The organism is Ensifer canadensis (assembly GCF_017488845.2).
GTDB lineage: Bacteria > Pseudomonadota > Alphaproteobacteria > Rhizobiales > Rhizobiaceae > Ensifer > Ensifer canadensis.
This window is the reverse complement of sequence record NZ_CP083370.1, coordinates 958,354-1,014,490: the sequence shown is the minus strand read 5'-3', so window position 1 is coordinate 1,014,490 and position 56,137 is coordinate 958,354. Positions and strand designations below refer to the sequence as shown.

General features: G+C 60.7%; 56 protein-coding genes, 1 tRNA gene, 1 pseudogene and 1 riboswitch (2 of these 59 running past the window's edge). Of the genes and pseudogenes, 25 read left to right on the top strand and 33 right to left on the bottom strand.

Annotated elements, in window-relative coordinates:
- The 9 genes and pseudogenes from J3R84_RS04930 to J3R84_RS04890 all read right to left on the bottom strand — a co-directional run.
- Positions 1-449 carry the 5' portion of an esterase-like activity of phytase family protein gene (locus J3R84_RS04930; RefSeq protein WP_057221474.1) on the bottom strand. The gene continues 1,747 nt to the left of window position 1, outside the view, so only the first 449 of its 2,196 coding nucleotides appear in the window; the start codon lies at positions 447-449; the stop codon falls past the left edge of the window.
- Between the two features lie 98 nt (positions 450-547).
- A complete protein-coding gene (locus tag J3R84_RS04925; RefSeq protein ID WP_371412277.1) occupies positions 548-1,456 on the bottom strand; it encodes a DMT family transporter in 909 nt (302 codons plus the stop codon).
- A 77-nt stretch (positions 1,457-1,533) separates the two neighbouring features.
- Positions 1,534-1,786: riboswitch (FMN riboswitch) on the bottom strand.
- 122 nt (positions 1,787-1,908) lie between these two features.
- The gene (gene hupB, locus J3R84_RS04920) at positions 1,909-2,184 is read right to left on the bottom strand and encodes a DNA-binding protein HupB (protein WP_025426572.1); all 276 of its coding nucleotides are present in this window, start codon (positions 2,182-2,184) and stop codon (positions 1,909-1,911) included.
- A 222-nt stretch (positions 2,185-2,406) separates the two neighbouring features.
- Positions 2,407-4,827, bottom strand: a complete 2,421-nt coding sequence (lon, locus tag J3R84_RS04915) for an endopeptidase La (RefSeq protein ID WP_025426571.1) — start codon at positions 4,825-4,827, stop codon at positions 2,407-2,409.
- Between the two features lie 378 nt (positions 4,828-5,205).
- Positions 5,206-6,483, bottom strand: coding sequence for an ATP-dependent Clp protease ATP-binding subunit ClpX (gene clpX / locus J3R84_RS04910; RefSeq protein ID WP_025426570.1), 1,278 nt, complete (start codon positions 6,481-6,483; stop codon positions 5,206-5,208).
- Between the two features lie 294 nt (positions 6,484-6,777).
- Positions 6,778-7,410, bottom strand: coding sequence for an ATP-dependent Clp endopeptidase proteolytic subunit ClpP (clpP, locus tag J3R84_RS04905; RefSeq protein WP_025426569.1), 633 nt, complete (start codon positions 7,408-7,410; stop codon positions 6,778-6,780).
- A gap of 291 nt (positions 7,411-7,701) precedes the next feature.
- Positions 7,702-9,261 carry a phospholipase D family protein gene (locus tag J3R84_RS04900; RefSeq protein ID WP_025426568.1) on the bottom strand — a complete coding sequence of 520 codons (1,560 nt, stop codon included), beginning with the start codon at positions 9,259-9,261 and terminating at the stop codon, positions 7,702-7,704.
- 22 nt (positions 9,262-9,283) lie between these two features.
- The gene (locus J3R84_RS04895) at positions 9,284-10,141 is read right to left on the bottom strand and encodes an endonuclease/exonuclease/phosphatase family protein (RefSeq protein ID WP_025426567.1); all 858 of its coding nucleotides are present in this window, start codon (positions 10,139-10,141) and stop codon (positions 9,284-9,286) included.
- Between the two features lie 236 nt (positions 10,142-10,377).
- A pseudogene (locus J3R84_RS04890) lies at positions 10,378-10,948 on the bottom strand (VOC family protein).
- 257 nt (positions 10,949-11,205) lie between these two features.
- On the opposite strand from J3R84_RS04890, the gene J3R84_RS04885 reads away from it, so the two are divergent.
- A complete protein-coding gene (locus J3R84_RS04885; protein ID WP_025426566.1) occupies positions 11,206-12,453 on the top strand; it encodes a cytochrome P450 in 1,248 nt (415 codons plus the stop codon).
- Between the two features lie 94 nt (positions 12,454-12,547).
- Here the strand turns inward: J3R84_RS04885 and J3R84_RS04880 are convergent, their stop codons facing one another.
- The gene (locus J3R84_RS04880; RefSeq protein ID WP_025426565.1) at positions 12,548-13,366 is read right to left on the bottom strand and encodes an SDR family NAD(P)-dependent oxidoreductase; all 819 of its coding nucleotides are present in this window, start codon (positions 13,364-13,366) and stop codon (positions 12,548-12,550) included.
- A 128-nt stretch (positions 13,367-13,494) separates the two neighbouring features.
- Between J3R84_RS04880 and J3R84_RS04875 the strand changes: the two genes are divergently transcribed.
- Positions 13,495-13,983, top strand: a complete 489-nt coding sequence (locus tag J3R84_RS04875; protein ID WP_025426564.1) for a MarR family winged helix-turn-helix transcriptional regulator — start codon at positions 13,495-13,497, stop codon at positions 13,981-13,983.
- Between the two features lie 8 nt (positions 13,984-13,991).
- Here J3R84_RS04875 and J3R84_RS04870 read toward each other — a convergent pair whose 3' ends face one another.
- The 3 genes from J3R84_RS04870 to J3R84_RS04860 form a co-directional block, all read right to left on the bottom strand.
- Complete coding sequence (locus J3R84_RS04870; protein WP_025426563.1) at positions 13,992-14,336, bottom strand: cupin domain-containing protein; 345 nt, start codon at positions 14,334-14,336, stop codon at positions 13,992-13,994.
- A 56-nt stretch (positions 14,337-14,392) separates the two neighbouring features.
- Positions 14,393-15,676 (bottom strand): O-acetylhomoserine aminocarboxypropyltransferase, encoded by a 1,284-nt coding sequence (locus J3R84_RS04865; protein WP_025426562.1) that lies wholly within the window; start codon positions 15,674-15,676, stop codon positions 14,393-14,395.
- Between the two features lie 212 nt (positions 15,677-15,888).
- Complete coding sequence (locus J3R84_RS04860; RefSeq protein ID WP_025426561.1) at positions 15,889-16,317, bottom strand: CoA-binding protein; 429 nt, start codon at positions 16,315-16,317, stop codon at positions 15,889-15,891.
- Positions 16,318-16,515: 198 nt separating this feature from the next.
- Here J3R84_RS04860 and J3R84_RS04855 point away from each other — a divergent pair, with 198 nt between their 5' ends.
- On the top strand, positions 16,516-17,352 hold the full coding sequence (locus tag J3R84_RS04855) for an EamA family transporter (RefSeq protein WP_025426560.1): 837 nt from the start codon (positions 16,516-16,518) through the stop codon (positions 17,350-17,352).
- Positions 17,353-17,371: 19 nt separating this feature from the next.
- On the opposite strand, the gene J3R84_RS04850 is transcribed toward J3R84_RS04855, so the two are convergent.
- A complete protein-coding gene (locus J3R84_RS04850) occupies positions 17,372-18,193 on the bottom strand; it encodes an enoyl-CoA hydratase (RefSeq protein WP_025426559.1) in 822 nt (273 codons plus the stop codon).
- Between the two features lie 172 nt (positions 18,194-18,365).
- Here J3R84_RS04850 and J3R84_RS04845 point away from each other — a divergent pair, with 172 nt between their 5' ends.
- The 3 genes from J3R84_RS04845 to rpsI all read left to right on the top strand — a co-directional run bounded on the left by J3R84_RS04845 (position 18,366) and on the right by rpsI (position 19,954).
- The gene (locus tag J3R84_RS04845; RefSeq protein WP_025426558.1) at positions 18,366-18,797 is read left to right on the top strand and encodes a PaaI family thioesterase; all 432 of its coding nucleotides are present in this window, start codon (positions 18,366-18,368) and stop codon (positions 18,795-18,797) included.
- 225 nt (positions 18,798-19,022) lie between these two features.
- Positions 19,023-19,487: a 50S ribosomal protein L13 gene (rplM, locus tag J3R84_RS04840; RefSeq protein WP_025426557.1), complete on the top strand. Its 465-nt coding sequence runs from the start codon at positions 19,023-19,025 to the stop codon at positions 19,485-19,487.
- Entirely contained in the window at positions 19,487-19,954 is a 468-nt protein-coding gene (gene rpsI, locus J3R84_RS04835) for a 30S ribosomal protein S9 (protein ID WP_025426556.1), read from the top strand. Before rplM ends, rpsI begins: the two co-directional genes overlap by 1 nt.
- 54 nt (positions 19,955-20,008) lie before the next feature.
- Here the strand turns inward: rpsI and J3R84_RS04830 are convergent, their stop codons facing one another.
- On the bottom strand, positions 20,009-20,482 hold the full coding sequence (locus J3R84_RS04830; RefSeq protein ID WP_051509158.1) for an Lrp/AsnC family transcriptional regulator: 474 nt from the start codon (positions 20,480-20,482) through the stop codon (positions 20,009-20,011).
- A gap of 112 nt (positions 20,483-20,594) precedes the next feature.
- Between J3R84_RS04830 and J3R84_RS04825 the strand changes: the two genes are divergently transcribed.
- Both J3R84_RS04825 and speB read left to right on the top strand, forming a co-directional pair.
- Positions 20,595-21,386: a phenylalanine 4-monooxygenase gene (locus J3R84_RS04825; protein WP_025426554.1), complete on the top strand. Its 792-nt coding sequence runs from the start codon at positions 20,595-20,597 to the stop codon at positions 21,384-21,386.
- Positions 21,387-21,569: 183 nt separating this feature from the next.
- Entirely contained in the window at positions 21,570-22,532 is a 963-nt protein-coding gene (gene speB / locus J3R84_RS04820) for an agmatinase (RefSeq protein ID WP_057211432.1), read from the top strand.
- 12 nt (positions 22,533-22,544) lie between these two features.
- On the opposite strand, the gene J3R84_RS04815 is transcribed toward speB, so the two are convergent.
- The gene (locus J3R84_RS04815; protein ID WP_203527284.1) at positions 22,545-24,230 is read right to left on the bottom strand and encodes a sulfatase-like hydrolase/transferase; all 1,686 of its coding nucleotides are present in this window, start codon (positions 24,228-24,230) and stop codon (positions 22,545-22,547) included.
- 300 nt (positions 24,231-24,530) lie between these two features.
- Here J3R84_RS04815 and argC point away from each other — a divergent pair, with 300 nt between their 5' ends.
- Positions 24,531-25,463 carry an N-acetyl-gamma-glutamyl-phosphate reductase gene (gene argC, locus J3R84_RS04810; protein ID WP_025426551.1) on the top strand — a complete coding sequence of 311 codons (933 nt, stop codon included), beginning with the start codon at positions 24,531-24,533 and terminating at the stop codon, positions 25,461-25,463.
- Positions 25,464-25,534: 71 nt separating this feature from the next.
- Here argC and J3R84_RS04805 read toward each other — a convergent pair whose 3' ends face one another.
- Entirely contained in the window at positions 25,535-26,638 is a 1,104-nt protein-coding gene (locus tag J3R84_RS04805) for a COX15/CtaA family protein (protein ID WP_203527285.1), read from the bottom strand.
- A 156-nt stretch (positions 26,639-26,794) separates the two neighbouring features.
- Between J3R84_RS04805 and J3R84_RS04800 the strand changes: the two genes are divergently transcribed.
- The 3 genes from J3R84_RS04800 to J3R84_RS04790 all read left to right on the top strand — a co-directional run bounded on the left by J3R84_RS04800 (position 26,795) and on the right by J3R84_RS04790 (position 29,153).
- Complete coding sequence (locus J3R84_RS04800) at positions 26,795-27,007, top strand: DUF2842 domain-containing protein (protein ID WP_025426549.1); 213 nt, start codon at positions 26,795-26,797, stop codon at positions 27,005-27,007.
- A 16-nt stretch (positions 27,008-27,023) separates the two neighbouring features.
- Positions 27,024-27,767, top strand: coding sequence for a metallophosphoesterase family protein (locus J3R84_RS04795; RefSeq protein ID WP_025426548.1), 744 nt, complete (start codon positions 27,024-27,026; stop codon positions 27,765-27,767).
- A gap of 138 nt (positions 27,768-27,905) precedes the next feature.
- Entirely contained in the window at positions 27,906-29,153 is a 1,248-nt protein-coding gene (locus J3R84_RS04790) for a GNAT family N-acetyltransferase (protein WP_057211521.1), read from the top strand.
- Positions 29,154-29,177: 24 nt separating this feature from the next.
- On the opposite strand, the gene J3R84_RS04785 is transcribed toward J3R84_RS04790, so the two are convergent.
- Positions 29,178-31,370, bottom strand: a complete 2,193-nt coding sequence (locus tag J3R84_RS04785) for a GumC family protein (RefSeq protein WP_057211434.1) — start codon at positions 31,368-31,370, stop codon at positions 29,178-29,180.
- Between the two features lie 206 nt (positions 31,371-31,576).
- Between J3R84_RS04785 and J3R84_RS04780 the strand changes: the two genes are divergently transcribed.
- The 7 genes from J3R84_RS04780 to J3R84_RS04750 all read left to right on the top strand — a co-directional run bounded on the left by J3R84_RS04780 (position 31,577) and on the right by J3R84_RS04750 (position 39,409).
- A complete protein-coding gene (locus J3R84_RS04780) occupies positions 31,577-32,152 on the top strand; it encodes a polysaccharide biosynthesis/export family protein (protein WP_025426545.1) in 576 nt (191 codons plus the stop codon).
- Positions 32,153-32,157: 5 nt separating this feature from the next.
- Positions 32,158-33,330 carry a glycosyltransferase family 4 protein gene (locus J3R84_RS04775; protein WP_057211435.1) on the top strand — a complete coding sequence of 391 codons (1,173 nt, stop codon included), beginning with the start codon at positions 32,158-32,160 and terminating at the stop codon, positions 33,328-33,330.
- A 56-nt stretch (positions 33,331-33,386) separates the two neighbouring features.
- Positions 33,387-34,949: an undecaprenyl-phosphate glucose phosphotransferase gene (locus J3R84_RS04770; protein WP_057211436.1), complete on the top strand. Its 1,563-nt coding sequence runs from the start codon at positions 33,387-33,389 to the stop codon at positions 34,947-34,949.
- Positions 34,946-36,190, top strand: a complete 1,245-nt coding sequence (locus J3R84_RS04765) for an O-antigen ligase family protein (RefSeq protein WP_025426542.1) — start codon at positions 34,946-34,948, stop codon at positions 36,188-36,190. Before J3R84_RS04770 ends, J3R84_RS04765 begins: the two co-directional genes overlap by 4 nt.
- A gap of 2 nt (positions 36,191-36,192) precedes the next feature.
- Entirely contained in the window at positions 36,193-37,377 is a 1,185-nt protein-coding gene (locus tag J3R84_RS04760; RefSeq protein ID WP_025426541.1) for a glycosyltransferase, read from the top strand.
- 263 nt (positions 37,378-37,640) lie between these two features.
- The gene (locus J3R84_RS04755; RefSeq protein WP_025426540.1) at positions 37,641-38,555 is read left to right on the top strand and encodes a glycosyltransferase family 2 protein; all 915 of its coding nucleotides are present in this window, start codon (positions 37,641-37,643) and stop codon (positions 38,553-38,555) included.
- Between the two features lie 11 nt (positions 38,556-38,566).
- Positions 38,567-39,409, top strand: a complete 843-nt coding sequence (locus J3R84_RS04750) for a glycosyltransferase family 2 protein (protein ID WP_025426539.1) — start codon at positions 38,567-38,569, stop codon at positions 39,407-39,409.
- A 110-nt stretch (positions 39,410-39,519) separates the two neighbouring features.
- On the opposite strand, the gene J3R84_RS04745 is transcribed toward J3R84_RS04750, so the two are convergent.
- Positions 39,520-39,596 (bottom strand) — tRNA-Pro (locus J3R84_RS04745).
- A gap of 344 nt (positions 39,597-39,940) precedes the next feature.
- Here J3R84_RS04745 and J3R84_RS04740 point away from each other — a divergent pair.
- Complete coding sequence (locus tag J3R84_RS04740) at positions 39,941-40,174, top strand: hypothetical protein (protein ID WP_025426538.1); 234 nt, start codon at positions 39,941-39,943, stop codon at positions 40,172-40,174.
- Between the two features lie 409 nt (positions 40,175-40,583).
- On the opposite strand, the gene J3R84_RS04735 is transcribed toward J3R84_RS04740, so the two are convergent.
- The 6 genes from J3R84_RS04735 to J3R84_RS04710 all read right to left on the bottom strand — a co-directional run bounded on the left by J3R84_RS04735 (position 40,584) and on the right by J3R84_RS04710 (position 45,116).
- Positions 40,584-41,120 carry a MerR family transcriptional regulator gene (locus J3R84_RS04735; protein ID WP_025426537.1) on the bottom strand — a complete coding sequence of 179 codons (537 nt, stop codon included), beginning with the start codon at positions 41,118-41,120 and terminating at the stop codon, positions 40,584-40,586.
- A gap of 139 nt (positions 41,121-41,259) precedes the next feature.
- Entirely contained in the window at positions 41,260-41,598 is a 339-nt protein-coding gene (locus J3R84_RS04730) for an integration host factor subunit alpha (RefSeq protein ID WP_025426536.1), read from the bottom strand.
- Positions 41,599-41,690: 92 nt separating this feature from the next.
- Complete coding sequence (locus J3R84_RS04725; protein ID WP_057211437.1) at positions 41,691-42,662, bottom strand: beta-ketoacyl-ACP synthase III; 972 nt, start codon at positions 42,660-42,662, stop codon at positions 41,691-41,693.
- 4 nt (positions 42,663-42,666) lie between these two features.
- Positions 42,667-43,725, bottom strand: coding sequence for a phosphate acyltransferase PlsX (gene plsX, locus J3R84_RS04720; RefSeq protein ID WP_057211438.1), 1,059 nt, complete (start codon positions 43,723-43,725; stop codon positions 42,667-42,669).
- A 201-nt stretch (positions 43,726-43,926) separates the two neighbouring features.
- A complete protein-coding gene (locus J3R84_RS04715; protein WP_025426533.1) occupies positions 43,927-44,478 on the bottom strand; it encodes a YceD family protein in 552 nt (183 codons plus the stop codon).
- 98 nt (positions 44,479-44,576) lie between these two features.
- Positions 44,577-45,116, bottom strand: a complete 540-nt coding sequence (locus J3R84_RS04710; RefSeq protein ID WP_025426532.1) for a ubiquinol-cytochrome C chaperone family protein — start codon at positions 45,114-45,116, stop codon at positions 44,577-44,579.
- Positions 45,117-45,254: 138 nt separating this feature from the next.
- Here J3R84_RS04710 and J3R84_RS04705 point away from each other — a divergent pair, with 138 nt between their 5' ends.
- Positions 45,255-45,761 (top strand): outer membrane protein assembly factor BamE, encoded by a 507-nt coding sequence (locus J3R84_RS04705; RefSeq protein ID WP_025426531.1) that lies wholly within the window; start codon positions 45,255-45,257, stop codon positions 45,759-45,761.
- 70 nt (positions 45,762-45,831) lie between these two features.
- Here the strand turns inward: J3R84_RS04705 and J3R84_RS04700 are convergent, their stop codons facing one another.
- The 4 genes from J3R84_RS04700 to ribH all read right to left on the bottom strand — a co-directional run bounded on the left by J3R84_RS04700 (position 45,832) and on the right by ribH (position 50,344).
- On the bottom strand, positions 45,832-47,967 hold the full coding sequence (locus tag J3R84_RS04700) for a sodium-translocating pyrophosphatase (protein ID WP_025426530.1): 2,136 nt from the start codon (positions 47,965-47,967) through the stop codon (positions 45,832-45,834).
- Between the two features lie 199 nt (positions 47,968-48,166).
- Positions 48,167-49,372: an MFS transporter gene (locus J3R84_RS04695; protein WP_038576864.1), complete on the bottom strand. Its 1,206-nt coding sequence runs from the start codon at positions 49,370-49,372 to the stop codon at positions 48,167-48,169.
- A gap of 31 nt (positions 49,373-49,403) precedes the next feature.
- Positions 49,404-49,886 carry a transcription antitermination factor NusB gene (gene nusB / locus J3R84_RS04690; RefSeq protein ID WP_025426528.1) on the bottom strand — a complete coding sequence of 161 codons (483 nt, stop codon included), beginning with the start codon at positions 49,884-49,886 and terminating at the stop codon, positions 49,404-49,406.
- Positions 49,883-50,344, bottom strand: a complete 462-nt coding sequence (gene ribH / locus J3R84_RS04685; RefSeq protein WP_025426527.1) for a 6,7-dimethyl-8-ribityllumazine synthase — start codon at positions 50,342-50,344, stop codon at positions 49,883-49,885. The genes nusB and ribH overlap by 4 nt, the downstream gene beginning before the upstream one ends.
- Positions 50,345-50,622: 278 nt before the next feature.
- Here ribH and J3R84_RS04680 point away from each other — a divergent pair, with 278 nt between their 5' ends.
- The 4 genes from J3R84_RS04680 to J3R84_RS04665 all read left to right on the top strand — a co-directional run bounded on the left by J3R84_RS04680 (position 50,623) and on the right by J3R84_RS04665 (position 53,227).
- Entirely contained in the window at positions 50,623-51,336 is a 714-nt protein-coding gene (locus J3R84_RS04680) for an HAD family hydrolase (protein WP_057211439.1), read from the top strand.
- Positions 51,337-51,507: 171 nt separating this feature from the next.
- The gene (locus J3R84_RS04675; protein ID WP_025426525.1) at positions 51,508-52,008 is read left to right on the top strand and encodes a cupin domain-containing protein; all 501 of its coding nucleotides are present in this window, start codon (positions 51,508-51,510) and stop codon (positions 52,006-52,008) included.
- Positions 52,009-52,041: 33 nt separating this feature from the next.
- Positions 52,042-52,620: a GNAT family N-acetyltransferase gene (locus tag J3R84_RS04670; protein WP_025426524.1), complete on the top strand. Its 579-nt coding sequence runs from the start codon at positions 52,042-52,044 to the stop codon at positions 52,618-52,620.
- A gap of 256 nt (positions 52,621-52,876) precedes the next feature.
- The gene (locus J3R84_RS04665) at positions 52,877-53,227 is read left to right on the top strand and encodes a hypothetical protein (protein ID WP_025426523.1); all 351 of its coding nucleotides are present in this window, start codon (positions 52,877-52,879) and stop codon (positions 53,225-53,227) included.
- Positions 53,228-53,310: 83 nt separating this feature from the next.
- On the opposite strand, the gene J3R84_RS04660 is transcribed toward J3R84_RS04665, so the two are convergent.
- The 4 genes in view from J3R84_RS04660 to glyA are tightly spaced (at most 18 nt apart) and all read right to left on the bottom strand, a layout consistent with a single transcriptional unit that may run on beyond the window.
- Entirely contained in the window at positions 53,311-53,931 is a 621-nt protein-coding gene (locus tag J3R84_RS04660) for a riboflavin synthase (RefSeq protein WP_025426522.1), read from the bottom strand.
- The gene (gene ribD / locus J3R84_RS04655) at positions 53,931-55,040 is read right to left on the bottom strand and encodes a bifunctional diaminohydroxyphosphoribosylaminopyrimidine deaminase/5-amino-6-(5-phosphoribosylamino)uracil reductase RibD (protein WP_025426521.1); all 1,110 of its coding nucleotides are present in this window, start codon (positions 55,038-55,040) and stop codon (positions 53,931-53,933) included. Before ribD ends, J3R84_RS04660 begins: the two co-directional genes overlap by 1 nt.
- 18 nt (positions 55,041-55,058) lie before the next feature.
- Positions 55,059-55,532 carry a transcriptional regulator NrdR gene (gene nrdR / locus J3R84_RS04650; protein WP_003529310.1) on the bottom strand — a complete coding sequence of 158 codons (474 nt, stop codon included), beginning with the start codon at positions 55,530-55,532 and terminating at the stop codon, positions 55,059-55,061.
- A 10-nt stretch (positions 55,533-55,542) separates the two neighbouring features.
- Positions 55,543-56,137, bottom strand: partial view of a serine hydroxymethyltransferase gene (glyA, locus tag J3R84_RS04645; protein WP_057211440.1) — the 3' portion only. Its footprint extends 701 nt past the window's final position; only the last 595 of its 1,296 coding nucleotides appear in the window; its start codon lies beyond the right edge, outside the window; it ends in the stop codon at positions 55,543-55,545.

Genomic DNA, 56,137 nt, shown 5'->3' with positions numbered 1-56,137 from the left:
TTGACCGCGACGGAGTCCGGCTGGCCGCCGAGATCGCAGGTCGACTCGACCTTCTTCGAGGCAACGTCGACGGTAGCGAGAAAGCCGGAAGGCTTGGTGAAGCTTTCGCGTGTGTTGACCGCGATCAGGGCCTTGGTACCGGCGACGGTTACCGAGGTCGGCTCGCCATCGAACGACACGATACCGGCCGCCTTCGGCGCCTTGGCGTCGGTGATATCGATAAGGCCGATGCGCTTGCCCGGGCTATCGGAATAGATCAGCGTATTGCCGTCTTCGGTGGCGGTAATGATTTCCGCGGATGTCGCGTCCTTGCGGGCATCGCCCTCCGGCAGATTGTCGGCAACGGCGAAGGACGCAATACGATTGAACACCGGTTCGGCGGCAGCCGGAAAGGCAACGGACGCAAGAAGTATGGCGGCAAGTGCCGTTCTGCATGATGAAATGGTCATGAAAAATCCCCCATGTCGAATATTCAAAACAAGGGGGTTCTGCGGGATGGCGATGACAGGCGCATGACAGTCCCGCGCCTTTGTTGTGCAGCGTTGTCTTACGCGGTCGCGCGCTCGCGTTTCATCTCGTTGCGCATGATGAAAAGCGAGGCGCCGAGGATCAGGACCGCCCCCAGCCACAGATAGCCGCTCGGCGCATAACCGAAGACGAGCCAGCCGGCGAGAACGTTGAGCGGTAGCTTGAGATCGTCGAAAGGCTGCACATACGCTGCGTCTGCGACGGTATAGGCAAGCGTCAACAGATACTGTGCCACCACGGTCAAAAGCCCCGCCAGCACCAATAGCGCAAGGATAGTTCCACTCGGCACGACAAACCCTGCCGACAGCGCCAGCACACCATTGATCGGCGTCAGAAGCACGAGCAACCAGACCGTTATCGTCTCAGGGCGCTCGATGCCTGTCAGGCTCTTGGTGATCAGCGACGCCGCCCCCCAGAGCAGCGCCGAGAAAACCGGCAGCAGCGCTGCCCAGGTGAAGCTTTCCGACCAGGGCTGCAGGATGATCGTGGCGCCGGCAAAGCCGACTGCCGCCGCTGCCCAGCGTGCCGGACCAACGCGTTCGCCCAGGAAGAGCCGCGCACCAAGAATGATGAAAAATGGCGATGTCATCACCAGCGCGATCGCCTGCCAGATCGGAACAGAAGCCAGGCCCGAAACCCAGGCCCCTACGCCGAGCGCCGCAAAGGCAACGCGAATGACGTGACGCCAGGGGTAATCGGTGCGCATGGCCGACAGGCCGGCGCGAAACAGGAACGGCAGGGAGAAGACGAGTGCAAATGCATATTGCCAGAAGGCAGTCGAGGTGGCGGAAAAGCCGAGTTGCATCGTCATCCATTGCGTGACGACATTCAGGAGAGCAAAGGCGACGCCGGCCAGTATCATCCAGGCCGCACCGGCCATGGCACGGGAGGTGAAAAGTGCTTGGGTCGTCTCGCTCATGTCCTTCATCCGCAAACAGGGACCTACACAAATCAGGACACATGAGCGCAGGATGCGACGACGGACCGCCCGCCCGTCGCACCCACGATCATTCTCTTTCATCCGGACTGTGACCGTCGGCTCCGGAATCGCACCGGATCTGCTAACCTTCCGACACGACAGCGCCTGAAGTGCTCGCGGGCTTGGGCCTGCTGCATAATTCCTTAAATCCAATCCGATTTAAGGAGAAAATTATGCAGCAGCTTTCAAGTGTCACAGCGTCCGTTGCGCGTCATATTTGACGCGCGGCGCTGAGCCCTTACCGCCGGTGGGGAGTTTCACCCCGCCCTGAGAACAGGGCTGAGCCGTAGACCAAAGACCGCGCTGCTGCAAGGGCAGCCGAAACGCAAAAGGGTCCGGCGTGAACCGAACCCTTCAAGACTTGGACGGCCGGCCTCGTATCCGGCCGTCAAGCAAACCTATCAGCCGTTAACGGCATCCTTCAGGCCCTTGCCGGCCGTGAACTTCGGAACGTTGCGTGCCGGGATGTCAACTTCAGCGCCCGTGGACGGGTTGCGGCCCTTGGAGGCTTCGCGACGCGAAACGGAGAAGTTGCCGAAACCGACGAGGCGAATGTCGCCACCGTCCTTAAGTTCAGCCTGGATGGTCTCGAAAACTGCATCAACTGCGGAAGATGCGTCGGTCTTGGAAAGTCCGGCCTTCTCAGCAACGGCAGACACGAGCTCATTTTTGTTCATGTTTCCACCCCTTTCAAAATGGTTCGAAACGACTGTGTTTTTAAGCCGCGGCGGCTTGCGCATCGCCCGCGTCTTGCCATTCCCAATTGCGCCTAATCCCTTGGAATGCAAGGCTTGCAGCATGCTTTTACAACAAAAAAGACCGGCCAGAGGCCGGTCTTCCTTGTTTTTCTGCCAAATGGGCCTGACGGGAACACAATTGCACCCGCCCGGTCCTGTCAATCAGTGGGCGATGGAAGCGCCCGCTTCGTCCTGCGAATCAACCGCGGCGACGGTTGCCGGCTCATTTGCCGGGTCCCATTCGATCGGCTCCGGGACGCGGACCAGAGCGTGCTCGAGCACTTCACCCATCCGCGAAACGGGGATGATCTCCAGCACGTTCTTCACGTTGTCCGGGATCTCGGCGAGATCCTTGGCGTTTTCCTCGGGGATCAGCACCTTCTTGATGCCGCCGCGAACGGCCGCCAGCAGTTTTTCCTTCAGTCCTCCGATCGGCAGCACGCGGCCGCGAAGGGTGATCTCACCCGTCATCGCCACGTCCTTGGAGATCGGAATACCGGTCATGACAGAGACGATCGCTGTTGCCATGGCAACACCGGCCGACGGGCCATCCTTGGGCGTCGCGCCTTCCGGCAAGTGCACGTGGATGTCGCGCTTGTCGAACAGCGGCGGCTCAATGCCGAAGTCGATCGCCCGCGAGCGGACATAGGATGCCGCCGCCGAAATCGATTCCTTCATCACGTCGCGCAGGTTGCCGGTGACGGTCATGCGGCCCTTGCCGGGCATCATGACGCCTTCGATCGTCAGCAGTTCGCCGCCGACCTCGGTCCAGGCAAGACCTGTGACCACACCGACCTGATCGTCGCGTTCGGCTTCGCCGTGACGATAACGCGGTACGCCAAGGTAGTCCTGGATGTTGCCGGCAGTGACTGCCACTGCCTTGGCCTTGCCCTTGATGATCTCGGTTACCGCCTTGCGGGCGAGCTTCATCAGTTCGCGCTCGAAGTTACGAACGCCGGCTTCGCGTGTGTAGGTCTGGATGATCGCCATCAGCGCACCGTCGGTGACCGAAAACTCTTTCGGCTGCAGCGCGTGATCGCGGATCGCCTTCGGCAGCAGGTGCCGCTTGGCGATTTCCAGCTTTTCCTCTTCGGTGTAGCCGGCAATACGGATCACTTCCATGCGGTCCATCAGCGGCGCCGGAATGTTCAGCGTGTTCGCCGTGGTGATGAACATCACGTTGGACAGATCGTATTCGACTTCAAGGTAGTGATCCATGAAGGTCGAGTTCTGTTCTGGATCCAGCACCTCCAGCAGAGCCGAGGACGGGTCGCCACGGAAGTCCTGGCCCATCTTGTCGATCTCGTCGAACAGGAAGAGCGGGTTGGACTTCTTCGCCTTCTTCATCGACTGGACGACCTTGCCGGGCATCGAGCCAATGTAGGTGCGGCGGTGACCGCGGATTTCGGCTTCGTCACGAACGCCACCCAGCGCCATGCGCACGTATTCGCGGCCGGTCGCCTTGGCGATCGACTTGGCAAGCGAAGTCTTGCCGACGCCCGGAGGGCCGACGAGGCACAGGATCGGGCCTTTGATCTTCGTCGAACGGGCCTGGACGGCGAGATATTCGACGATGCGCTCCTTGACCTTGTCGAGGCCGAAGTGATCGACGTTGAGCACTTCCTCGGCATGGTTCAGATCGGTCTTGATCTTGGACTTCTTGCCCCACGGCATGCCAAGCAGCCAATCCAGATAGTTGCGCACGACGGTTGCTTCCGCCGACATCGGGCTCATCTGGCGCAGCTTCTTCAGCTCGGCGTCGGCCTTTTCGCGCGCTTCCTTGGAAAGCTTGGTCTTGGCGATGCGCTCTTCGATTTCGGCCATCTCGTCGCGGCCGTCTTCACCGTCGCCGAGTTCCTTCTGGATCGCCTTCATCTGTTCGTTGAGGTAGTACTCGCGTTGGGTCTTCTCCATCTGGCGCTTGACGCGCGAACGGATACGCTTTTCCACCTGCAGGACGGAGATCTCACCTTCCATGAAGCCGAGCGCCTTTTCCAGGCGCATCTTCACGCTGGTGGTTTCCAGCATTTCCTGCTTTTCGACGATCTTGATCGATAGATGCGATGCGACGGTGTCGGCAAGCTTCGAATAATCTTCGATCTGGCTCGCGACGCCGACGACTTCCGGAGAAATCTTCTTGTTGAGTTTCACGTAGCTTTCGAATTCGGAGACGACCGAGCGGCTGAGCGCCTCGATCTCGACCGGATCTTCTTCCGGCTCGTCGAGCGCCTGTGCGGACGCTTCGTAGAATTCTTCGCGCGGCGTGTAGCTGTCGATCTTGGCGCGCGTGCGCCCTTCGACCAGCACCTTGACGGTGCCGTCGGGCAGCTTCAGGAGCTGCAGGACATTGGCAATCGTGCCCACCTGGTAGATCGCCGAGGCTTCCGGATCGTCGTCCGTCGCGTTGATCTGGGTGGCAAGCATGATCTGCTTGTCGGTCCCCATGACTTCTTCAAGCGCACGGATGGACTTTTCACGGCCGACAAAGAGCGGCACGATCATGTGCGGGAAGACTACAATGTCGCGAAGCGGCAAGACCGGATAGGTCGCGCTTTCAGTCGCCGGAGACGTTTTGCTCGTCATGTCATTTCCTTTCCGTCCCGATTTCGGGCCCGTTCCCGGGAGCCACAGCGGCACTCCCGGTTGTCATATTTTCCACATGAAAGTGGAGTGCTAGAGAGTCCTTTTCAAGGCTCGCCGCAACATCCACCATCAGTGGCCGGGTCCTTCTGACTACGCTTTATTGCTGTTGCGTACCTTGCGACGGAAAACGAGGCTTCAAGGATATGCAACGGCCGAGGCCCTCTACTGAATCGTCACATCATTGCGTTGTTAAGACACTTTAGCAACAACCGAATTGTTAAATCGTCCCCCGCGCAAGCCATCTCAACAACTAAGTGCAAGGCCATGAAAAAGCCCGCACGAGGCGGGCTTTTTCAGGTCCGATCTGTGGGCCTGCGATCAGGCCGAAACGTTCGCCTTCTCTTCCGAGCGCTCGGAATAGATGTAGAGCGGCCGCGCCGCACCCTTCACCACCTCGTCGGAGATCACGACTTCGCGAACGCCTTCGAGCGTCGGCAGCTCGAACATCGTGTCGAGCAGGATCTTTTCCATGATCGAGCGCAGGCCACGGGCGCCGGTCTTGCGCACGATGGCGCGACGGGCGATCTCGCGCAGCGCGTCCTCGTGGAAGGTCAGTTCGACGTCCTCCATCTCGAACAGCCGCTGGTACTGCTTGATCAGAGCGTTCTTCGGCTCGGACAGGATCTGGATCAGCGCGTCCTCATCGAGGTCTTCGAGCGTTGCCAGAACCGGCAGACGGCCGATGAATTCCGGGATCAGGCCGAACTTAACCAGATCTTCCGGCTCGAGTTCGCGCAGAACTTCGCCGACGCGGCGATCTTCCGGCGAGCGAACCGTCGCGCCGAAACCGATCGACGTCTTCTCGCCACGGGCGGAGATGATCTTATCGAGGCCGGCGAAGGCGCCGCCGCAGATGAACAGGATATTGGTGGTATCCACCTGCAGGAATTCCTGCTGAGGATGCTTGCGGCCACCCTGAGGCGGCACCGAAGCAACAGTGCCTTCCATGATCTTCAAGAGCGCCTGCTGCACGCCCTCACCGGAAACGTCACGGGTGATCGACGGGTTGTCGGATTTGCGCGAGATCTTGTCGACTTCGTCAATGTAGACGATGCCGCGCTGGGCGCGCTCGACATTGTAGTCGGCAGCCTGCAGCAGCTTCAGGATGATGTTTTCGACGTCTTCACCGACATAGCCGGCTTCCGTCAGCGTCGTCGCATCGGCCATCGTGAAGGGCACGTCGATGATGCGTGCAAGCGTCTGTGCGAGATAGGTCTTGCCGCAACCGGTCGGGCCGACGAGCATGATGTTCGACTTCGCCAGCTCCACATCGCTGCCCTTGGCCGCATGGGCCAGACGCTTGTAGTGGTTGTGCACGGCGACCGAAAGAATGCGCTTCGCCTGCTGCTGGCCGATGACGTACTCGTCGAGGACCTTGATGATTTCCTGGGGGGTCGGAACGCCATCGCGGGACTTGACCATCGAGGTCTTGTTCTCTTCGCGAATGATGTCCATGCAGAGCTCGACGCATTCATCGCAGATGAAGACCGTCGGTCCGGCAATCAGTTTGCGGACTTCGTGCTGGCTCTTGCCGCAAAACGAACAATAAAGCGTATTCTTCGAGTCACCGCCGTTGCTACCGCTGACCTTGCTCATTTCCATTTCCTTCCAGCACGCCGGACATCTTCGGAAAAGATATCACGGACCACTCAATTCGCCCCGCGCAAAGACCTGCGCCGCATTAAGAGGGCTTCCGGGAGTACTCACCGTATCAGGGCATTTTGCCCAAGATTCGGCCGCAACGACTCTCCCACCTAACTCTGAACCCTATGTCTTCACAGCTCAATAGAACATTAAGGGGTCATCTTAGCGGCTTTACCCCCTCGATAAAGCCCTTTCACCATTACAATTGTGTCACAATTGCATCTATCGTGACACAAAAGCGCGTTATCACGCCTGCTCTGCAGCCTCGATCGCTTCGCGCGACGTGATGACCTTGTCGATCAGACCCCAGTCGAGCGCTTCGTCGGAACTCATGAAATGGTCGCGATCGAGCGTCTGTTCAACCTCTTCGTAGGTCCGGCCGCAATGCTTGACGTAAACCTCGTTCAGGCGCCGCTTCATCTTGAGGATGTCCTTGGCGTGACGCTCGATATCAGAGGCCTGGCCCTGGAAGCCACCGGACGGCTGATGCACCATGATGCGCGAGTTCGGGGTGGCGAAACGCATGTCCTTGTGGCCGGCAGCCAGCAGGAGCGAACCCATCGAGGCGGCCTGACCGATGCACAGCGTCGAAACCGCCGGCTTGATAAACTGCATGGTGTCGTAGATCGCCATACCGGCGGTAACGACGCCACCCGGCGAATTGATGTAGAGAGCGATTTCCTTCTTCGGGTTTTCTGCCTCGAGGAAAAGAAGCTGGGCGCAGACGAGCGTTGCCATCTGATCTTCGACCGGACCGGTCAGGAAGATGATGCGCTCTTTCAGAAGGCGCGAAAAGATATCGTAGGAACGTTCGCCGCGGTTGGTCTGCTCCACAACCATCGGCACCAGCGCCATGGCGGTATCAACTGGATTTCTCATATCGAACCTTCATCAATCGGGCCCGCAATGCCTTTGCGAACCGGGAATCACAGGATTAGCCTTCTGCCCCTACATAGAGTGTCAACACCCTTCACTTCAAGTCGCCAACCTCCGATAACCTTAATCGGCGGCGCCCTTCCAGCCTAAGAACAGCGGTCCTCCACACGTGATTGCTGATAGAACATTTTTTCGCCGCCGCCTTTGCCAACGCCCTGGCTTTTGCGCTTTCCGCACAGCATTCGCCACCGCTGGGTAAACGGACGGTAAACGGCGCGCCCGCCACGGCGGACCTCAAAGCTGCGATTCGATCGGCAGGATACGGATGATCCCGGCGATAACGCGCCTCAGCAGGCTGGCGTCGGGCTCGCGCCGCAGCCGCCGCTCGGTCCCGTTGGTTCGGTCACGCCAGACGAGCCGCGCACCTTCAAGGCTTAGCCGATAACTGACGGACGGGGCCGTCTCGTCCTCAAACATCGTGGCGAGTTCGCCGGCAAGTGCTGCATCCACAAACACAACGCCCATTTCGGTGTTCAGCGATGCCGACCGCGGGTCGAAATTCATCGAACCGACGAAGCCGTTCAGACCATCGACCACAAAGGCCTTGCTGTGCAGGCTCGCATTGCGCCGGCCAAACAGCGACATACGATGACTCTCGACCGTATCGCCCTGCTCTTTCAGTTCGAAAAGCTCGACACCGGCGCGAACGAGGTTTCGACGGTACTTCACATAGCCACCATGAACGGCCGCGACGTCGGTCGCAGCCAGTGAATTTGTCAGCACCGCGACGCGGATGCCCTTTTTCACAAGCGCCGTCAGTTCGCGCGTCCCGGCCGTGCCGGGAATGAAATAGGGCGAAATGATGCGCAGATCGTTCTTTGCCGCCTGGATCAGCGGGAAGAGTTCGCGCAGCAGCCAGTTCTGCCGCTTTTGCATCAGCGCCTTCTCGGGCGGGTCGGCCTCAAGGCGAACGTTGTCGATCCAGTACAGCCTTCTCGAGCCGCTATAGAACGTCTCTTCGGCCATCGCGTCAGTCACGCGCTCCAGATAGAAACGGGCGGCAGGCGTGCGCGCATGGGCATCGAGCGCCTCCCTCAGCGCCGGCAGATATTGCTTGCGGGGGGTGCGCAGTTTGGCGATCGGCAGCACGGACGTGCTGTTCCAATAGCGATCGAACATTGCCGTTGCCTGATCGACCACCGGCCCGATCATCCAGAGATCGAGGTCACGAAAGTTTGAAAGCTCGGCCGCGTCGAAATAGGCATCGCCGATATTGCGCCCGCCGGCGATGGCCAGGCGCGCATCGGAAACCCACAGCTTGTTGTGCATGCGGCGTGTGGCGCTGAAAGCGCGGATGGCCATCTCGAAACCCCGGCGGATACGATCGGTGCGGGCACGGCTTGGATTGAAGAGCCGGACCTCAATGTTCTCGTGGGCATCAAGCGCGATGCACATCCGGTCGTGGATGCCGGCGTTGATATCATCGAGCAGCAGGCGGACGTGGACGCCGCGGTCGGCAGCCGTCAGGATTTCACGCGTGAGCAAGAGACCGGTCAAGTCATCCTTCCAGTAGTAGTATTGCAGGTCGAGGCCGCGGCCGGCCCTGCGAGCCGCATGCGCCCTGACGACGAAAGCTTCGATGTTGTCAGAGACCAGCGATATGCCGTTCTTTCCGGAACGGGTGCGAAGCAGCGGGCCTATGGCCCGATCGAGTTCGGTATCGGCGTCAGCGACAGGGAGTGCAGCAGACGGGTCTCCATGGGGACGCCGACCGAAGCGGCCATAGACATAGAAAATCGCCGCACCGAACGCGCCGCCGATGGCGACAACGGCAACAATGACAAAGGACAACATCACCTGCCCGCCAGAAAGTGTCTCAGGCCGATCCGGCCCGGCTCACTTCAATCCGTTCGTTGTTATGGTCTTCCCGCTTGCCGACCTTCAGATCGATCGATGCCTTGACCGGCAAATGATCGGAAGCGATGCGGGCCAGAGGAGAATCGTGCACTGCGACCGATGTCACCAGGCTGTGCGGGTTGCCGAGAACGCGATCGAGCGGCAACAGCGGAAAGCGAGAGGGAAAGCTCGCGACGGTCGCATGCGAGGGGTCGAAGACGGGGCTAAGGAAGGACAGCGACGACCGTTTGCCCATGCGCCACTCGTTGAGGTCGCCGATCAAAAGCGTGGGTCGCCCGCCCGCATCGGAGGCCGCCTCGATGATCGCCTCGGCCTGTTGCGCGCGGGAATGACGAAGCAATCCGAGATGGGCGGCGATCACGCGCAGCGGCCCCATCCTGAGGTCAAGATCGACAACGAGCGCTCCGCGCGGCTCGACACCCGGAAGTTTCAGTTGCTGTACGTCGGAAACCGCACCTTCACGCAGAAGCAGCACATTGCCGTGCCAGCCATGCCCCTTGGTGGAGAAGCCCGAGATCGGAACGGATACGAGATGCGCTTCGCGCCGCAGATGTTCCAGATCGAGGAGCCCTGCCCGCTCACCGAACCGCTGGTCGGCTTCCTGAAGGGCGACGATATCGGCGCCGAGTTCGCCGATCACTTGGGCCGTGCGGCCCGGATCAAAGCGGCCATCGGTGCCGACACATTTGTGGATGTTGTAGGAAGCGATGACGATATCACCGCGGTTGACCGCCGCCTCACGGCTGACGACGGTGGGTCGCCGCTTGCGGATTGCCGCTACGATGCCCGCCGATAGACTGGTCTGGTTTTTTGCCATGCCGCTCCCTGCTTGCTGCCGCATCATGCGCAAATAGGTCGCCGGACGCCACTGAAAAAGGCTCCAGACCAAAACTTGTTCCGTTCGAAATGGCGGCAGTGGCGCTTTTTCGAACTGCTCCACAGTCATCGGCGCCGCTCAGACCTCAAGGCACAGGTAGACTGTTTCCCGCATTTTTGAGGGCTGGAGAATGACGGCCGGCCGCCGGGCCACCCGCCGTTGCGCAAACGCGACCTTCAATCCGCCGGACCGGCAAAGAGGATCAGATTGCCGTCGGGATCAAGGACGATGAAGTTCCGCGCACCCCAAGGCTCGGTCCGCAATGTTTGGTGAAAACGCACGCCGGCGGCCTGATAGTCGAGGAACAGGCGCTTGAGCTCATCCGATGTGGCGACGGTCAAGGAGGCGGAAAGCAGATGCTCCCGCTCTCTGATGTCGCCGACGAAGACAGGCTCGCAGACCAGGCGCAATGCGAGCAGCGCATTGTCGCGTTTCACCTGGCCATAGAAGGGTGGATCGCCGTAGACGAAGTCGACGGCAAAACCGAGTTTGTCGGTGACGAAGTCGCAAGACGCCTTGATATCGGCGACGAACAATTGTGCCGAAGTCGATTGCAGAACAGGGCGCGGTGCTGCTTGTTTTGCTTGCATGGTCATTGTCAGGGCTCCTGATTTGAGCGCCTGCCAGCCGTCAAAACCCATCTGGCGTGCGACCAGTTCCTGGGCGTCGGCGAGCTTGAAGTCTGCCTTCAATATTTCCCGATCATCCAGGTCGGGCCTGCTTCTTGAGGTTTTCGAGGTTCGGCATGGGCGCAACTAAGGTCTATCTACCGTAGGTGGGCGTTGCCCTTTCGACCTTGCACCGATGCGCCCTACGCAGCGTCAGAACATTGACTCGCGGTGAGCTATCTTGTCAACGCGCTGATACCGCAAGCCGATGACCCGTTGCGACAACCACTCAGTCGCGCTGTCGATCGGTCAGGGCTCTGCAACTTGTACTCTTGCGGGGCGAACCCGGTCGCCCTTAGAAATAGCTGTCGCACCCGCCTTGCAAAGAGCCAGATCATGCCGCCCAAGCCCGCCATCATCATCGACAGCGCCAAGCGAAGCGTTTCGATCGACGTGCACGACCCGGATTTCTACCGTGCGCCACTGTCGGCTTACGCGGAAATTCACGCCCATTGCCCGGCATTTTACTGGAGCGAGCGCGAACAATGGTATTTCGCGGGCTACGACCAGGTGAACGCGTTGCTACGCGACCGGCGTTTTGGCCGGCAGATCCTACACGTGGCGACACGCGAAGAACTCGGCATGCCGGCACCGAAGCCGCATCTGAAGGATTTCGACGCACTTGAGGAGCATTCGCTACTGGAGCTCGAACCGCCGACCCACACCAGGCTTCGCACCCTCGTCAACCGCGCCTTCGTCTCCCGGCAGATCGAACAGTTGCGGCCGGACATCGAACGGCTTTCGCATACGATCATCGACGGTTTCGAGCAGGACGGCGAAGTCGAGCTACTGAAGACCTATGCCGAAACGATCCCGGTCACGATCATCGCCAGGATGCTCGGCATTCCCGTCGACGCCGCGCCAAACCTGCTCGATTGGTCGCATCGCATGGTGAGAATGTACGTCTTCAATCGGAGCCACGAGACCGAGTTCGACGCCAACCAGGCCTCCGCCGACTTCGCCGACTACCTCAAGACCATCATCGCCGAGAAGCGCCGCAAGCCGGCCGACGATCTGCTGACACATATGATCACGTCGGAGAAAGATGGAGAGCGATTGTCCGAGGCAGAGCTGGTTTCGACGGCCGCCCTGCTTCTCAACGCCGGCCACGAGGCGACCGTCCATCAGATCGGCAACGCGGTCAGAACGATCCTGCAGTCGGACCACGCGCCGGGAGATCTGTTCGCAACGGAGGCGACGACCGATCTTGCGATCGAGGAGTGCCTCCGATTTGCCGCACCGCTGCATATCTTTCAACGCTATGCGCTGTCGGATATCGAACTCGACGAAGGGATTGCGCTTCGCAAGGGCGACAAGATCGGCCTGCTTCTTGGTGCCGCCAATGTCGATCCGCGGAAGTTCAGCGACCCTGACCGCTTCAAGCCTGCGCGCGACGAGGGCGTCAACGTCTCGTTCGGTGCGGGCCTGCACTTCTGCATCGGAGCGCCGCTCGCCCGGCTCGAACTCAAGCTGTCGCTGCCGATCCTGTTCCAGCGCTTGCCCGGGATGCGGCTGAAACACCCGCCGGAAGTGAAGGACAGTTTCCATTTCCATGGCCTGGAGCGGCTCGATCTCGTTTGGTGAAGGGACACCCCTGCCCGGTCTGCGCAAAGCAAACGGCTTCGACGCAACCGCCGAAGCCGTTTGATCCCAATTGCAGAGGCGAATGCGTTGGGGTTTAGACGGCGGCGGCCGTCTGTTCGACACCGTAGCGCGCCGCCGGCCTGTCATGCGAAAGATTGGGCGACAGCACCATGCGCGCCTTTGTGAAGGCGTGCCAGTCGGCAGCGTCGGGCAACGATGGAATGGTGACCAGTTCTCCCTGGTCGAAACCGGCAAGTGCCGCGTCGACGAGATCGGTGACGTCCATCACCATCGAAGGGTCGAGCCGGTCGATCGAGCCGCCGGCCCGGTCAAAGATCTCGGTGCGGGTCAGCCCGGGCAGCACCGCCTGAACCCTGACGCCCTTGTCTGCCGCTTCCACGTTGATCGATTGCGTCAGGTTAAGCACAAACGCCTTGGAGGCATTGTATGTGCCGTTGAACCGCTCGGGCACCAGCGCGACGACGGAGGCGATGTTGATGATCGCTCCCTTGCCGCGCATCGCGAATGTCTGGGCGGCGGCAATCGCCAACCGGTTCACGGCGACGACGTTCAGCTCGATCATGGCTTCGAGATAGTCCAGGTCATCAGTGAGCAGCGGTCCCTTCGGACCGATCCCCGCGTTGTTGACAAGGAGTTCGATTGCCTCGTCTTCGCGCAGGCGCTTCTCGACCAGCCTTACGTCATCCCGTAGCGTCAAGTCCGCCTTGAGCACGTCGACCGTCACACCGTATTGCGCCGACAGCTTGGCGGCAAGATCGGAGAGACGCTTTTTATCGCGTGCCACCAGAACCAGGTCATGGCCGCGTTGCGCCAAGCGGTCCGCATAGGTCGCGCCGATGCCCGACGACGCGCCCGTCACCAGCGCCTTACCCCTTTTCTCCACTGCACGCATTGTCGGTTTCCTTGTTTGGATTTCAATCTAGTGGTATATGCCACTAAATATACAGCAAACTGGACGCTGCGCAAGAGTGGCGCTACCAAAGTCGAAAATGGGCGCCGCAGCTCCCGACGGAGGAAACGATGGACGACACGCCGAAGGGAATCTGGGACTTCTGCACCAACAGTGCGCTGAAGCGCGCCTCGCGACAGTTAGGACAGCTCTATGAGGATGTGCTCGCACCAAGCGGATTGCGCGGCACGCAGTATTCGCTGCTGAGCCAGATCGCCCATAGCAAGAATGCGTCGCTGCGCACGCTCGCGGATCTGTTGGTGATGGACCTGTCGGCGCTTGGTCACACGCTGAAGCCACTCATCCGCGACGGCTATGTCGAGCTTGTGCCCGACGCGTCGGACCGGCGAGTGAAGCGCGTTCAGCTGACGCCCTTCGGCGCCAAGAAGCAGCGGGAGACGACGGATCTCTGGCGCAAGGCGCAGGCGCGCTTCGACAATGCTCTCGGTAAACAGGAGGCCGAAGCCTTGCGGCGGGCGCTGAACGGAATCTCGGAAGCCTCGTTTGCCGAAGCGTTCACCCGGGCATCGGACGGTACCGAGCCGGGCGCAAAGGGATAACGGGTCGATCAGAGGCGGATGACGTAATCCTTGCGGGTCGTCTCGATGACCTCCCACGTTCCCTTGAAACCGGGCTGGAGGATCATGCTGTCGCCGGCGCGCAGGTGCACCACTGCGCCGCCGTCGTCGGTGACGACCGAGTAGCCCGACAGGATATGGAAGTACTCCCATTCGTCATAGGCGATGCGCCACTTTCCGGGCGTGGATTCCCAGACGCCGGCATAAATCCCGCCATCGGCCTCCTCGACGTTCCAGGTGCGGAACCGAGGCGTGCCGGAAATCAGCCGATCGGCCGCAGGCCCGCCGACTTCGGGCTCGATCGCCGCCAAGTCGAATTTCTGCATCTTCACCATCACGCACCAACTCCATAAGGGGACGGAAGGTCCGTCCCCTCTTTTTCATATCAATATCAGATCTTTGCGAGCGACTGCTCGAGATCGGCGATGATGTCGGAAACGTCTTCGATACCGACAGACAGGCGCACGACATCGGGACCTGCCCCCGCCGCAACCAGCTGCTCCGGGGTCAGCTGACGATGGGTGGTCGAGGCCGGGTGAATGACGAGCGAACGGGTATCACCGATATTGGCAAGGTGAGAGAACATCTCGAGCCCCTCGACGAAGCGCTTTCCTGCCTCGTAGCCGTCCTTGAGACCGAAGGTGAAGACGGCGCCGGCACCCTTCGGTGCATAGCGCTTTTGCAGCGCATTGTTCGGATCGTCCTCAAGCCCGGCATAGTTGACCCAGGACACCTTGTCGTGGCCCTTCAGCCACTTGGCAACGGCGAGCGCATTGTCGCAATGGCGCTGCATGCGCAGCGGCAGCGTCTCGACGCCAGTCAGGATCATGAAGGCGTTGAACGGCGAAATCGCCGGCCCGAAGTCGCGAAGCCCGAGAACGCGAGCAGCAATCGCAAAGGCGAAATTGCCAAAGGCCTGATGCAGCACGACGCCTGCATATTCCGGGCGCGGCTCCGACAGCATTGGGTACTTGCCGGACTTCGACCAGTCGAAGGTGCCGCCATCGACGATGACGCCGCCCATCGAATTACCATGACCGCCGATGAACTTGGTGAGCGAATGCACGACGATATCCGCACCGTGCTCCAGCGGACGCAGCAGGTAGGGTGTCGCCATCGTGTTGTCGACGATCAGCGGCAGGCCATGCTTGTGTGCGACCTCGGCAATCGCGGCGATATCGACGAAGGTACCACCCGGATTGGCGAGACTTTCGATGAAGATCGCCTTGGTGCGCGCATCGATCTTCGCCTCAAAGCTCGAAGGATCGCCCGGATCCGCCCAACGAACCTGCCAATCGAAGGACTTGAAGGCATGGCCGAACTGATTGACCGAGCCACCGTAAAGACGGTTGGCGGCGACGAAATTGTCACCCGGGCTCATGATCGTGTGGAATACGAGAAGCTGGGCCGCATGCCCGGAAGCAACCGCCAGCGCCGCAGTGCCGCCTTCCAATGCGGCGAGGCGCTCTTCCAGCACCGCCTGCGTCGGGTTCATGATGCGGGTGTAGATATTGCCGAACTGCTGGAGGCCGAAGAGTGCTGCCGCATGGTCGGTGTCGTTGAAGACGAAGCTGGTCGTCTGGTAGATCGGCGTCGCCCGGGCGCCCGTCGTCGGATCTGGTTGCGCTCCGGCGTGGATTGCGAGCGTGCTGAAACCAGGATTGTCTTTCGTCATTCGTCCCTCCCATGACCGCGCCGCACCTCCCATGGAGGCGCCAAACGCACCCTATCCCTTTGATTCCAGGCATCGTGCGCGTCGAAGAACAGCTTCGATTTCGGCTTCATGCGCTGGAGCGGCGGCACTATCCCAGAGCCGCCACGCGTGGTCAAAGAAAGATTTTTTCAAAACTGACGGTTGCACGAAACATCGCTGTGGCCGATGCCGTGTCAGCCGATCAGACGCGGATACTCCATCGCCGGACAGCGATCCATGACGACCTTGATACCGGCGGCCTCCGCCTTGGCAGCAGCGGCGTCGTGCCTCACCGACAGTTGGCCCCAGATCGCCTTCGGCAAGGTCTCGAGCGCCAGGATCTCGTCGACGAGCGCCGGCAGTGCATGGGCCGCGCGAAAGACGTCGACCATGTCGATCGGCTCCTTGACGTCGGTGAGCCTGCCGACGACGGGCTGATCGAGGATCGTCTTGCCGACATGACCCGGATTGATGGGGATGACGCGATAGCCCTTGCGCAACAGGAAGGCCATGACCCGATGGCTCGGCCGCTCGGCGTTCGGCGATGCACCGACGAGGGCGATCGTCTTTGTCGAACGCAGGATGTCGGCGAGGTAATAATCCGGGTAGGCGTCGTGGTTCATGTTCTGATCCGAACTCATCTGTTATACGCGTGTATAGTTCGCACGGTGGCGGCGGGTGTCAATCGAGCGCCCGATGGCGGCGGCGGAACGGCTGTAGCGCCGCACAGGCATCCTCCCGCCAATTTCCGGTTGCTTTTCCCGTACAGTGGCGCGACAACGCTGGCAACGGCCTGCCCCATTCTCCACTGAGGTTTCACCTTGCCCCTTGATGTCATTGCGCTCGTCCTCTTCGGGGCGCTGTTGCACGCGACCTGGAATGCGCTGGTCAAGGCGGGCTCGGAGAAATCGCTCGATGCGGCAATGATCGCACTCGGCGCGGCAGTCGTGGCCATTCCTTTCCTGCCGTTCCTGCCATTGCCGCAGCCGGAAGCCTGGCCGTTCATCCTGGTTTCGGCGCTTTTCCAGTTTGCCTATTTCCAGCTGGTCGCTGCCTCCTACCGTGCCGGCGATATCGGGCTAGTCTATCCCCTGATGCGCGGCGTCGCGCCACTGATCGTCGCCTCCACCAGCAGCGTCATCATCGGCGAGCAGCTGACAACCGGCGCCATGGCGGGTGTGTTGACCATCAGCGTCGGCGTGCTGACGCTCGCCTTCGAATCGCGAAAAGGCGGCAAACACGCGATCATCCTGGCGCTACTCAATGCCTGCGTGATTGCATGCTATACCTTTGTCGACGGCATCGGCGCGCGGGTGTCGGGCAACGCGATCTCCTACACTTTGTGGATGGCGCTGCTTCCGCCGGTGTTGCTGTTTACCTGGGCCTTTGCCCGGCGGGGCATCAAGCCGGTCGCCCGCCACGTCTACAAGAACTGGTGGCGCGGCCTCATCGGCGGCGCCGGCTCCATTGGCGCCTACGGCCTGGCACTGTGGGCGATGACGAAGGCGCCGGTCGCGACCGTCGCAGCGCTGCGCGAGACCGCGATCCTGTTCGCTGTCGTTATCTCCGTGGTGTTTCTGAAGGAGCGCGTCAGCATCTGGCGCATCGCCGCCGCCTGCGTAATCGCGCTTGGCGCCCTGCTCCTGAAACTGGCCTGACCGCTATTCCCAATCCCAATTATTCCCTATCCCACTCCGGCATCCGCTTGCCGAGGAAGGCGCCGATGCCGTTCTCGGCGTCGCCTGCCAGCATATTTTCGACCATGACGCCGACCGCATAATCGTAAGCCTCGGGAAGGCTCATTTCCGCCTGGCGATAGAACGCTTCCTTGCCGATCTTCAGCGCCTGCGGCGATTTCGAAGCAATGACGGCTGCATATTTGTCGACGACCTGGCGAAGATATTGCTGGGGCACGATGCGATTGACCAGGCCGAAATCCTTGGCGGTCGATGCATCGATGGTCTCGCCTGTCAGAAGCATTTCCATCGCCTGCTTGCGATGTGCTGCCCGCGACAGCGCCACCATCGGCGTCGAGCAGAACAGGCCGATATTGACGCCCGGCGTGCAGAAGGTGGAGCTGTCGGTGCAGATCGCCAGATCACAGCTGGCAACAAGCTGGCAACCGGCTGCCGTCGCCAGGCCGTCGAACTCGGCGATGACCGCCTGGGGCAGCCGCGTGATCTTGATCATCAAATCTGCAGCAAGGCGGATCGTCGTTTCGAAGAAGGCCCTGCCCCCGTCGGCATCGGCCCGATGTGCCGTCATTTCCTTGAGGTCGTGGCCCGCGGAGAACAGCTTGCCGGATGCCGCCAGCACGACAACTCTGATGTCCTTGGAATGGGCAACGGCATCGAGCGCCGTATGCAACGCCTCCATCAGCTCGATCGAAAGCACATTGGCTGGCGGGTTGTTGAGCGTCAGCCGAAGCACCGGTCCCGAAAGCTCGCGCACCAGCAATGCACTCGGCTCTTCCTTCCGAAATGAAACAACGTCCGCCATGCTTTTCTCCTGCTGTCCTGTCTATCCCCGTAAATGGGCATCCGTGGTACGCCGCCTCCTGCAACCTTTCAAGTCAGTGGTAGCTGTCGCGACTTAGACCTTTTTCCGCCTTGCGCAAAAACGCATGTCGGCTTCACTAAGTGTCGATGTTAGCGCAAAGGAATACCTGCCGATGAAGATCCAGCCCATCATGACGGTCGAGGAGCTGAACCGGTTTCTCGACACGGACTTTCCTCAGGTCCACACGGACGGCAAAGTGTTCCATGTCACCGAGGCCGGCCCCGGATTTGCGACGATGCGACTCGATCCGAACGAGCGTCATATCCGGCCGGGCGGCACCGTATCGGGCCCGACACTTTTCGCGCTTGCGGACGTTTCGGCTTATATCGCGCTGATCGCCCATATCGGACCTGTGGCGCTTGCCGTCACCACCAATCTCAACATCAATTTCCTGCGCAAGCCGGAGCCGCGGCCGCTCGAATGCACCTGCCGCATCCTCAAGCTCGGTAAGCGATTGGCCGTTCTTGACGCCGCTATCGCAATGGTCAGCAGCGACGATCTCGTGGCGCATGCGACAGCGACCTATTCGATTCCGCCTCAGTAAATTGAGGTATCAATGTACCACATTGCTAAGTCATTGTTTTCGCAATACTTTATTTCGACCTTGCAAAATTCACGTTGTTGACGCCGGTTTAGGGCTTGGGTATAAGCACCCTCAGATCGCGGTCCCTCTCGGGCCGCTTTCTTCTTTTGGCTGAGTTTCAGTCAAAACCAAGCAACAAGAAACGCCCAGCGGTTCGCCGTTCGGGTCCAGAGAAAGAGTTTTGTTATGGCAACCTTCGTTCAGAAGCCTGCAGAGGTGGAGAAGAAGTGGATCATCATCGATGCCGAAGGCCTCGTTGTCGGTCGCCTCGCTTCCATCATCGCGAACCGCCTGCGCGGCAAGCACAAAGCCACCTTCACGCCGCATGTTGACGATGGCGACAACGTCATCGTGATCAACGCCGAGAAGGCCGTGCTTACGGGCAAGAAGTACACCGACAAGAAGTACTACTGGCACACCGGCTACCCCGGCGGCATCAAGGAGCGCACCGCGCGCCAGATCATCGAAGGCCGCTTCCCGGAGCGCGTCATCGAGAAGGCCGTCGAGCGCATGGTTCCCCGCGGCCCGCTCGGCCGTCGCCAGATGAAGAACCTGCGCGTTTACGCAGGCACGAACCATCCGCATGAAGCACAGCAGCCGGCCGTCCTCGACGTCGCCAAGCTGAACAGCAAGAACACAAGGAGCGCCTAATGGCCGACCTTTCCGCTCTCAAGGAAATCGCCACGACTGCGGAACCGGCAGCTCCGGTTCACGTCAAGAAGGTCGATGCACAGGGCCGCTCCTACGCGACCGGCAAGCGTAAGAACGCTGTCGCCCGCGTATGGGTCAAGCCCGGCTCGGGCAAGATCACCGTCAACGGCAAGCCGTACCTCGACTACTTCGCTCGTCCGGTTCTGCAGATGATCCTGCAGCAGCCGATCGTCGCAGCTGCCCGTGATGGCCAGTTCGACATCGACGCGACGGTCGCCGGTGGCGGTCTCTCCGGCCAGGCCGGTGCCGTTCGTCACGGCATCTCCAAGGCGCTCACCTACTTCGAACCGGGCCTGCGTCCGGTCCTGAAGAAGGGCGGCTTCCTGACCCGCGACAGCCGTGTCGTCGAACGTAAGAAGTACGGTAAGGCCAAGGCCCGCCGTTCGTTCCAGTTCTCCAAGCGTTAATCGCTGGAAGACACTGCATTTTGGAAGGCCGGGTTCGCCCGGCCTTTTTTTGTTTCAGATCGGCAGCTCGGTCGTCGACTTCAACTCGCGCAGCACGAAGCTTGAAACCACCGTGCGCACATGCGGATTGCGCATGAGATAGCGCGTCATGAAGGCGTCATAGCTGTCGACGTCGTTCGCGCGGATCTTCAGCATGTAGTCGAAGGTTCCCGACAGCGCATAGCACTCCATAATCTCCGGCCGATCGCGGACAACCGCCGAGAAAGAGGCGATGGCCTCGTCATGATGATCCTCCAGCGTCACATGGGCGATGATGCAGAGTTTCAGATCCAGTTTCGACGGATCGAGCAGCGCCACCCGCTTGCGGATCACGCCGTCGGCCTCCAGTTCCTGCAGCCGGCGCCAGGCGGAGCTTTGCGACATGCCCGCGCTTTCCGCGAGCTCCGACAGCGACTGGCCGCTGTCGGCCTGAATCAGCCTCAGCAGCTTGCGCAATGGCTGGGAAGTTTCCTTCAAATCCGACGACATTTTGAAATTTCCTCCCGCATCAGCGGCTTCCGCCGGCAACTGTGAAACAAATACTCGCTCCATTCGCGATACAATTGCAACAACCGGATGTTTTGACGAATGAGGAGACGTCATGCCCAAGGAAAGCAGCTACACCGCGAAACTGCCGGAGCCCGATGGCAGCTACCACTACACGCCCGAGGAAGATGCGATCTGGGGCGAACTTTACCAGCGACAGATGGCACTGCTCGCCGACAAGGCCTGCGACGAATATCTGGAGGGCGCGCGCAAACTTGGCCTTGGCCCTGACCGCGTGCCGCAGTTGCAGGACGTCAACCGCCGCCTGCAGGAAACCACCGGCTTCGGTGTCGAAGGCGTACCGGCACTGATCCCGCCATCGCGGTTCTACGAACTTCTGTCTGAGGGCAAGTTTCCGCTCGCAACCTTCATCCGCAGGCGCGAACACATCGACTATATCGAAGAGCCTGATATTTTCCACGAGGTCTTCGGCCATTGCCCGCTCCTGACCAACCAGAGCTACGCCAACTTCGTCCGCCGCTTCGGCGAAAAGGCCGTCGCACTTGGCAAGGGTTATTCCTGGCATATGTTCCGGATCTTCTGGTTCACTGTCGAGTTCGGACTGATCAACACGCCGCAAGGTCGGCGCTGCTTCGGTGCCGGCATCGTGTCGTCGCCGAACGAGACCCGCACGGCGATGGAGCCGTCGGCGAGTGAATTTCGCCCCTTCGACCTGATGACGGTGCTGCGCACCCCCTATCGCATCGATATCGTCCAGCCGATCTACTACGTGATCGACAGCTTCGCGCAGCTCGAGTCCATCATCGAAGAGGACATCGGCGCGCGCATTACCGAGGCCAAGGCGCTGGGTGACTTCGCGCCGACCTTCGAAGCCAAGGCGTCCTGACAGCATTACAGCGCCGCGCGTCAAATATGACGCGCGAAGGACGCTGTAACACTTTGAACCTGCTACATATTTTTATCCTTAAATCGGAATCGATTTAAGGAACTATGCAGTAGAATTCGCCGGCAGGGACTTGCCTTGCCGGCGACGATTGTCCAACGTTCCGCCATACACGGGAGACGGGATATGGCGAACAGGACGATCGATCACGCGCTAACGGCGCGCTCACTCACATCGGCGGCATCGGACCCGACGCATGCCGGCATTCTCTCCTTCATGCGGCGCAAATACTCAAAGCAGCTGAAGGACGTCGATGCCGTCGTCTGGGGCATCCCGTTCGACGCCGCAACCTCCAATCGTCCCGGCGCCCGCTTCGGGCCGCAGGCCATCCGCCGCGCCTCGGCGATCTTCGACAACGATCCGCAATACCCGTTCGAACGTGACCTCTTTGCTGAAATGGCAACCATCGATTACGGTGACTGCCTGCTCGACTACGGCAACCACTCGAAAACGCCGGCGACGATCGAGCGCGAAGCGGCAAAGATCCTGAAGAGCGGCGCCTATCTGCAGACGCTTGGCGGCGACCACTTCATCACCTATCCGATCCTGAAAGCCCATGCGGCCATCCATGGCCCCCTCGCCCTCGTCCAGTTCGACGCGCACCAGGACACTTGGCCGGATGAACGCGGTCGTATTGATCATGGCTCGTTTGTCGGCCGTGCGGCGCGGGCGGGCCTGATCGATACCGACGCATCGATCCAGATCGGCATCCGCACCCATGCGCCCGAAGACTGCGGCATCCGCATTCTCTATGGCTACGACATCGAGGAAATGAGTGTTTCAGACATTGCCGACGCCATCATTCAGCAGGTCGGGGAACGCAAAGCCTATCTGACCTTCGACATCGATTGCCTCGACCCTGCCTATGCGCCCGGCACCGGCACTCCGGTCGCCGGCGGCCCATCCAGCGCCAAGATACTCTCGGTTCTACGCAAGCTCGGAGCCCTGACTGTCGTCGGAAGCGATGTCGTCGAAGTCGCGCCTGCCTATGACCACGCGGACATCACCGCCATCGCCGGCGCGACGGTCGCCATGTACATGCTCGGCCTGCACGCCGAAAAGCTGGCGGAGCGTTCGACGCTTCGCTGATTTCCTGCTCCGTCAATCGAGATTGAGCAGACCGGCGTCCTGACGCTGACGGAGATGCTGATCGACGAGCGCTCGATCAGGACACGCGTGATAGCGCCCCTCGCAAGCATCGCGTAGTCGTGCCAACGCCTCGAACGTCGGCGATGTCGGCAAGCCCGCAGCCTCGATCAGGCTTGCGGCAAGGAAGCCGACGTCCAACGGTATGGCGAAAGGCCGCATATCGATATCGCGCCCGTAGCCGTGCACAGTGTAATAGGTCTTGTAGGCAATCGATCCCAGGTCGGAAAAGACATTGTTTCCCGGGGTACCGGCGGCAAGGTAGTCCTTGGTGGCAACCGCCTGGTGATCGCCGAAATCGAGCACGATCGTGCCATTGGGGCCTGGCATCCGTTCACGCTCGCGCCGAAAATCCTGCAGGTCCTGTTTGGACAATGCAACACGCCGCAGGTATTCGTCAACCTGGGCATCCGGAGCGAAAGCCTTGTCCGGCAAGGCGTCTTGCGGCACCAGCGTCATGTCGTAAGGGCCGTGCGGGAAAAGGGTCTGCATGGCAATGAACAGTGGTCGCCGATCCTTTTCGCGGTGCTCGCGCACAATTCGTTCTACGACATCGAAATAGAAACGATCGCGCACGAAGTGCGACTCCGGTTTCATTGCGTCGAAATCGACGATTTCCTGGAATCCGATCGAGGTCAGGAACGGCCCTTCATTGACGAAGCTCGCCTGCATCGGCATCACGGCGATGGTGCGATAGCCGCAGCGTGCCATGAGGCTCGGCAGGCTCGCCTTGACCCGGCCTTCCAGGATCTGCGTCACATAGGGGCTCTGCCAGCCGAAATCTGCTCCGGAGAGCCCCGTCATCACGGAGAAATTCGTGACCCATGTGCCGCCGCCGAACGTCTCGACCTGCATCGGATGCACCCGGCCGTCCTGTGATTGGAACGACGCACTCATCCATTCAGGGACCGTTACCTGCGGGAAATAGCTGGGGCTGGTCTGGCTCTCGCTGAGAACGAGAAACAGGTCGGGCTGGCTGGCCGCCACGCCGCAGCTGATGTCATCGCTGAGCTTCCCCTCCGCTTCGACATTTTCCAGTCGACCGGCAAGGACGATCCGCCCGAGCGGAAACTCAAGATCGCCGATCGACACGAAGAAGGACGAGGCGTCATAACCGGAGATGTAATGGACGTAGTCTGGCTCGCCGTTCTTCTGCGGATAAAGAGCGACAACACCGACTGCCGCTATGACAAACAGGCAAGCGCGCACGACAAAAGAGCGAACCGACCGGCGGTCGCTCCTGAATGCCACGACCAGGAACACGAATGCTGCGGCCAGCGCAGCCAGTCCGGCAATCAACAAATTGAAGTAGGAGCCGACCAGAAAGGAAAGCGCAGATCGATCAAGGCCGGTAAAGGCGAAATCGAAAACGTGCAGGGAAAAACCCTTGAGGCGGAACTTGACCTCCGACATCGCCGCAATGAGCAATACCGTCAATCCCGCTGCCCAGAGCGAAAAAGTCGGCCGGCGCGACAAGAGGAACAGCAGTGCGGCGATCGCCAGCGTCACGGCGACGAGGAAGGGCACGAACCGCCACCGCGTATCGAAATAGTGTAAGGCCTGGAGCAGCGTCAGGAACGCCAGCGAGATAGGCAGCGGATGCCTGAGCACGCGCCCGGCCTGCTCGATCACGTATTTCACCCTCTGCTCCCATATGACAGTTTTATGACAGCGCCTCAGATGCAGAATTACCGACGACAAGGCAACCTCTGGGTTGTAAATCACAATTCATGGTTAAGCGTGGAATGCGCGGCGCGGCGTCGCCGGCCCGTTGCTTGCGCGGGCCGCCCAGTTGCGGGCTCCGGCCGCTGCTTATATATGAACACCACCGCGCCACCGGGCGGGCGCTTCACGCGCGAACGGGGCGTTGAGAAACTGAATCAAATCTGTGTCAGATTGATTCCGGAATGACTCGTAACCTTCTGGACGAACGGGAAAATCATGAAACCGAAGATCTTCATCGATGGCGAACACGGCACCACCGGGCTGCAGATCCGCACCCGCATGGCCGGCCGCAGCGATCTCGAACTCCTGTCGATACCGGAAGCCGAGCGACGCAATGCCGCGATGCGCGAAGATCTTCTGAACAATGCCGACATCGCAATCCTCTGCCTGCCGGACGACGCATCGCGCGAGGCCGTCTCCATGGTTGCCGGCAACAACCGGGTACGCATCATCGACACGTCGACCGCGCATCGCATCACTCCCGACTGGGCCTACGGCTTTGCGGAGATGGACAAGACACAGCCCGCCAAGATCCGTGATGCCCGCCACGTCGCCAATCCCGGCTGCTACCCGACGGGTGCAATCGGCGTGATCCGGCCGCTGCGTCAGGCCGGCATCCTGCCCGATGGATACCCGGTCACGGTCAATGCCGTTTCCGGCTATACCGGCGGCGGCAAGCAGATGATCGCGCAGATGGAAGACGAGGCGAACCCGGATCACATCAGCGCGCCACATTTCCTCTATGGGCTGACGCTCAAGCACAAGCACGTGCCGGAGATGAAGATGCATGGCCTGCTCGACCGCGCACCGGTATTTGCGCCATCCGTCGGCAAATTCCCGCAGGGCATGATCGTTCAGGTTCCGCTCTATCTCGACGATCTCGCCTCCGGCGCGACGATCGAGAACATTCATGCGGCGCTCGTCGAGCACTATGCCGGCCAATCGATCGTCGACGTTGTCCCGCTGGCCGTCAGCGAAAAGCTCGGCCGCATCGACGCCACGGAACTTGCAGGAGCAGACACGATGAAGCTGTTCGTGTTCGGCACGCCTGGCGGAACTCACGTGAACCTCGTCGCTCTGCTCGACAATCTCGGCAAAGGGGCCTCGGGGGCCGCTGTCCAGAACATGGATTTGATGCTGTCCGCCTGATCGGTTACAGCAATTGCAAACGAAAAAACCCGGCGAGACGTTCGCCGGGTTTTTCTTTGCGATTGTGGGTTTTAGTTGCGCAACTCGATTGCAGTCGGCTTCGGATATTCGCCGATGAAGCCGCGCCAATGGGCGATGGCAAAGCCGAGCACCACCAGCGCACCGCCCTGATGCAGGACGCCCCAGCCGACCGGCACCTGCAGCAGGAGCGTCGTGATGCCGATGATCGCCTGGACGCAGACGAGCACGAACAGCAATACCGAGCGGCGCGCATGGGTCGATTCCGGCGCCGCCCGCACCGAGGCGATCACGTGCATCAACGCCAGCGCAAACAGCACGTAGGCGCCGATCCGGTGGATGAACTGCACGGTCTTCGGGTTCTCGAAGACATTGATCCACCAGGGGTGCTGCAGGAAAAGATCGGACGGGATCCACGCGCCATCCATCAGCGGCCAGGTATTGTAGCTGAAGCCCGCATCGAGCCCGGCAACCAGCGCGCCGAGATAGATCTGGAACAGGCTCATGACTGCGATGATGGCGGCCATCCGACGCGAACGATCCGTCGGCGCCGCATCATCGGAATGCGGACAAAGGCCGCGCTGGATCCACATGCAGGCGGCGAAGATCAAACAGGCGATGACGAGGTGGGTCGCCAGCCTGTATTGACTGACTTCGGTCCGCTCCACCAGACCGGACGAAACCATCCACCAGCCGATAAAACCCTGGAAGCCACCGAGCGCCAGAATGCCGAGCAGCGGCCAGCGCAGCCGGCGTTCGACCCGACCCGTCAGCCAGAAGAAGGCGAGCGGCACGGCGAAGATGATGCCGATGGTGCGCGCCAGCAGCCGGTGCGCCCATTCCCACCAGAAGATCGTCTTGAACTCGCCGACGGTCATGCCGTTGTTGAGCTGTTGGTATTGCGGAATGCGCTGGTAGAGCTGGAACTCCTCCTCCCACTCCTCGGCCGTCAGCGGCGGGATCACACCGTGGATAGGTTTCCACTCCGTGATCGAAAGGCCGGATTCGGTCAGGCGCGTCGCGCCGCCGACAAGCACCAGCGCAAAAAGCGTAAAGAGAACGACGACGAGCCAGCCGCGGATCTGCCGGCGGTTGCGATCGGTCCTGCCAATCTCGCTTCGGAGCATCTGTTCTGTCGCCAATTCGACGCCTGCCATGGCTTTCCCTCTGGTATCGCGGGGTTGGCGGCGAGCGGTTCATCGCCGCGCCTGCCGGAAAGCCGTTGATTTGCACCAGAGCGGCATGCAAAACAAGGCCGAACCCTTTGCGGCATGCCGTCGCGGCCGGATCTCGCGCCATTTGAAAGAATTGAAATGCCCGTACGTCTCAGAAAGCTGATCGGTACGATCCTGATCATCATCCTCGTCATCGTCTATGCGCTCGCCGCCGTCACCTTCGCGTCACTGCTGCTCGGCGCTGCGCCGTGGTGGGTGCATCTGATGTACTTCTTCTTTACCGGCCTGCTCTGGGTGCTGCCGGCGATGCTGATCATCAAGTGGATGGAAAAGCCGGCGAAAGACCGCTGAGCCAAGGGGGACCTCGATGAAGGTTGCGATCATTTCCGATATCCATGGCAACGACCTTGCACTCGAGGCGGTGCTTGCCGATATCGACGCGCTGGGGATCGCCGATATTGTCAATCTCGGCGACCATGTCAGCGGTCCGCTCAATGCGGCGCGCACCGCCGATATCCTGATGGCGCGCAACATCCCCTCGATCTCTGGCAATCATGACCGATACCTGCTGACGCTCGATCCCACCGGCATGGGGTTGTCCGACCGCGCGGCCCATGCGGAATTGCAGCCTCGGCATCTTGAATGGCTAGCGACCCTGCCGGCCACCCTCGTCTATCGCGATGCATTCTTTCTTTGCCATGGCACGCCTGCGAGCGACGAGGCGTACTGGCTCGAAGCATTGACGGCGGAGGGCGTGGTCCATCTGGCAGCGCGCAGCGCCATCGAAGTCCTCGCTACAGGCATCAAGCAACCAGTCATTCTCTGCGGACACACGCACACTCCCCGAGCGATCCGCCTTGCGGACGGCCGGCTCGTAGTCAACCCCGGCAGCGTTGGTTGCCCTGGATATGACGCCGACAGCCCGGTCGCCCACAAGGTTGAAGTCGGCTCGCCGGATGCGCGCTACGCCATCGTCGAAAGCGTTGGCAATGATTGGAGTGTCACGTTCCGCACAGTTCCCTACCAGCACGAGACGATGGCAAGGCTTGCCGCGCAGCGAAACCGCCTGCAATGGGCGCAAGCTCTTGCAACAGGTTTTCTCGGTGGGTAGCAATCCGGGCTTCATGCTTTGCTAACTGCATTCGCCGGTTGTTGCCCGGAGGTCGCAGTCATATTTCAGGAATTAAACGGATTGTAGCGGAGTTGCCGTTGAATGGCAGCCGCAACCAGCATCCGGACGGCCTTGCCGATGACGAACACAGATCTGACCATCGGCCGGCCGGGCCATCGAGACGCACACGCTGCGTCCCGGTCTGATGCCGCCATGAGCCGATTCGAGATCTCCATCCATGATACGATGGCGCCGCTGGAGCAGGAATGGCGGTCGCTGGAAGCGCTGTCTTTCAACTCCCTGCATCAAGGCTACGACTGGTGCGCGGCATGGGCGCAGGCTCATGACAGCGAGTTGCAGGTCGTTCGCGGCGCCCTTGATGGCGAATTGCTGTTCATCCTGCCTCTTGAATTCGTGCCCGGTCGCCTGTTCAACACGGCGCGGTTTGTCGGTGCGCCCCACAGCAATCTCAATACCGGACTTTTCGCGGCAGATGCGCTGACCCTTCCCCGAAACGACTTCGCTGACCGACTGGCGCGCGAACTCACTCATCGGCTGCGCCATAAAGTCGATCTCGTGGCGCTCGAAAAGACGCCGCTTGCCTGGCGCGGAACCGCAAGCCCGTTTGCGAACCTACCCGGCATCAAGAACCAGAATTCCTCGTTTCAGCTGCCGCTGTTTTCGAGCTTCGAACGCACGCTGGCACAGGTCAATGCCAAACGGCGGCGCAAGAAGATGCGGATCTCCGAGCGGCGGCTCGAGGCTCTCGGGGGGTACGACTACGTCATTGCGCAGGATCCCTGCGAAGCGCGGTCGTTGCTCGACGTCTTTTTTCGCCAGAAGGCCACTCGTTTTGCAGCTCTCGGACTTCCCGATGTCTTTCAGGGCGCCCCGACCAGAACGTTCTTTCACGCAGTCGCGGGCAGTTGCGGCGCAGCTGACGAACGACTGCTCGAACTCAATGCCATCCGCCTTAAAGGCGAACATGGCGGGCGGATTGTGGCCGTCGCCAGTCTGTCGCGAAAGGCCGATCATGTCATCTGTCAATTCGGCTCCATCGACGAGGAATTGGCAGGCGACGCCAGCCCGGGCGAGCTCTTGTTCTACAGAATGATCCAAAGGCTTTGCGGCGAGGGCGCGGCGCTCTTCGACTTCGGCGTCGGAGACCAGCCCTACAAACGCTCGTGGTGTACAGTCGAGACGCCGCTCAGGGACATCGTCCTGCCGCTGACGGTGCGCGGCCGGTTTGCAGCCGGCTACCACCGGGCATTGGTGCAGGCGAAAGTGGCGATCAAGGCCAACAGGGCCGCCTATTCATTCTTCCAGCGGGTGCGGAGCCGCAAGCGGAAGACCGATCGACAGACCGGCGAGATCGATAGCGAATAAGCAGCGCCGTTAGCGCGCCTCGGCTCAGGCCGCGTGGCGGTCGGGATAATCCGGGCCGGGTTCACCCCGCCCAGTCATCAACACGATGTCCCGGTAGCCGGCCTCGCCGAAGCCGGTCAGGACTTCAATGATTCTCTCTTCGCTAACCGCCGGCGCCGACAGGATGATTTCCGCGCCGTCGCGGCGGGCAATCTTGTCGACGGCTCCCTCGTCGGCCGGTCCGCATTCGACCAGCACCAGATCATAGGCATTGGTCAACGCATCGATGATCATCTGCAGGCGCTCGATGCCGCGCATTGCGAGCCGCGGATCGGCATCGCCTTGCGGAATGATGTGCGCGTCGGAGAACCGATCGGCATGAATGGTTTCGGTGAACGCCACCTCGCCGGCCAGCAAGTTGGTGATGCCAGGCAGTTGCGCCGAACGCGCCATCAGGCGGGTCGGGCAGGCCGAACCTGTGAGGTCGATCAACACGACCTTGCGATCTTCCTCCGCGATCAGACGCGCCAGCATCACCGTCGCCGTCGACCCCTCGTCGCCACCGGGCGAAACAGAGATTGCGATCCGCACTGCGTTTTCACGCAGGTGATCGGCAACCGCCTCGATCGAGAAATCCGGTTCGGCCGTCTCGCCGCTCGGGTCGTCGACAACATCGTCCGTCTCGTCCTCGGCCAGTGGCGCCAACGGTGGCAGATCGATGGCGTCGTTCAATGCAGGCGAGATGTTGAGCTTCTTCTCATCGAAACCATCAGCAGCAGCGACGGCGGCAATGGCCGGCCGCGAACGTGCCGGCGGCCGCTCGGCACCGACTGACACCGGCCGCAGTGCACGACCGCTGAACAACTCCCCGAGCATGATGATGATGCAGCTCAGAAGAAAGGTCGCAAGTGCCGCAACGATGGTGATCGGCATCACCTTCGGGAAGCTGGCGCCGGTGGGGACGACCGCGCTTGAAATGACACGCGCATCGGCGGGCGTTGCATTCTCGACCGTGCGCGACGTCGCTTCGCGATAGCGCGCCAGATAGGTCTCGAGCAGTTGCCGTTGGGCGGTCGCCTCGCGCTCGAGTGCACGCAGGCCCACCTCTTCCTCGCCGGCCTGGGCCGATTTGGCCTTGAGCGCGTTGAGCTGCTGCGTCAGCTGTTGCTCGCGCAACTCGCCGACCTTCGCCTCGTTTTCCAGACTGCTGAGGATCTTGCGGGTTTCTGAGCGGATCTGCGCCCTGATACCTTCGACCTGCGATTTCAGGGCCTTCAGCCGCGGATGGCCGTCCAGAAGCGTGGTCGAAAGGTCAGCCACCTGCCCTTGCAGGTTTGCTTCCGTCTCCTTGAGGCGCTGTATCATCGGCGAACCAACGACGTCGGCGATGGTATCAGCCTCGCGGCCGCTCGCCAGCGCCGCCCGCACACCTTCGGCGCGCGCCTCGGCATTAGCCCGCTCGCCACGCACGCGGGTCAGCTCGGTCGAGATATCCGTGAGTTGCCGGGTTGCGAAATTCGTGGTCTCGCCGGTTGGCAACAGATCGGACGACGAACGATAGGCCGCCACCTTGGCTTCGGCATCCCGCACCTTCTCGCGCAGATTGGCGATCTCCGGCTCAAGCCAACGGCTGGCTTCAGAATTGGTGTCGAGCTTCGCGCCGCTTTGCAGCGAAAGGAATACCTTTGCCATCTCGTTCGGGATCGCAGCCGCCAACTGTCGATCCTTCGAGGTAAAGGCGATCGCGATCACGCGCGACTTCTCGACCTGATAGACCTGCAGTTTCGATGTGAACTCCTTCAGCACCCGCTCTTCGGGCGGCATTTCCAGTGGGTTCTTCTTCAGGCCCAGCATGACCATCAGGTCGGAAACCGCCGAAGGTGCGGCCGAAGGATCAAACTCCTTCTGCTCGTGTAGCTTCATGTTGCGCGCGACCTGCTTGATCAGGTCGGCCGAACGCAGCACCTGAACCTGGCTCAGAATGCCGGATTCGTCGAAGACGCGGTCGGACCCTGTCTGCGCGTTCTGGTTGGAGCCGCTGAATTCAGGCTCCCGCGATTCGATGAGGACGCGCGTCTCGCTCTGATAGTCCGGTGCGATCATCTTCGCGGCGCCGAAAGCGAGCGCTGCAACACACGCAGTGGCGAGCAATACCTTGACGCGTCGATCCCACACGGCGCGGAACAGCCCGCCGAGATCGATATCCACATCCTGTTGTCCGCTGCCGTTTCCCGACATGCTTCTGGCTCCGAACCTTAAAATCTCGCTGGAAGGTAAATGAACATGGTAACGCAAGGGTTAATGGCTGCTCAACCTCTGGGCGATTTCGCCCCTCCTCTGCCGCAGGTCCCCCGTTGAAAATTCTACCGCGAGTTTACCAGCTATTAACCCTAACGGATCGATAACGGCGAGAGAGGTGGTCGTTTCCGGAGCCGAAGAGCAGCATGTCAACCGCAGGTATGAAGACGGGTCTCGCTATTACGGTGGCAGCACTGTCGATGTTGCTCGGCGGCTGCACAAGCTATCAGCCGGCACCCAAAGCGTTCAGCGAAGCAACGATCCAGCCCTATCGGCTGGACAGCGGCGACCGGCTGCGCATCAACGTATTCGAGCAGGCAGGCCTAAGTGGTACCTACACGGTCGATCAGGCAGGCTATGTTGCCTTTCCGCTGATCGGCACCGTCGCCTCGCGCGGCCACACGCTGCCCGAACTCGAAGGCATGATCGCCGCAAAGTTGAAACAGGGCTATCTGCGCGATCCGGATGTCACCATCGAAGTCGATCGCTATCGCTCGGTCTTCATCATGGGCGAAGTCGGCCAGGCAGGACAATATGCCTATGTGCCGGGAATGACGATACAGAACGCGATTGCGGTTGCCGGCGGCTTCTCGCCGCGGGCCAACCAGGCCAGCGCCGACGTCACGCGTAAAATCAACGGCCGGATCATCACCGGTCGCGTGCCGATTACCGATGCCGTACTGGCTGGCGATACGATTTACATTCGCGAACGGCTGTTCTGATCTCGATGCAGCCGCAGCGTCCCTTGCGCATCATTCACTGCTTCAGATCGCCCGTCGGTGGTATTTTCCGCCATGTGCGCGAGCTGGCGGAGGCGCACGCGGCGGCGGGTCATGAGGTCGGCATCCTCTGCGACAGTACCACTGGCGGATCCTATGAGGATTCGCTCTTCGACGGAATCCGGCCCTATCTGGCGCTGGGCCTCGTCCGCATGCCGATCCATCGCTCGATCGGCCCAAGGGATTTTGCCGCGCTCTGGCGCTGTTACAAGGAAATCAGAAGTTTGCAACCGGATGTGCTGCATGGGCACGGCGCCAAAGGTGGCGCCATAGCCCGCCTCATCGGTTCAGCCTTGCGGGTCAACAGGTATCGCGTAGCCCGCCTCTATTCCCCGCACGGTGGCAGTCTCCACTACAGCCCGAAGTCGTTTGTCGGGCGGATCGTCTTCCCGCTGGAGCGGCTTCAGGAACGCCTGACCGACGCGCTCGTCTTCGTCTGCGACTTCGAGCGCCAGACTTATTTTTCCAAGGTCGGCGAGCCGCGCGAGCACTACGAGCTGATCTACAACGGCATCGACGATCGCGAGTTCGAGGCCGTAGAGGCGCGGCCGGATGCGGTCGACTTCCTCTATATCGGCATGATGCGGGACCTGAAGGGTCCCGATCTTTTTGTGGATGCCTTTGCCCGCACGGAACGGCTTGTCGGGCGGCCGCTCTCGGCGTTGATGGTCGGCGACGGCCCACAGCAGCAAGAATACCGCGACCTCACGTTCGAGCAGGGCCTCGGGCGACGGATCACCATGCGCCCTGCCATGAACGCCCGCGAAGCCTTTTCGCTGGCACGAAACATCGTCATTCCATCCCGGGCAGAATCCATGCCCTATATCGTGCTCGAGGCGCTCGCGGCGCAAAAGCCGGTGATTGCCAGCCGCGTCGGCGGCATACCGGAAATCCTCGGCAAGCACAGCGCAGCTCTTGCCGAAGCGGCAGACGCGCAGTCACTTGCCACGATCATGGCTTCTGCAATCGTCGAGAAGGACTGGTCCGCGCGCGTGATGCCCGACCCGAAGACATTCAAGTCCCGCTTCGCGGCCTCGGTCATGACGGCGGAGGTGCTGCGGCTCTACCGGGATTTGTGCCGGGACCAATCGGCTCCGATAAGGCCTCAGGTTGCAACGTAAGCGTTTCTTAGTGGCTTTCTGCTATCCCGTGCGGACTTCAGTGCCGGAAGGAAGCCATGAACGAGTTTAAGCGGTCGGAAGCCTTCGACCCCGAAGCGCTTCGCAAGAAGATTTCGGAGATCCGTACCCGTGCGCCGGACGAAAAAGCCGGTGACGAACCGTCGACGGAACTCAACCCCCTCGCCCGACAGATTGCCGAACAATTCCGCGCAGACACCTATTCGCCCGCCATGATCATGGGCCTGATGCGTCTTTTCGAGTTCTGCGCACTGTTCGCCATCGGCTATGCCATCAATGCGCTTTATGTGCAGCCCGGCTTCGATCAGCTGCCGCTTTACCTGACGATCCTCGTTGGTGGCTCCGCACTAGCCGTTGCCGCGATGCAGATCGCCGACACCTACCAGGTCCCTGCTCTTCGCGCCTGGTTGCGCTTTACTCCGCGTATCCTCGCCTCTTGGGCGATCGCATTCGGCGGCATTGCCATCGCGCTTTTCTTTCTAAAGTCCGGTCATCAATATTCGCGTGTGTGGTTCGGCGGCTGGTTCGTCGCCGGTGCGCTCTTCCTCGTGGCAGAACGCGCATTCATTGCCTATTCCATCCGGCATTGGGCCCGCAACGGAACGATGGAGCGTCGTGCCGTCGTCGTCGGCGGCGGCCAGCCGGCCAAGGATCTGATCCGCACACTCGAACATCAGACCGACAACGACATCAGGATCTGTGGCATCTTCGACGATCGCGACGAACGTCGGTCTCCGAATGTCATCGCCGGCTACCCCAAGCTCGGAACGGTCGACGAGCTGGTGGAATTCGCGCGCCTGGCGCGCATCGACATGTTGATCATCTCGCTGCCGTTGACGGCGGAGAAACGCATCCTGCAGCTCCTGAAGAAGCTCTGGATACTGCCGGTCGACATCCGTCTTGCAGCGCACGCCAACAACCTGCGCTTCCGGCCGCGCAGTTATTCCCACGTCGGTGAAGTGCCGATGCTGGATATCTTCGACAAACCCATCGCAGACTGGGATTCCGTCGCCAAGCGTGGCTTCGACATCTTCTTCAGCATCGTCGCCCTGGTGTTGTTGTGGCCGGTGATGCTGGGGGCTGCGATCGCGGTCAAAGCCACCTCGCCCGGCCCCATCATCTTCAAGCAGAAGCGCCACGGTTTCAACAACGAGACCATCGAGGTCTACAAGTTCCGCTCGATGTACACGCATTTGAGCGACCCGAGCGCCCGCAACGCTGTGACGAAGGGCGACCCCCGCGTCACGCCGGTTGGGCGTTTCATCCGCAAGTCCTCGATCGACGAACTGCCGCAGATCTTCAACGTGCTCAAGGGCGAGCTCTCGCTCGTCGGCCCGCGCCCGCATGCCGTGCTAGCGCAGACGCAGAACCGCACCTATTCCGACGTCGTCGAAGGCTATTTCGCCCGTCACCGCGTCAAGCCCGGGGTCACCGGCTGGGCGCAGATCAACGGCTGGCGCGGCGAGATCGACAGTGACGACAAGATCCGCCTGCGCACGGCCTTCGACCTCCACTACATCGAGAACTGGTCGCTGCTCTTCGACCTGAAGATCCTGTTCCTGACACCGTTCCGGCTGCTCAACACGGAAAATGCCTATTGAGCACCGTCGACACACCACCGCCGATCGTCTTTAGACCCCAGCTCGCCGCGCTTTCGCTCTTCGGCTCATGGCTGGTTGCGCTTGTGGTGTTTCTGTCGGGTTTCGTGATTGCCGAACCAGCGCCCTACGAGCTATTCCTGGTGGTCCTCATTGGGCTCTGGGCGCTCTTCGGCCTGAAAATCTCGCGCTATGTCGCGCCGCTTCTTACTCTGCTCACCCTGTTCATGATCGGCGGGATCCTGTCGCTGATGACGATGGTCGACCTGACCAAGGGGCCGATGTACATGGCGGTCTCCGGATTTCTGGCGCTGTCGGCGGTCTTTTACGCCGCCATCATCGAGGATCGCTATCAGCGGCTCCGGCTGATCTTCAACGCCTGGGTCACGGCTGCCGTCCTGACCGCCCTGCTTGGTATTCTCGGCTACTTCGGCGCAATCCCGGGCGCTGAAAACTTCACACTCTACGACCGGGCCAAAGGCGCCTTCCAGGACCCGAACGTGTTCGGCCCATTCCTGTCGGTTCCCGCACTCTATCTAATCCACGGGTTGTTGACGCAGCCGATCCACAAGGCCCCGCCCAAGATCGCCGCGCTTCTGGTGCTGGCGCTCGGCGTGTTCCTGTCGTTCTCGCGTGCTGCATGGGCGCTCAACCTTTTCTGCGTGGTTGCCTTCGTCTTCGTGATGCTGCTCAAGGAGCGCAACGGCCTCTTCCGCCTGCGCATCCTCGTCGTCGCCCTGGTCGGCGGTGTCTTTGTTGTCGGCGCCCTGCTGGCCGCGCTGCAATCGGAGCAGGTGGCAACGCTCTTTTCCAGCCGCTCGCAGCTCGTGCAGGACTATGACGGCGGCCACCTCGGCCGCTTCGACCGTCACCGCATCGGTTTCCTGATGTCGATGGAGAAACCGCTCGGCATCGGTCCGATGGTCTTCAGCACGATCTTTCCCGAGGACGAACATAACGTCTGGCTGAAGTCGCTGACATCCTACGGCTGGCTCGGTTTCGTCAGCTACGTCACGCTTATCATCTGGACGCTGTCGCTCGGTTTCCGCTTCCTGCTGCTCGAGCGCCCCTGGCAGGTTTATCTGATGATCGCCTGGGTCGCGCTGATCGGTCATGTGGGCGTCGGCAATGTCATCGATACCGATCACTGGCGTCATTTCTACATGCTTCTCGGCATCATCTGGGGATGTGCCGCCCTCGAATACCGCCATCGTCGAACAATGCGGGCCGGATGGCAGCAATGAACATGGAATATCCTTTGCCAAATCGCCCCGCCGCCGCGCCGCTGCGCCTGCTCGAAGTCCTCGAGCCGAGCGGTGGCGGATCGGGCCGGCATTTCATCGATCTCTGCCGCGGCATGCATCTCCGCGGGCATCACGTCGAGGCGGTCTACTCACCGGTGCGAGCCGAGGAAAGTTTCGTGCGCGAGCTGAAGGCTATTGGCCTTCCCGCTGTTCACGCCGTCGACATGAAGCGTGCCCCAGGGCCCACCGACATCCCAGCCTTCCTGACGCTGCGTCGTATTATGCGCGATCATGGCCCTTTCGATATCGTTCACGGCCACAGCTCCAAGGCCGGAGCGTTGACGCGCCTGCGCTTGCCCGGTCGCCATTTGCCGCGCATCTACACGCCGCACGCTTTCCGTACGCTGGATCCGACACTGGGACGCGGCGGCAGGCTGATCTATGGCGCGATCGAATGGGGTCTCGCCTGGTTCTATACCGACCATCTCATCTGTGTGTCCGACGACGAGCGCTCCCACGCCGTTTCGCTATACATGCCGGAGGAGCGGATGTCGGTGATCGTCAATGGCGTTGCTCCGCCCTCACGGGATATGGCAACGACCATAAGGGCTAGTTTCGGCATTGCGCCGAACGCATTTGTCTTCGGGTTCATCGGCCGGCTGACCGCGCAGAAGGCACCCGAACGGCTCGTTGCCGCCTTTAAGAACATCGCCGCGACGGTGAAAGACAGTCATCTCGTCATGGTTGGCGCCGGCGAGCTCGAAGGCACGGTTCGCACCGCGATTTCCGAGAGCGGCCTACAGAACCGGATGCATCTGACATCCGCATTCACAGGTCCGCAAGCGGCCCCTGCCTTCGATGTGCTGGTCATGCCGAGCCGCTACGAGGCGATGTCCTACGTCATGCTGGAGGGGGCGGCGGCCGGAAAGCCGATCATTGCCAGCGATATCGGCGGCGCACGAACCGTGATCGAGGATGGTCACAACGGCTTCATCGTGCAGAATACCGACGATATCTCGGAGCTTGCCAAGACTATGGCTGCGTCCGCTACGCCAGCCACCTTCAGGAAGCTCGCGGCGGCAGCCGACAGCCTCAAGGAGCGCTTCACGCTCGACGCGATGCTCGACCAAACCGAGATGCTCTATTGGAAGCTGGCGGAACGACGACGTATCAGGGTAACCGCCTGATTACATAACACGGTTTTGGGACGACGACCTGCATGACGACATGTAGGCATACCGCAAACATTGCGAAACCGTAGCTTTTCATCTAAGTCGAAATAATATCTGGAAGCTATACTGGGGCGGGAATGGCCGAAATCAACTATCCCTTCAGGGCTCAAGCCGACGCGACTTCGATCGCTGACAGGGGGGTACTGGAGCGTCTCTCCACTTGGTATGAAACGCTGAAGGTCGAACGGCGCGAACGGCGCAAAGCGACATCCGTTAGCCTGCGTTGCGTCAGTCATCACGGCCAAACGTCACTATATCCCGACGAACTTCCGCTTGTTTTCCTGACGCACAACGACGCAAAGCTGGTTCCCGCATTCCTTTCGCACTATCGGCAGCTAGGTGTAACGCGCTTCATTTGCGTGGACGACGTCTCCACGGACGGAACAAGAGAATTCCTCCTCAAACAGGACGATGTGGACCTGTGGGTTTCGCCTGTCCGCTACAAGGACGCACGCCGCGGCCGAGCATGGCGCGAGACACTTTTGGGCCTCTATGGCGGCCCAAGGTGGTACGTCAATGTCGATTCCGATGAATTCCTCGTCTATGACGGGTTCGAAACCAGGACACTCTGGTCTGTTATACACTGTCTTGAAAAGGCAGGCGCGCTGAGACTGCCGGCGCCCATGCTCGATATGTATCCCATCGACCTATCTAAAGCGGACGCCAATCTGCTGAGCTCGCGCGCGCCTTGGGAAATCGCGGACCACCTCGATAGCTCCGGGTACACGCTGTCTACAACCAAACGGGCGATTTCAATCAAGGGCGGAGCGCGCAAACGAGAATTCGACGCAGACCTCGAACTCATCAAGTACCCCCTGATATACTGGGACGATGACTGTCGCTTCGGCCCCAGCATACATCAACCGCTTCCATATCGGAGAAACTTCGCGAGCATGATGGGCGCCCTGCTCCACTTCAAGTTTTTCTCAGACTACGAGAAGGAAATAACGGAGGCTGCACGCGACGGGCAATATTTCGACAATGCGGCTGCGTATTCGAAGATGACGGATGTCATCGCGAAAAAAGGGACGCTGCAGCTACAGTCCGACGACTCATTGAAGTTTACCGGCTCGCAGCAGTTGCTCGACCTTGGCTTCATTACGCCAATTGCTCCAACTGAGCCCAGACGGTAACACGTGTAGCCATGCCTGAAAAATCCAAGATCGTCGTCGTCTTTCCGGTCCACAACGGCGCAAAAACGCTTGAGCGAAGTCTGCAGAGCATTGCGGACCAATCCCTGTCCGATTTCAGGGCACTTATCCTGGAAAATGGCTCGACCGACGACACCTTAGAGATCGCCAGAGCATTTTGCGCAAGGGATCCGCGATTTTCCGTTATTCAGAACGCCAATTTTCTGAGCGCGCTCGAGCAATTTGCCAAGGCGTTCAGAATAGGCGCATGCGAAGGCGAATACTTCTGCCTTCGCGCGTGCGACGACACGTCAACACCCGACTTCCTGCAGGAACTCGTCGCATCGCTGGATGCGGATCCAAGTAAAATGCTGGCCGTGGGCAACGTCGAGCGCGTCGACGGCACAAAAGTAAAACACGCCAAGCCGAACCAGGACATTTTCCGTTTCAAGGAACGCTACGTACGCGGCCGAGCCCCGCGGAATCTCATGTATCCGTCCGAGTGGATCTACGGCGTCTTCCGGTCTGCTGCAGCCGACGAGATCGTTCTCAAGCGGTGGCACGAAGGCGCGGTCTGGGCGCTCAGCTCCTATGTCGTCACGGAGTTCGTCGTTCGCGACCTCGTCGCCTACACCGACGGCCCTGTCTACGAATTCACCGAGGGATCCGGTTCGGACAAAAAATACATGGTGACATCCATCACAGCAAAAATTCGAGCTCGCTGGCAATACACGATCGGCTGCTACAAGCTCAAAGACAAGCTTCCTCCCGCATCCCTCTACAGCCGATTGATGCTATTCCGCATGTGCTGGAACGATGCCAGGCGTAAGACCAGGTATCGGATTTTCGGCCTCTGACGCTCAGACGGGTGAGTTGGCGGCGCCGTATAGCCGCCTAGTTGGCGACAACGGAAAATCAACAAACGAAGGAATTTATCAATCACCCCTTGGGGGCTTGGTGATTGAAATGGTCGGAGCGGCGGGATTCGAACCCACGACCCCTTGACCCCCAGTCAAGTGCGCTACCGGGCTGCGCTACGCTCCGGACCGAGGAAATCCCTATATTCTCAACGCTTAGAGCGCAAGCGGGAATTTCGGGCCCGGCAGGAAAAAGGAACAAACGGCGTGGATAAGTGGAAAATGGGACGAGAAGTCCCACAGGTCAAAACTTTGCGATTGTCGGTCTAGAATACACTCCATGTGAACGCGGCGGTCACTGCCGGCAACGGTTGTCGCCACACCGCCGCTTCGCCCCTCCCTTCACAGGGCTGGCAACCCAGCTAGGCCCGTCTTTCTGCAGCGCAAACGAGCGATTGGTCTCCCGCAGAATTAAGCCGTTGACTTCTGACCAGCATCAGAACATTTGTAGAACAAATTGGAGGCTTTGCCATGTCAGAGAAATTTATCATCATGCCCTTTAAACGCGTTCGCGGTGGGCTCGCGCCCGGCGAGATGCGTGCCGCCACGACCGCGGCTGGGGCAGAGAAGGTTGCGGCGGCTATGGCGCCGAGGCATGTCGGCGTCGCCGCCTATGCTGTCCAGGTGGACGAAGAAAGCGGCGACATGAGTAGCCCTCGCCTATTGGTCCAGTTCGGCGAGATTGCGGATCTGAACGCTGCCTGACATGCAGGACCGCTTTCCGCCTATCCGCGATCTTCCAGAACCATCAGGACCTCGCGCAAAATAGCTCAGGCCCTGGGGTCCCTTTGCGATCAGCTCTCGCTCTCAGGCGAACGCCGACGGGTGTACGTCGAATGAGTCACGGCTAAAGGCCCGCCGCAGCCCCCTTGAATCACCGTCAATTTAAGGAGTTGTGCAGTCCATCAAAGGACACCCAAAGAACACCCTTAGCGCGCACCTGCATCGGTGAAGTGATTCGACTATGCGACAGGATCGAGGCGTGCTTCATCAGCTCGGGACCGGCGTAGTTGCCGCAATCCTCCGGCGTGACCTGCACAGCCCCTCTACTTTCGCGGCCTGCGCCTCTGCCTCGCCGACGCGCAACCTTCGCTGCCGAATCAGCAGGCGCCAGTTACCGCGCCTGATCAAGCAAACGCTTGCATTCCAGGAGATCGTAAAGCGCCTCTTGAAGCAGCGCCCGATCTTCCTTGCCGACGGAGGAGGACTTGCCGAGAGAGATTTCCGGAACGTCGTCATTGCCGCCGCCGAAGGAGAAAAAGCGGCGGCTGGCTGGCGCCTTGGCGCGACCGACGATCTGATCCTCGTCGGACAAGCCGGCCTTCGGCGGTAGCGGCTCCTCGTTGCTCGAGGCGGCCAGGGCCTCAACCGTCGCCAGATCGCCGCTGGCGATCGCCGCCACGAATTTGTTGCCGTTGGCCTTCAGCAGCTTCTGCACGCCTTTGATCGTGTAGCCATGATCATAGAGCAGGTGACGGATGCCCTTCAGCAGGTCGACATCTTCAGGGCGATAATAACGCCGGCCGCCACCACGCTTCATCGGCTTGATCTGCTGGAAGCGTGTTTCCCAGAAGCGCAGGACGTGCTGCGGCAGATCGAGATCGTCGGCGACCTCGCTGATGGTGCGAAAAGCGTCGGGGCTTTTTTCCATTTCGTTCCCATTCCATGTCATGCGACTCAGGGCAAGCCTAAGCGCAATGAACCGATGTCGTGCGATGATCGCACGAATCGGCTCCATTTCAACGGCTTATGGATGGGTTTTCAACCACATTGTGGTTGCCGACCTCCGCTTACGATACGGGAGAGGCCGGCTTCAGCTTGGCCTTGCGGCTCAGATGCGATTTCAACACCCGCTGCTTCAGGACGTTAGACGCCTTGAAGGTCATCACCCGCCGCGGCGAAATCGGCACTTCCTCACCGGTCTTCGGGTTGCGGCCGATGCGCTCGTTCTTATCGCGAACTTGAAAGGTCGCGAAGGAGGATAGTTTCACACTCTCGCCACGCACGATTGCGTTGCATATTTCGTCAATGACGGTTTCCACCAACTCGGCAGACTCTGTACGAGACAGACCCACCTTGCGAAAAACCGACTCAGCCAAGTCTGCTCGTGTTACTGTTTTTCCGCTCATCTTCCCCCACCGATGTCTGGCACGCCGATCAGCGACCGAAGACTATTGCCCTTGCCTTTTGCGGTCAAGCGCCTGCGTTGCCTCAGCATTTTTTACCAGCGTATCAGAACGGAGCCCCATGTGAAGCCACCCCCCATGGCTTCAAGCAGAACGAGATCGCCCTTCTTGATCCGGCCGTCCGCCGCCGCGGTGTTCAGAGCCAGCGGAATGGACGCGGCAGAGGTGTTGCCATGGAGATCGACTGTTACCACAACCTTATCGAGCGGGATGCCGAGCTTCTTGGCCGAACCATCGATGATACGGCGGTTGGCCTGGTGCGGCACGAGCCAATCGATGTCTTCCGCCGTCGTTCCCGTGGCCTCGAAGGCGGCCTCGATCACGTCGGTGATCATGCCGACGGCATGCTTGAAGACTTCGCGGCCTTCCATCTTGAGATGGCCGACGGTACCCGTTGTCGATGGTCCGCCATCGACATAAAGCTTTTCGCGATGCGCACCATCGGAGCGCAACTTGGCAGTGAGCACGCCGCGATCGGCAATCGTGCCCTCGCCTTTCTGGGCTTCCAGGATGATCGCGCCAGCGCCATCGCCGAAGAGCACGCAGGTCGTGCGATCGGACCAATCGAGAATGCGTGAGAACGTCTCGGCACCGATCACCAGAACACGCCTTGCCAGCCCACCACGGATATAGGCGTCCGCCGTCGTTACCGCGTAGATGAAGCCCGAACAGACCGCCTGCAGATCGAAGGCCGCGCCATGGTGCATGCCGAGCCGGTTCTGAATGTTGACCGCAGTTGCCGGAAAGGTGTTGTCTGGCGTTGACGTCGCCAGAATGATCAGGTCGAGATCAGCCGCCGTCAGCCCGGCATTGTCCAGTGCTGCGCGTGCAGCGGCCTCGCCAAGCGACGCCGTGGTTTCGCCTTCGCCGGCGATGTAGCGCTGGCGGATGCCGGTGCGCTGCACGATCCACTCGTCTGACGTATCGACCTTGGATTCCAGCTCCTGATTGGTGACAATGCGCTTCGGCAACGCTGCACCGAAGCCGCGAACGACGGAACGGATCATTTATTCAAACCTCATCATTCATGCCGGCGGGAAGCGCGCTCGGCGGCTCGGCGCCATGGTACTTCGCCAGATCGATCTCGATCTTCGCCTTCAGGCCATTTTTCACCATGTCATAGCCGACGTCGATAGCGGCCGCAAAGCCCTCGCCATCGGCGCCACCATGGCTCTTGATCACGACACCATTGAGGCCGAGAAAGACGCCGCCATTAACCTTGCGCGGGTCCATTTTTTCGCGCAGGCGGTCGAAGGCACCTTTGGCCAGGATGTAGCCGATCTTGGCCATCAGCGTGCGCGACATGGCCGCGCGGAGATATTCGGCGATCTGTCGCGCCGTTCCTTCGGCGGCCTTGAGCGCGATATTGCCGGAGAAGCCCTCGGTGACAACTACGTCGACGGTGCCGCGTCCGATATCGTCGCCTTCGACGAAACCGTAATAATCGAAGCCTTCGATATTGGCGTCACGGATGAGGCGCCCGGCTTCCTTGACTTCTTCCTGGCCCTTGATTTCTTCGACGCCGACATTGAGCAGGCCGACGGTCGGGCGTTCTATCTCGAACAACGCTCGTGCCATGGCGCCGCCCATCAGCGCGAAATCCATGAGCTGCTGCGCATCGGCACCGATGGTGGCGCCGACGTCGAGCACGATGCTCTCGCCCTTGAGCGTCGGCCAGATCGCGGCGATCGCCGGGCGCTGGATGCCCCGCATCGTGCGCAGGCAGAAGACCGACATGGCCATCAGCGCGCCGGTATTGCCGGCCGAGACGACGACGTCGGCCTCACCGGCGTTGATCGCATCGATCGCCCGCCACATGCTCGACTTGCCGCGGCCGCGCCTCAGCGCCTGGCTCGGCTTCTCATCCATGGCGACTGCGATCTCGCAATCGTGGAAGGTGCTATTGGCCTTGAGCTTGGGGTGTTTGGCCAAGATATCAGCGCATTGCGCTTCTATGCCGAACAGGACAAACCTTATGTCCGGATGACGTTCAAGCGCCCGTGCGGCGCCCGGGATGACGACTTCAGGACCATGGTCGCCGCCCATCACGTCAAGAGAAATTCTGACCACGCGTGTCTTATCCTTTTTTCCTGCCACACAACACGTGCTGCCGTGGCGCACGCTTTCGAACGCAACGACGATACATATTGCTTCTGACGCTTGAGCCAGGCACGCGGCAGGTCGCTGCGGCGGCTCATTTGGCCGGAGTCGGGCCAAAATACTGCTTTTCGCCCGCGTGACAACCGAATTGTAGGGGAGGCTTTGGCGGCCTCAGTCCTTTTTCCAGTCCTTCAGCGCTGCAAACGGGTTCGGCTTCTCGTCGTCGGCCGCCGTGCTTTCGATGCGCGCACCGAAAGTCACGCCCGGTTTGCGCGGATAAGGTTCGATCGCCAGCGCCACATGCTCGCTGACGACGACGCCGGCATCGATCGTGTCGCCGGTAAAGGTATCGGGGATATCGGGGCCGTCGGGGCTGAGGATCATCTCACCGCCATCATTGCTGGCCTGGCGGGCGAGCCTCGATCCTTCCGGTACGAGGATAGAATCGATGGATTCCTTGATATCGGCCTCGACTGGCTCGAGGGTCACGACGCAGGACTGCACGATCCGAGCGGTAACGTCACCCTTGATCTTGACACCGTCCTTCTTCCAGCGCGCGATCTGCAGATCCGCTGAAAGCGACAGGACTTCGCGCACATCCCAGAGTTCGGCAAGCGCTTGCCGTTCGCTCTCGTTTGCCGAGAGCCGCACGGTCACGGCATTGGCCGAGATATGCCCGACCTTCACCGGGTAGGAGAATGCCGGTCGGCTATCGTCTTTCATGATCAGATCCTTCCTCGCGCGGGCGCCGTTGCCGGCACGCTCTTCGCGGATAGTGCCGCACGCCAGGTTCAAGGGCGCACGGGCATCGATGGCGTCTCTTACTCTCCGGCGGTGGGGATGCGCAACTGGCCGGTTTCGACGCGCTCTTCCGGTTCAGTCGCGAGCCGCTCCTCGACAGAGAGGAGATAGGCAGCCAGGCCATCCATCCCCGGCTCACCCTGATCGCCCTTCGGATAGAAGTTACGCTTCAGCGCCGCAGCAAGCGAGGACGCATCTCGACCTTCGAGTGCCGCCGCATAGGATTCGAGCCGGCCATAGAACATTCCGGCCAGCTTCTTCATCTTCTTCGGCACGCCGGCATCACCGACGCCAAGCTCGCGGATCGAATGGTCGACATCCTCGAAGAAGGCGTCGACGATCTCCTGAGCGATCTCCTGGCCGGCGCGCGCCGACCCGCGCGTGCGCCGGAAATAAAGGATCAGCACGGCCGACAGCATCTCGAAACGCCCCATCACCGTGTCGGGCACGTCGAGGTCCGTATAGAGGTGCGGCTGACGTGCCGCCGCGGTCAACAATGCATATTGCCGTTCGACAATCGCAATATTGCCGCTTTTTCTTTTGAACAGTCCAAAAATCATCACAAAGCCCAGCTTTGGCTTTCTCGAAATGCGCGCAAGCGCCCATGACGTTGTTGCATGATAGCCGAAGCTGGTTTACCGAAGCATGCACGAATTGCAATGGCGGATATGCCATCGTTACTCCAAAGGGAGCTGTCGTTGACGAAGCGGTTTTTCAGAACAAATTTGAAGGTCCTAGGCCGAGTTGCGGCCGTAGCGACTGTTAGCACCATTGCTCTCTCCGCCTGCCAGTCCGCTAATGTCGGTGAAGTTCTCCACCAGGGTTATGTGGTTGACCAGGAAACGCTAAATCTCGTTCCGGTCGGTTCCAGCCGTGAACAGGTCATGCTTTCGCTCGGCACACCGTCGACGACCGCGACCTTCGACAACGAGGTATTCTACTACATCTCGCAGACCCGCAAACGGCCTGTCGCGTTCATGAAGCCGCAGCTCGTCGACCAGTCGATTCTTGCCGTCTATTTCGACAAGGAAGGCACGGTCAGCCAGCTCGCGCACTACACGCTCAAGGACGGCAAGGTCTTCGACATGCTGACGCGTACGACGCCGACCGGCGGCAAGGAAACGAGCTTCCTCGGCCAGTTGCTGACCGGCCCCGGCGCCGGACAGGCTGCAGCGCGAAGCCTGTTCAAGGACTTCGGCAACTAAGTTCACCCGATCGCAAAGAAAAGGCCCGCGGAACGATGTTCCGCGGGCCTTTTGCGTTTTGGGGATAGGATCAGGCAAGGACTGCCAGAAGCAGCAACGCCACGATGTTGGTGATCTTGATTGCCGGGTTCACCGCGGGGCCTGCCGTATCCTTGTAGGGATCGCCGACAGTATCACCGGTCACCGACGCCTTGTGCGCTTCGGAGCCCTTGAGGTGCCGAGTGCCGTTCTTGTCGACGAAACCGTCCTCAAAGCTCTTCTTGGCGTTGTCCCAGGCGCCGCCGCCCGAGGTCATCGAGATCGCCACGAACAGGCCATTGACGATCACGCCAAGCAACGACGCGCCAAGTGCCGCGAAAGCGGATGCCTTCGAGCCGGACAGCAACAGCACGCCGAAATAGACGACGAGCGGCGCCAGAACCGGCAGCAGCGACGGAACGATCATTTCGCGGATCGCCGCCTTGGTGAGCAGGTCGACCGCGCGACCATAGTCCGGCTTTTCCGTGCCGGCCATGATACCCGGCTTTTCGCGGAACTGGCGGCGCACTTCCTCGACGATCGAACCTGCCGCACGCCCGACGGCCGTCATCGCGATGCCGCCGAAGAGATAGGGAATGAGGCCGCCGAAGATCAGTCCGGCAACGACATAGGGGTTCGAGAGATCGAAGGAGATCTGACCGACATCAGCGAAGTACGGATATTTGTCGCCATTGGCGGCAAAGTAGCTGAGGTCGTTGGCGTAGGCCGCAAACAGAACCAGCGCGCCGAGCCCGGCCGAGCCAATGGCATAGCCCTTGGTTACGGCCTTCGTCGTATTGCCGACGGCATCGAGCGCGTCGGTAGACTTGCGCACTTCCGGCGGCAGATGCGACATCTCCGCGATGCCGCCCGCATTGTCCGTCACCGGACCGAAGGCGTCGAGTGCAACGATCATACCGGCAATGCCAAGCATCGCGGTTACGGCAATCCCGGTGCCGAACAGGCCGGCCAGTTGGTAGGTCGAAATGATGCCCCCGACAATGACAATCGCCGGCAATGCCGTCGATTCCAGCGAGACTGCAAGGCCCTGGATGACGTTCGTGCCGTGACCGGTGACCGACGCCTGCGCGATGGAGTTCACCGGGCGCTTGTTGGTGCCAGTGTAGTATTCGGTGATGACCACGATTAATGCGGTGACCACGAGGCCGAGGATACCGCACAGGAACAGGTTCCAGCCGGTAATATCCTGGCCCGCGACGGTGCCGATCGAACCCCAGCCGATCGTCAGCGATGTGGCCGCACCCAGGCCGACGATCGACAGCGCACCCGTCACGATCAGGCCGCGGTAGAGAGCGCCCATGATCGAGTTGTTGCTGCCGAGCTTGACGAAGAAGGTGCCGATGATCGAGGTGATGATGCAGGTCGCGCAAATCGCCAGGGGGTAAGCCATCACGGTCGAGAGCACTGGCGTGCCGGCAAAGAAGATTGAAGCCAGCACCATGGTTGCGACCACCGAGACAGCGTAGGTTTCGAACAGGTCGGCCGCCATGCCCGCGCAGTCGCCGACATTATCGCCGACGTTGTCGGCAATCGTCGCAGGGTTGCGCGGATCATCTTCCGGGATTCCGGCTTCCACCTTACCGACGAGGTCGCCGCCGACATCAGCACCCTTGGTAAAGATGCCGCCGCCGAGACGGGCAAAGATCGAGATCAGCGATGCGCCGAAGCCGAGCGCCACCAGCGCGTCGATCACTTCACGCGAACCGGGCTCGTGACCCAGACCTGCTGTCAGGATGAGGTAATAGACCGATACGCCGAGCAGGGCGAGGCCTGCGACGAGAAGGCCGGTGATCGCGCCGGATTTGAAGGCAATATCGAGGCCGGATGCGAGGCTGACCGAAGCCGCCTGCGCGGTGCGCACGTTTGCGCGAACGGAAATGTGCATGCCGATGAAACCGGCAGCGCCCGAAAGCACTGCCCCAACGAGAAAGCCGAACGCGGCTGCGGAAGAAAGTAGAACCCAGGCGCCGATGAAAACGACGACGCCGACGATGGCAATGGTTCTGTACTGACGTGTGAGATAGGCCTGCGCCCCCTCACGAATGTAGCCTGCGATTTCTTGCATGCGGGCGTTCCCCTGGTCGGCGGCAAGCACCGACCGTGTTGCCCAGATGGCATAAGCCACCGCGAGCAACCCGCATGCGATAACGCCCAACAAAATGGTCATTTCGCATTACCCTCCGTTTCAACCCGCGGACTCACTCCCGGCCGCAGGCCCCTCAAATCCGCGAATCACGCACCACCTCCTCAAGCAGCACCCCTCACGGCGCGGCCAGAGTGCGGTTGCAACGAAAGATCGTCAAGCCCCGGAAAACTAACTACCGGCGGACCTTTGCGAACGGAAGATTTTGGAGAAAAGCGGTGGCTCAGGCCGCAACGCTGGGACGAGTACGCATCAGCAAGAAGAGCAGAAGAAGGCAGACTGATGTCACCGGCCAGACGACGGCGTTCAGCATATCCCAGCCATAGACCGAGAGAACCTTGCCAGAGGCAAAGGACGAGAGCGCGACGGTGGTAAAGAGGATGATGTCGTGGAAGGCCTGCACCTTGTCGGCCTCTTGTGGGCGATAACTGCCGGCAACAATGGCGGTCGAGCCGATGAAACCGAAATTCCAGCCCAGACCGAGAAGCACCAGAGCGCCCCAGAAGTTCCAGAGTTCCAGACCCATGTGGGCGACGGCCGCGCAGGCCATGAGCAGCAGCAGCCCGCAGGCGACGATGCGCTCGGCGCCGAAGCGTGTGATCAGCCACCCCGTAAAGAAGCTGGGCGCAAACATTGCGAGCACGTGCCACTGGATGCCGAGCGTGGCAAGCTCGGTGGAAAAGCCGCAGCCGACGACCATGGCGACCGGTGCACCGGTCATCATGAATGTCATCAGCGCGTAGCTGGATATGCCGCAGACCATGCCGGTGATGAAGCGTTGGTTGCGAACGATCTCACTGAGCGAGCGGGCGGCCTGGCCATGATGCTCGCTAGCCACGGTCCCCTGCTCCGGCAGACGCAATGGCGCGAAGAAGAATGCGGCCAGCAGGCAGACCGGCAGCAAGGCGATGAAGGCCCCGACAAAGGCAACGGGCGCGAAGAGATCACCGGCGAAAATGACGATCTGTGGGCCGAGAATCGCGGAAACGATGCCGCCGCCCAGGATCCACGATATCGCCTTCGGTTTGTAGAAGGACGGCGCAGCATCGGCGGCCGCGAAGCGCAGCTTTTGTGTAAACCCGTTGGAGGAGCCGAGAATGGCAAGACCGAAGGCAAAGAGCCAGAAGCTCTCGCGGAACAGCGCAACCGCGGCGATTGCGGCGCCTACCGACGCAATCCCGGTGCCGACCATGAAGGCGAAGCGTCGGCCGATGAGGCGCGAGAGCGTTGCCACGAGAATGACACCGAGCGCCATGCCGACGTTGTAGGCAGTCAGAGGTGCTGTCGCCAGCGACTTGTCGTCTGCCAGCAATTGATAGCCGGCAACGCCGCCGACGGCAAAACAGATCGGGCCGACGACGCCAAGGATCGCCTGCGCCGCCGTTAGAAGGAAAACGTTGCGGCGCGCTTCGCGAAGGGCAGAGCCCATATCATCGACGGCAGCCGCAACCATGGCCGCGCTACTTCTTGGGTTCGCCGCGAACCTGCCGGGCAATTCGGTCAAGAACGGCGTTCACCAGCTTCGGCTCGTCGTCTCCGAAGAAAGCCTTGGCAATTTCGACATATTCGGTGACGATCACCGCAACAGGCACGTCCTTGCGCTCCAGCATCTCGAATGTCCCGGCGCGCAAGATGGCACGAACGGTGGAATCGAGCCGCGACAGCGCCCAGTCGTCCTGCAATGCCGAGCCGATCAGCGGGTCGAGCTTGCGCTGATCGCGCACGACGCCTGCAACGATCGAGCGGAACCAGGACGCATCAGCCTTCAGATAGGTATCGCCGTCCAGTTCCTGGCCGAGGCGGTGCATTTCGTATTCAGCGACGACTTCGAGCACGCCGGTGCCGCCGATATCCATCTGGTAGAGCGCCTGCACGGCCGCGAGACGCGCCGCGCCGCGTTGGTTAGCCTGTTTCAACGGCTGATCCGAGGGGGTGTTCGTCACTGTTCCGTGCCCAATTTGTTCTTCAGTTCAATCATCGTCAACGCAGCGCGCGCTGCAAAGCCGCCCTTGTCGCCTTCCGACCGGCGCGCCCGCGCCCAGGCCTGATCATCATTTTCGACCGTCAGGATGCCGTTGCCGATGGCAAGGCTTTCGCTGACGGCGAGGTCCATGATCGCACGCGAGGATTCGTTCGCGACGATATCGAAATGATAGGTCTCGCCGCGAATGACCATGCCGAGCGCGACGAAGCCGTCGTAGCCCGTGCCGCCGTCGTCCGCGCCATCGAGCGCCATGGCGATTGCCGGCGGGATTTCGAGTGCGCCGGGAACTGTCACGATATCATAGGTCGCGCCGGCTGCATCCAGCGCATGTTTGGCGCCATCGAGCAACGCGTCGGCCATATCGTCATAGAAGCGTGCTTCCACAATCAGGATGTGGGCAGCCTTGGTCTTCGCCATGGGTCACCTGTCTTGAGATTTCTGCGCCGGTGCGACCGGCTGAGGCGGCGGTCAAACCATGACCGGCGTCGAATGGCAAGCAAATTCCGCTCTCGGCGCCCTTTTGCCGCGTCGCACGCCGGTAGCGCCCTGCCCGCTCCAGATGGGGCGGTACGCTTGTGTCACGCTTGAGGGGGTAGCCAGGCGTTGCCGACAATGACAATAATCAAACCTTACACAACGCCTGGCCGGAGAGAAAGCCGGCCCGGACAATGGAAGTCGAGCGAAGGTTGTCCCTAATGCATGATGTCGATCCGTCGATATCTATTCGTCTGCCCAGTATGCCTCAGGCCGTCGTCTTCGACATGGACGGCCTGCTCTTCGATACCGAGGCACTCTATCGCGACGCGATGCTTACGACTGCGCAGGCGCTCGGGCAGATCATGCCGCTGTCGCTTTATCTCGCGACCATAGGGCTTTCCGGCGAAGCGACGCGACAATCACTCAGCAGACATTTCGGAGCAGACTTCGATCTCGACGGGTTTTGGCGGCAGGCGTCCGCCACCTTCCATACCCTGACAACGACCGAACTGCGGTTGAAGCCGGGTGTGGTCGAACTCATCGACCTATTGGAAGACCTCGGCATTCCCTTTGCGATCGCCACATCGTCAGAGCATCACGATGTCGAGCGAAACCTCGGCCTTCATGGATTGTTCGACCGCTTCCCTGTCGTCGTCGCTCACGGCGACTACCAACTGGGCAAGCCGCATCCCGAACCTTTCCTGACGGCTGCTCGGCGGCTCGATGTCCCGCCCGAGCTTTGCCTTGCGCTTGAGGACAGCCATAACGGCGTGCGCTCGGCATCATCGGCCGGCATGATGACGATCATGGTGCCGGATCTGCTGGCGGCAACGGAAGAGATCCGCAGCCTTTGCGTCAATGTCGCCGCCCACCTCGGCCAGGTTCACCACGCGCTCCTCAACCATTCGCGAGGCGCCCATGCCCCTGCCTGAAGACAGAATTGCCACGCGCCTTTCTTCACGTTTCGAATGCAAATTTTCCCGTAAGAACGAATGGCCGCCGCCGGACACCTGACCGATTGTCGGCAGACCAAAAATCAAGCGCGACACGGAGGAGCCACTAAGGTCGCCCCGTGCGACGCCGATAGCGCCAGGGAGGAATACATGGCGGACACCAACAAACCCATCATCAACCCGAGGGATCTTGCCCTCGACCATTGGTCGGAAGGCACGTTTTTCGAGTCACGCGACGCGTCTTTCGGCGGCCGGCTGGGGCTGAAAGACCTAGGCATCGGCTATGGCGAAGTGCCACCGGGCAAATCCGGTTGCCCGTTCCACAACCATCATGTGGAAGAGGAACTGTTCGTCATCCTCGAAGGCGAAGGCACCTATCGGTTCGGCGCCGAGCGCTACGCTGTCGGGCCTGGGGACATCCTGGGCGCACCTGCCGGCGGCCCCGAGACGGCACACCACCTGATCAACACCGGAACCGTGCCGCTCAAATATCTCTCCATCTCGACGATGGCCGCAACCGAGATCTGCGAATACCCGGATTCCGGAAAGTTTCACGCCAGGACGCGCACGGCCGGCGGCGAACGCCGGTTCCAGTTCACCGGCAGGCCTGAAAGTGCCGTCGACTACTGGGACGGCGAGCCCGGCATCTGATCCCCTTTCCAAACCAATAGCAGTGGATAAAACATGCACAGTGTTCCTATCATCGAGACCGAACGCCTGGTCCTGCGTCCCTATCGACGTGACGACTTCACGGCCTATGCCGCCCTGTTTGCCGACAGTGAGGTAACGCGTTTCGTCGGCGGCGTTCCCTACACGCGAGAGCAGTCCTGGACGCGGTTCCTGCGCCAGGTCGGCATGTGGCACTATTTCGGCTTCGGCTTCTTCGCCATCCAGGATCGAGCGACCGGCACCTTTCTCGGAGAAGCGGGTTTTCATGACGTTCATCGGCTGATCACGCCATCGCTCGAAGGAACCATGGAAACCGGATGGGCGCTTTCGCCCAAGGCACATGGCCAGGGGCTTGCAACCGAGGCTGTTACCGCCGCGCTCGAATGGGCCGACCGACAGTTTCCGAAGTTGCGGAAGACCTGCATCATCGATGTCGGCAACAATGCTTCGATCCGCGTCGCAGAAAAGCATGGCTTTAAGGAATTCTGGCGCACGTCCTATCACGGAACCCATGTGATCATGTTTGAACGGCAACGACCGCTTGCTGGTGCCACGGCCCATTTGGGGCAAATGCCTGCGAATTTGGCAACGTAAACAATCCTGAATTGCCAAACGCCTAGATCGCAAGTAAGGTTGCTGGGCCTCGGGTGGAGGCGAATTATAACCTTAGGCAACACCACCTGATCAGTCGACGTCCAACAAATTTCGCTGCGGGTAAGTCACCCGTAATACAGCCCGCTGGCGACTGCCATGCGCATCCCCAGCAGGCCCGCCAGAAACCCGCACTGGGTAATATGTTCGGGTATCAGGTTACCGGTTACTGCGCCGCAAACAACCAGGGAGCATGACCATGAATCGCATTGCCAAGCTATCAATCATTGCTGCTTTCTCTTCCCTCGCCTTCGCAGCTATCCCCCACGCTCAAGACGCCAAAATGGAATGGCCGGCTGAAATCGAGAAGACGGTGCAAGAGTTCAAGGGAGACAACTTCACCATCGTCGATGTCGGTACGCTGAGCGAACAAGATCAGACACGCATGTGGATCGAGCATGCGACGCCAGAACAGCGCGCCGCCTTGCAAGCGGCGGTCAACAGCAACGCTGGATTAGCCGCCGCGCTGAAGGCCAAGAACGTCGAAATGGGCAATATAGCGGGCGCTGTGCAGAGTGCCAACGGAAGCCTCACCCTATACGTGCGTTGAACCGCGCGCGGTCAACCTAAAAAGGTGCACCATCTCCACATTCGAGGTGGTGCACCTTGTCGGGTCTCGGCGGCTGCGATCGCCTATTCAGCCTTCGGCGCGGGAAACTCCGCAAGGCGGGCGGCGTAGCGCGCCATCGTATCGACTTCGAAATTGACGAAATCGCCAGCCTGGCGTTCGCCCCAGGTCGTCACCTCAAGCGAATGCCGGATCAGCAGCACGTCGAACTCGGCGCCATCGACCTTGTTGACTGTAAGCGACGTGCCGTCCAGTGCGACGGACCCCTTGGGCGCAACGAACTTGGCCAGATGCGCTGGTGCACGCAACCGGAACCGGACAGCATCACCTTCAGATTCGATCGAGAGAATCTCGGCCTTGTCGTCGATATGACCGGAAACGAGATGGCCGCCGAGTTCATCGCCGATCTTCAGTGACCGCTCGAGATTGATGCGTGTGCCCTTCTTCCAGCCGGCTATGGTCGTCAGCCGCAACGCCTCCTCCCATGCCTCGACCTCGAACCAGCGCTCGTTGCTGCCACCATCAGGCAAAGCCGTGACCGTCAGGCAAACGCCGGAATGGGCGATGGACGCCCCCATGTCGATGGTCTTCGGATCGTAATTGGTGGCGACGCGCAGCTTCACGCCTTCCTTCAGCGGCGTAACGGCGTCAACGGTACCGATATCAGTGACAATGCCTGTGAACATCAGTTCTCTCTTTCGTATTCTTCGAAAAGGTCGTCGCCGTATCGTGCGGAATTGACGAGCGTGAAGCCGGCAGGAACGGACTTCCGATCAAATGGGGACGCGATACCGTTTTCGCCAATCTGTTGCGGACCGGTATAGATCTGGATGCGATCGACGAGGCCACTCTCCAGGAAAGCACGAGCGGCAACGGCACCACCCTCGACGAGCAGCGAGGAAATGCCGCGAGAACCGAGCGCTGTCAGCAGATCGGCGACCGATCCGGTTTCCAGCACCTCGACACCGGCGGCCTCCAACGCCGCGCGGCGGCCAGCCCGGTCGCCAGCCGGCTCCAGTTCCGGTTGCCCCGACGGCTCGCCGGAGACGACAATCAGCGGGACATCGCGTGCTGAGCGCACGAGCTTCGATCCGGGAGAAAGGTCCAAGCGTCGATCGAGAACGATGCGGACGGGCGAGCGGTCTTCAAGTCCGGGAAGACGCACGGTCAATTCCGGATCGTCGGCGGTCGCCGTACCGATGCCCACCAGGATCGCGTCGCTTTGCGCCCTGAGGATCTGAACCTGCGCCCTGGAAATCGGACCGGTAATACGGACCTGTCCAGCCCCTTTGCGGCCGATCATGCCGTCGGCAGAAATGGCAAGCTTGAGAGTCACATGCGGACGTTTGCTGACCTGCCGCATGAGATAGGCTTCGAGCGCGCGATGCCCCTCCTCCGGCAGTAGGCCGATATCGACCGTGATTCCAGCATCGCGCAAACGCACGACGCCGCGGCCGGCAACGCGTTCATCGGGGTCGAGGATCGAGATGACGACACGGGCAACGCCGGCGGCGACAAGCGCATCGGCGCAGGGCGGCGTCTTGCCGTGATGCGAGCACGGTTCGAGGGTGACATAGGCGGTCGCGCGCCGCGCCCGTTCTCTGGCTTCGGCAAGCGCCTGGGCTTCCGCATGCGGACGACCGCTGCTGGCGGTTACCGCCCGTCCGACGACAATGCCATCCTTCACGATCAGGCAGGCGACCGATGGGTTTGTGGATGTCTGTCCGAGATGATGGCGTGCCAGCCGCAGCGCCGCCGCCATAAACCTCTCGTCCTCACGGGTGGGATTGGCCATGGCGATCCGGGCGCTTTCCTATTCGCCGGGGTCGCGCGCAATCTTGGCGCTGATCTCGGCGATGACCTTCTCGAAATCTTCGGCGTGGGAGAAATCCCGATAGACCGATGCGTAGCGGACGAAAGCGACATCGTCGAGGCTCTTCAGCGCTTCCAGCACCTGCAGGCCGATCTCTTCCGAAGGGATCTCGGTCTCGCCGGAGCTTTCGAGCCGTCGCACGATGCCGGAAACTGCCCGCTCGATGCGGTCGCGATCTACAGGGCGCTTTCTCAGTGCGATCTCGAAAGACCGCAGTAGTTTGTCCCGGTCGAAAGGCACCTTCCGACCGGTCTTCTTGATGATCATCAGCTCACGCAGCTGCACCCGTTCGAAGGTCGTGAAGCGACCACCGCAATCCGGGCAGATACGGCGACGACGAATGGCGTTGCCGTCCTCTGCCGGACGGCTGTCCTTCACCTGGCTGTCTTCGGAACCGCAATAGGGGCAGCGCATGATGAGCCGATCACATGTAGCCGTACATCGGGAAGCGTTCGGTGAGCTTCATCACCTTCTCGCGCACACCCGCTTCGACGGCAGCATTGCCTTCGTCGGAGTTGGCGACCTTGAGGCCGTCGAGCACTTCGACGATCAGTTCACCGATTTCCTTGAATTCGGCTTCCTTGAAGCCACGCGTCGTGCCGGCCGGAGTGCCGAGACGGACACCCGACGTGACGAACGGCTTTTCGGGATCGAACGGGATGCCGTTCTTGTTGCAGGTGACATAGGCGCGGCCAAGGGCTGCCTCGGCGCGCTTGCCGGTCGCGTTCTTCTTGCGCAGGTCAACCAACATCAGGTGGTTGTCGGTGCCGCCGGAAACGATGTCGAGGCCGTTCGCCTTGAGCGTCTCTGCAAGCGTGCGGGCGTTGTTGACGACCTGGGCCGCATAGTCCTTGAAGGACGGCTGCAGCGCTTCGCCGAAGGCAACGGCCTTGGCGGCGATGACGTGCATCAGCGGGCCACCCTGGAGACCCGGGAAGACCGCCGAGTTGATCTTCTTGGCGATATCCTCGTCATTGGTCAGGATCATGCCACCGCGCGGGCCGCGCAGCGACTTGTGT

Coding starts and splice junctions, on each gene's coding strand:
- J3R84_RS04850 (WP_025426559.1), bottom strand. CDS start 18,193: ATGGCGGACGTTGTTTCATTTCGGAAGGAAGAGCCGAGTGCATTGCTG.
- J3R84_RS04800 (WP_025426549.1), top strand. CDS start 26,795: ATGCCCGTACGTCTCAGAAAGCTGATCGGTACGATCCTGATCATCATC.
- J3R84_RS04860 (WP_025426561.1), bottom strand. CDS start 16,317: ATGAACCACGACGCCTACCCGGATTATTACCTCGCCGACATCCTGCGT.
- J3R84_RS04925 (WP_371412277.1), bottom strand. CDS start 1,456: ATGAAGGACATGAGCGAGACGACCCAAGCACTTTTCACCTCCCGTGCC.
- J3R84_RS04695 (WP_038576864.1), bottom strand. CDS start 49,372: ATGGGCTCTGCCCTTCGCGAAGCGCGCCGCAACGTTTTCCTTCTAACG.
- J3R84_RS04875 (WP_025426564.1), top strand. CDS start 13,495: ATGGACGACACGCCGAAGGGAATCTGGGACTTCTGCACCAACAGTGCG.
- J3R84_RS04795 (WP_025426548.1), top strand. CDS start 27,024: ATGAAGGTTGCGATCATTTCCGATATCCATGGCAACGACCTTGCACTC.
- argC (WP_025426551.1), top strand. CDS start 24,531: ATGAAACCGAAGATCTTCATCGATGGCGAACACGGCACCACCGGGCTG.
- J3R84_RS04665 (WP_025426523.1), top strand. CDS start 52,877: ATGAATCGCATTGCCAAGCTATCAATCATTGCTGCTTTCTCTTCCCTC.
- J3R84_RS04700 (WP_025426530.1), bottom strand. CDS start 47,967: ATGACCATTTTGTTGGGCGTTATCGCATGCGGGTTGCTCGCGGTGGCT.
- J3R84_RS04775 (WP_057211435.1), top strand. CDS start 32,158: ATGCAGCCGCAGCGTCCCTTGCGCATCATTCACTGCTTCAGATCGCCC.
- clpX (WP_025426570.1), bottom strand. CDS start 6,483: ATGAGCAAGGTCAGCGGTAGCAACGGCGGTGACTCGAAGAATACGCTT.
- J3R84_RS04830 (WP_051509158.1), bottom strand. CDS start 20,482: ATGTCGTCGGATTTGAAGGAAACTTCCCAGCCATTGCGCAAGCTGCTG.
- J3R84_RS04785 (WP_057211434.1), bottom strand. CDS start 31,370: ATGTCGGGAAACGGCAGCGGACAACAGGATGTGGATATCGATCTCGGC.
- J3R84_RS04790 (WP_057211521.1), top strand. CDS start 27,906: ATGACGAACACAGATCTGACCATCGGCCGGCCGGGCCATCGAGACGCA.
- ribH (WP_025426527.1), bottom strand. CDS start 50,344: ATGGCGAAGACCAAGGCTGCCCACATCCTGATTGTGGAAGCACGCTTC.
- J3R84_RS04895 (WP_025426567.1), bottom strand. CDS start 10,141: ATGGCAAAAAACCAGACCAGTCTATCGGCGGGCATCGTAGCGGCAATC.
- speB (WP_057211432.1), top strand. CDS start 21,570: ATGGCGAACAGGACGATCGATCACGCGCTAACGGCGCGCTCACTCACA.
- J3R84_RS04670 (WP_025426524.1), top strand. CDS start 52,042: ATGCACAGTGTTCCTATCATCGAGACCGAACGCCTGGTCCTGCGTCCC.
- J3R84_RS04845 (WP_025426558.1), top strand. CDS start 18,366: ATGAAGATCCAGCCCATCATGACGGTCGAGGAGCTGAACCGGTTTCTC.
- J3R84_RS04825 (WP_025426554.1), top strand. CDS start 20,595: ATGCCCAAGGAAAGCAGCTACACCGCGAAACTGCCGGAGCCCGATGGC.
- J3R84_RS04780 (WP_025426545.1), top strand. CDS start 31,577: ATGTCAACCGCAGGTATGAAGACGGGTCTCGCTATTACGGTGGCAGCA.
- J3R84_RS04900 (WP_025426568.1), bottom strand. CDS start 9,261: ATGTTGTCCTTTGTCATTGTTGCCGTTGTCGCCATCGGCGGCGCGTTC.
- ribD (WP_025426521.1), bottom strand. CDS start 55,040: ATGGCCAATCCCACCCGTGAGGACGAGAGGTTTATGGCGGCGGCGCTG.
- rplM (WP_025426557.1), top strand. CDS start 19,023: ATGGCAACCTTCGTTCAGAAGCCTGCAGAGGTGGAGAAGAAGTGGATC.
- J3R84_RS04710 (WP_025426532.1), bottom strand. CDS start 45,116: ATGATTTTTGGACTGTTCAAAAGAAAAAGCGGCAATATTGCGATTGTC.
- J3R84_RS04730 (WP_025426536.1), bottom strand. CDS start 41,598: ATGAGCGGAAAAACAGTAACACGAGCAGACTTGGCTGAGTCGGTTTTT.
- J3R84_RS04715 (WP_025426533.1), bottom strand. CDS start 44,478: ATGAAAGACGATAGCCGACCGGCATTCTCCTACCCGGTGAAGGTCGGG.
- J3R84_RS04885 (WP_025426566.1), top strand. CDS start 11,206: ATGCCGCCCAAGCCCGCCATCATCATCGACAGCGCCAAGCGAAGCGTT.
- J3R84_RS04865 (WP_025426562.1), bottom strand. CDS start 15,676: ATGACGAAAGACAATCCTGGTTTCAGCACGCTCGCAATCCACGCCGGA.
- J3R84_RS04735 (WP_025426537.1), bottom strand. CDS start 41,120: ATGGAAAAAAGCCCCGACGCTTTTCGCACCATCAGCGAGGTCGCCGAC.
- J3R84_RS04725 (WP_057211437.1), bottom strand. CDS start 42,662: ATGATCCGTTCCGTCGTTCGCGGCTTCGGTGCAGCGTTGCCGAAGCGC.
- J3R84_RS04680 (WP_057211439.1), top strand. CDS start 50,623: ATGCATGATGTCGATCCGTCGATATCTATTCGTCTGCCCAGTATGCCT.
- hupB (WP_025426572.1), bottom strand. CDS start 2,184: ATGAACAAAAATGAGCTCGTGTCTGCCGTTGCTGAGAAGGCCGGACTT.
- J3R84_RS04660 (WP_025426522.1), bottom strand. CDS start 53,931: ATGTTCACAGGCATTGTCACTGATATCGGTACCGTTGACGCCGTTACG.
- J3R84_RS04880 (WP_025426565.1), bottom strand. CDS start 13,366: ATGCGTGCAGTGGAGAAAAGGGGTAAGGCGCTGGTGACGGGCGCGTCG.
- J3R84_RS04805 (WP_203527285.1), bottom strand. CDS start 26,638: ATGGCAGGCGTCGAATTGGCGACAGAACAGATGCTCCGAAGCGAGATT.
- J3R84_RS04760 (WP_025426541.1), top strand. CDS start 36,193: ATGGAATATCCTTTGCCAAATCGCCCCGCCGCCGCGCCGCTGCGCCTG.
- nrdR (WP_003529310.1), bottom strand. CDS start 55,532: ATGCGCTGCCCCTATTGCGGTTCCGAAGACAGCCAGGTGAAGGACAGC.
- lon (WP_025426571.1), bottom strand. CDS start 4,827: ATGACGAGCAAAACGTCTCCGGCGACTGAAAGCGCGACCTATCCGGTC.
- J3R84_RS04770 (WP_057211436.1), top strand. CDS start 33,387: ATGAACGAGTTTAAGCGGTCGGAAGCCTTCGACCCCGAAGCGCTTCGC.
- rpsI (WP_025426556.1), top strand. CDS start 19,487: ATGGCCGACCTTTCCGCTCTCAAGGAAATCGCCACGACTGCGGAACCG.
- J3R84_RS04740 (WP_025426538.1), top strand. CDS start 39,941: ATGTCAGAGAAATTTATCATCATGCCCTTTAAACGCGTTCGCGGTGGG.
- J3R84_RS04750 (WP_025426539.1), top strand. CDS start 38,567: ATGCCTGAAAAATCCAAGATCGTCGTCGTCTTTCCGGTCCACAACGGC.
- J3R84_RS04870 (WP_025426563.1), bottom strand. CDS start 14,336: ATGGTGAAGATGCAGAAATTCGACTTGGCGGCGATCGAGCCCGAAGTC.
- J3R84_RS04675 (WP_025426525.1), top strand. CDS start 51,508: ATGGCGGACACCAACAAACCCATCATCAACCCGAGGGATCTTGCCCTC.
- clpP (WP_025426569.1), bottom strand. CDS start 7,410: ATGAGAAATCCAGTTGATACCGCCATGGCGCTGGTGCCGATGGTTGTG.